Annotated in this window: 52 protein-coding genes; 29 read left to right on the top strand and 23 right to left on the bottom strand. The window is 70.3% G+C overall.

The window, feature by feature from the left end; all coding sequences use genetic code 11:
- Positions 1 to 246 (bottom strand): hypothetical protein (locus Q0C41_RS06740; RefSeq protein ID WP_291982132.1); only part of this gene is annotated, 246 nt, incomplete at its 3' end.
- Between the two features lie 349 nt (positions 247 to 595).
- On the opposite strand from Q0C41_RS06740, the gene Q0C41_RS06735 reads away from it, so the two are divergent.
- The 3 genes from Q0C41_RS06735 to Q0C41_RS06725 all read left to right on the top strand — a co-directional run bounded on the left by Q0C41_RS06735 (position 596) and on the right by Q0C41_RS06725 (position 5,577).
- A complete protein-coding gene (locus Q0C41_RS06735) occupies positions 596 to 1,834 on the top strand; it encodes a mandelate racemase/muconate lactonizing enzyme family protein (protein ID WP_291982130.1) in 1,239 nt (412 codons plus the stop codon).
- 10 nt (positions 1,835 to 1,844) lie between these two features.
- Positions 1,845 to 2,984 (top strand): ketoacyl-ACP synthase III, encoded by a 1,140-nt coding sequence (locus tag Q0C41_RS06730; protein ID WP_291982128.1) that lies wholly within the window; start codon positions 1,845 to 1,847, stop codon positions 2,982 to 2,984.
- Between the two features lie 76 nt (positions 2,985 to 3,060).
- Positions 3,061 to 5,577, top strand: coding sequence for an excinuclease ABC subunit UvrA (locus Q0C41_RS06725; protein WP_291982126.1), 2,517 nt, complete (start codon positions 3,061 to 3,063; stop codon positions 5,575 to 5,577).
- A gap of 125 nt (positions 5,578 to 5,702) precedes the next feature.
- On the opposite strand, the gene Q0C41_RS06720 is transcribed toward Q0C41_RS06725, so the two are convergent.
- The 3 genes from Q0C41_RS06720 to Q0C41_RS06710 all read right to left on the bottom strand — a co-directional run bounded on the left by Q0C41_RS06720 (position 5,703) and on the right by Q0C41_RS06710 (position 9,392).
- Entirely contained in the window at positions 5,703 to 6,785 is a 1,083-nt protein-coding gene (locus tag Q0C41_RS06720; RefSeq protein ID WP_291982124.1) for a sugar kinase, read from the bottom strand.
- A 51-nt stretch (positions 6,786 to 6,836) separates the two neighbouring features.
- A complete protein-coding gene (gene gndA / locus Q0C41_RS06715) occupies positions 6,837 to 8,243 on the bottom strand; it encodes an NADP-dependent phosphogluconate dehydrogenase (protein WP_291982122.1) in 1,407 nt (468 codons plus the stop codon).
- A gap of 246 nt (positions 8,244 to 8,489) precedes the next feature.
- A complete protein-coding gene (locus tag Q0C41_RS06710; RefSeq protein WP_291982121.1) occupies positions 8,490 to 9,392 on the bottom strand; it encodes a hypothetical protein in 903 nt (300 codons plus the stop codon).
- Between the two features lie 149 nt (positions 9,393 to 9,541).
- Between Q0C41_RS06710 and Q0C41_RS06705 the strand changes: the two genes are divergently transcribed.
- Genes Q0C41_RS06705 through Q0C41_RS06695 form a run of 3 tightly spaced genes read left to right on the top strand, consistent with a single transcriptional unit; the run spans position 9,542 to position 11,729 of the window.
- Positions 9,542 to 10,492: an MBL fold metallo-hydrolase gene (locus tag Q0C41_RS06705; protein ID WP_291982119.1), complete on the top strand. Its 951-nt coding sequence runs from the start codon at positions 9,542 to 9,544 to the stop codon at positions 10,490 to 10,492.
- Between the two features lie 20 nt (positions 10,493 to 10,512).
- On the top strand, positions 10,513 to 10,800 hold the full coding sequence (locus Q0C41_RS06700; protein WP_291982117.1) for a DUF1905 domain-containing protein: 288 nt from the start codon (positions 10,513 to 10,515) through the stop codon (positions 10,798 to 10,800).
- Positions 10,801 to 10,850: 50 nt separating this feature from the next.
- On the top strand, positions 10,851 to 11,729 hold the full coding sequence (locus tag Q0C41_RS06695; RefSeq protein ID WP_291982116.1) for a M55 family metallopeptidase: 879 nt from the start codon (positions 10,851 to 10,853) through the stop codon (positions 11,727 to 11,729).
- A gap of 4 nt (positions 11,730 to 11,733) precedes the next feature.
- On the opposite strand, the gene Q0C41_RS06690 is transcribed toward Q0C41_RS06695, so the two are convergent.
- From Q0C41_RS06690 to Q0C41_RS06675, 4 genes are read right to left on the bottom strand one after another with little or no spacing between them, the layout of a single operon-like run.
- A complete protein-coding gene (locus tag Q0C41_RS06690; protein ID WP_291982113.1) occupies positions 11,734 to 12,639 on the bottom strand; it encodes an aldo/keto reductase family oxidoreductase in 906 nt (301 codons plus the stop codon).
- A gap of 1 nt (position 12,640) precedes the next feature.
- Positions 12,641 to 14,233: a M28 family peptidase gene (locus Q0C41_RS06685; RefSeq protein WP_291982111.1), complete on the bottom strand. Its 1,593-nt coding sequence runs from the start codon at positions 14,231 to 14,233 to the stop codon at positions 12,641 to 12,643.
- A gap of 4 nt (positions 14,234 to 14,237) precedes the next feature.
- Positions 14,238 to 16,229, bottom strand: a complete 1,992-nt coding sequence (locus Q0C41_RS06680) for a CocE/NonD family hydrolase (protein ID WP_291982109.1) — start codon at positions 16,227 to 16,229, stop codon at positions 14,238 to 14,240.
- A 32-nt stretch (positions 16,230 to 16,261) separates the two neighbouring features.
- The gene (locus Q0C41_RS06675) at positions 16,262 to 16,798 is read right to left on the bottom strand and encodes a hypothetical protein (protein ID WP_291982107.1); all 537 of its coding nucleotides are present in this window, start codon (positions 16,796 to 16,798) and stop codon (positions 16,262 to 16,264) included.
- Positions 16,799 to 16,863: 65 nt separating this feature from the next.
- On the opposite strand from Q0C41_RS06675, the gene Q0C41_RS06670 reads away from it, so the two are divergent.
- Complete coding sequence (locus Q0C41_RS06670) at positions 16,864 to 17,601, top strand: DUF1080 domain-containing protein (protein ID WP_291982105.1); 738 nt, start codon at positions 16,864 to 16,866, stop codon at positions 17,599 to 17,601.
- 49 nt (positions 17,602 to 17,650) lie between these two features.
- Here the strand turns inward: Q0C41_RS06670 and Q0C41_RS06665 are convergent, their stop codons facing one another.
- The gene (locus Q0C41_RS06665) at positions 17,651 to 18,106 is read right to left on the bottom strand and encodes a PA2169 family four-helix-bundle protein (RefSeq protein ID WP_291982103.1); all 456 of its coding nucleotides are present in this window, start codon (positions 18,104 to 18,106) and stop codon (positions 17,651 to 17,653) included.
- A 115-nt stretch (positions 18,107 to 18,221) separates the two neighbouring features.
- Here Q0C41_RS06665 and Q0C41_RS06660 point away from each other — a divergent pair, with 115 nt between their 5' ends.
- The gene (locus Q0C41_RS06660) at positions 18,222 to 19,490 is read left to right on the top strand and encodes a PQQ-dependent sugar dehydrogenase (protein WP_291982100.1); all 1,269 of its coding nucleotides are present in this window, start codon (positions 18,222 to 18,224) and stop codon (positions 19,488 to 19,490) included.
- Positions 19,491 to 19,494: 4 nt separating this feature from the next.
- On the opposite strand, the gene Q0C41_RS06655 is transcribed toward Q0C41_RS06660, so the two are convergent.
- The 5 genes from Q0C41_RS06655 to mutM form a co-directional block, all read right to left on the bottom strand.
- Positions 19,495 to 20,649 carry a kelch repeat-containing protein gene (locus tag Q0C41_RS06655; RefSeq protein ID WP_291982098.1) on the bottom strand — a complete coding sequence of 385 codons (1,155 nt, stop codon included), beginning with the start codon at positions 20,647 to 20,649 and terminating at the stop codon, positions 19,495 to 19,497.
- Between the two features lie 103 nt (positions 20,650 to 20,752).
- Entirely contained in the window at positions 20,753 to 21,313 is a 561-nt protein-coding gene (locus Q0C41_RS06650) for a DinB family protein (protein WP_291982096.1), read from the bottom strand.
- Between the two features lie 15 nt (positions 21,314 to 21,328).
- Positions 21,329 to 22,129: a ThuA domain-containing protein gene (locus Q0C41_RS06645; RefSeq protein WP_291982094.1), complete on the bottom strand. Its 801-nt coding sequence runs from the start codon at positions 22,127 to 22,129 to the stop codon at positions 21,329 to 21,331.
- A 9-nt stretch (positions 22,130 to 22,138) separates the two neighbouring features.
- The gene (locus Q0C41_RS06640; RefSeq protein WP_291982092.1) at positions 22,139 to 22,711 is read right to left on the bottom strand and encodes a hypothetical protein; all 573 of its coding nucleotides are present in this window, start codon (positions 22,709 to 22,711) and stop codon (positions 22,139 to 22,141) included.
- Positions 22,712 to 22,726: 15 nt separating this feature from the next.
- Positions 22,727 to 23,563 (bottom strand): bifunctional DNA-formamidopyrimidine glycosylase/DNA-(apurinic or apyrimidinic site) lyase, encoded by an 837-nt coding sequence (gene mutM, locus Q0C41_RS06635; RefSeq protein WP_291982090.1) that lies wholly within the window; start codon positions 23,561 to 23,563, stop codon positions 22,727 to 22,729.
- A 100-nt stretch (positions 23,564 to 23,663) separates the two neighbouring features.
- Between mutM and Q0C41_RS06630 the strand changes: the two genes are divergently transcribed.
- Both Q0C41_RS06630 and Q0C41_RS06625 read left to right on the top strand, forming a co-directional pair.
- Positions 23,664 to 24,038, top strand: a complete 375-nt coding sequence (locus Q0C41_RS06630) for a helix-turn-helix transcriptional regulator (RefSeq protein ID WP_291982088.1) — start codon at positions 23,664 to 23,666, stop codon at positions 24,036 to 24,038.
- On the top strand, positions 24,035 to 24,637 hold the full coding sequence (locus tag Q0C41_RS06625; protein ID WP_291982086.1) for an RDD family protein: 603 nt from the start codon (positions 24,035 to 24,037) through the stop codon (positions 24,635 to 24,637). The genes Q0C41_RS06630 and Q0C41_RS06625 overlap by 4 nt, the downstream gene beginning before the upstream one ends.
- Before the next feature lie 18 nt (positions 24,638 to 24,655).
- Here the strand turns inward: Q0C41_RS06625 and Q0C41_RS06620 are convergent, their stop codons facing one another.
- Positions 24,656 to 25,246, bottom strand: a complete 591-nt coding sequence (locus Q0C41_RS06620; RefSeq protein WP_291982085.1) for a MarC family protein — start codon at positions 25,244 to 25,246, stop codon at positions 24,656 to 24,658.
- A gap of 80 nt (positions 25,247 to 25,326) precedes the next feature.
- On the opposite strand from Q0C41_RS06620, the gene Q0C41_RS06615 reads away from it, so the two are divergent.
- The 7 genes from Q0C41_RS06615 (at position 25,327) to Q0C41_RS06585 (ending at position 31,864) form a co-directional block, all read left to right on the top strand.
- Positions 25,327 to 26,073: a hypothetical protein gene (locus tag Q0C41_RS06615; protein WP_291982083.1), complete on the top strand. Its 747-nt coding sequence runs from the start codon at positions 25,327 to 25,329 to the stop codon at positions 26,071 to 26,073.
- A 60-nt stretch (positions 26,074 to 26,133) separates the two neighbouring features.
- The gene (locus Q0C41_RS06610; RefSeq protein WP_291982081.1) at positions 26,134 to 26,559 is read left to right on the top strand and encodes a hypothetical protein; all 426 of its coding nucleotides are present in this window, start codon (positions 26,134 to 26,136) and stop codon (positions 26,557 to 26,559) included.
- 4 nt (positions 26,560 to 26,563) lie between these two features.
- Positions 26,564 to 27,103, top strand: coding sequence for an RNA polymerase sigma factor (locus Q0C41_RS06605; RefSeq protein ID WP_291982080.1), 540 nt, complete (start codon positions 26,564 to 26,566; stop codon positions 27,101 to 27,103).
- Complete coding sequence (locus tag Q0C41_RS06600) at positions 27,100 to 27,759, top strand: hypothetical protein (protein ID WP_291982078.1); 660 nt, start codon at positions 27,100 to 27,102, stop codon at positions 27,757 to 27,759. The genes Q0C41_RS06605 and Q0C41_RS06600 overlap by 4 nt, the downstream gene beginning before the upstream one ends.
- Complete coding sequence (locus Q0C41_RS06595) at positions 27,756 to 28,340, top strand: hypothetical protein (RefSeq protein ID WP_291982076.1); 585 nt, start codon at positions 27,756 to 27,758, stop codon at positions 28,338 to 28,340. The genes Q0C41_RS06600 and Q0C41_RS06595 overlap by 4 nt, the downstream gene beginning before the upstream one ends.
- A gap of 61 nt (positions 28,341 to 28,401) precedes the next feature.
- Positions 28,402 to 31,131, top strand: a complete 2,730-nt coding sequence (locus tag Q0C41_RS06590) for a CHAT domain-containing protein (RefSeq protein ID WP_291982074.1) — start codon at positions 28,402 to 28,404, stop codon at positions 31,129 to 31,131.
- 76 nt (positions 31,132 to 31,207) lie between these two features.
- Positions 31,208 to 31,864: a hypothetical protein gene (locus tag Q0C41_RS06585; RefSeq protein WP_291982072.1), complete on the top strand. Its 657-nt coding sequence runs from the start codon at positions 31,208 to 31,210 to the stop codon at positions 31,862 to 31,864.
- 42 nt (positions 31,865 to 31,906) lie between these two features.
- Here the strand turns inward: Q0C41_RS06585 and Q0C41_RS06580 are convergent, their stop codons facing one another.
- Both Q0C41_RS06580 and Q0C41_RS06575 read right to left on the bottom strand, forming a co-directional pair.
- Positions 31,907 to 32,563 (bottom strand): NrsF family protein, encoded by a 657-nt coding sequence (locus Q0C41_RS06580; protein WP_291982070.1) that lies wholly within the window; start codon positions 32,561 to 32,563, stop codon positions 31,907 to 31,909.
- A complete protein-coding gene (locus Q0C41_RS06575) occupies positions 32,550 to 33,107 on the bottom strand; it encodes a sigma-70 family RNA polymerase sigma factor (protein ID WP_291982068.1) in 558 nt (185 codons plus the stop codon). Before Q0C41_RS06575 ends, Q0C41_RS06580 begins: the two co-directional genes overlap by 14 nt.
- Positions 33,108 to 33,247: 140 nt before the next feature.
- Here Q0C41_RS06575 and Q0C41_RS06570 point away from each other — a divergent pair, with 140 nt between their 5' ends.
- From Q0C41_RS06570 to Q0C41_RS06555, 4 genes are all read left to right on the top strand, one after another.
- Entirely contained in the window at positions 33,248 to 33,739 is a 492-nt protein-coding gene (locus tag Q0C41_RS06570; protein WP_291982066.1) for a thioredoxin family protein, read from the top strand.
- Position 33,740: 1 nt separating this feature from the next.
- Positions 33,741 to 34,451: a cytochrome c biogenesis CcdA family protein gene (locus Q0C41_RS06565; RefSeq protein WP_291982064.1), complete on the top strand. Its 711-nt coding sequence runs from the start codon at positions 33,741 to 33,743 to the stop codon at positions 34,449 to 34,451.
- A gap of 75 nt (positions 34,452 to 34,526) precedes the next feature.
- Complete coding sequence (locus Q0C41_RS06560) at positions 34,527 to 38,861, top strand: SBBP repeat-containing protein (RefSeq protein WP_291982063.1); 4,335 nt, start codon at positions 34,527 to 34,529, stop codon at positions 38,859 to 38,861.
- A gap of 120 nt (positions 38,862 to 38,981) precedes the next feature.
- The gene (locus Q0C41_RS06555; protein WP_291982061.1) at positions 38,982 to 39,356 is read left to right on the top strand and encodes a DoxX family protein; all 375 of its coding nucleotides are present in this window, start codon (positions 38,982 to 38,984) and stop codon (positions 39,354 to 39,356) included.
- Positions 39,357 to 39,372: 16 nt separating this feature from the next.
- On the opposite strand, the gene Q0C41_RS06550 is transcribed toward Q0C41_RS06555, so the two are convergent.
- Both Q0C41_RS06550 and Q0C41_RS06545 read right to left on the bottom strand, forming a co-directional pair.
- A complete protein-coding gene (locus Q0C41_RS06550) occupies positions 39,373 to 39,969 on the bottom strand; it encodes a YceI family protein (RefSeq protein ID WP_291982059.1) in 597 nt (198 codons plus the stop codon).
- Positions 39,970 to 39,978: 9 nt separating this feature from the next.
- The gene (locus tag Q0C41_RS06545) at positions 39,979 to 41,097 is read right to left on the bottom strand and encodes a hypothetical protein (RefSeq protein WP_291982057.1); all 1,119 of its coding nucleotides are present in this window, start codon (positions 41,095 to 41,097) and stop codon (positions 39,979 to 39,981) included.
- Positions 41,098 to 41,271: 174 nt separating this feature from the next.
- On the opposite strand from Q0C41_RS06545, the gene Q0C41_RS06540 reads away from it, so the two are divergent.
- On the top strand, positions 41,272 to 42,306 hold the full coding sequence (locus tag Q0C41_RS06540; RefSeq protein ID WP_291982056.1) for a hypothetical protein: 1,035 nt from the start codon (positions 41,272 to 41,274) through the stop codon (positions 42,304 to 42,306).
- A 59-nt stretch (positions 42,307 to 42,365) separates the two neighbouring features.
- Positions 42,366 to 43,202 carry a carbohydrate-binding family 9-like protein gene (locus tag Q0C41_RS06535; protein ID WP_291982054.1) on the top strand — a complete coding sequence of 279 codons (837 nt, stop codon included), beginning with the start codon at positions 42,366 to 42,368 and terminating at the stop codon, positions 43,200 to 43,202.
- 48 nt (positions 43,203 to 43,250) lie between these two features.
- On the opposite strand, the gene Q0C41_RS06530 is transcribed toward Q0C41_RS06535, so the two are convergent.
- Positions 43,251 to 45,656, bottom strand: a complete 2,406-nt coding sequence (locus Q0C41_RS06530; RefSeq protein ID WP_291982052.1) for a penicillin acylase family protein — start codon at positions 45,654 to 45,656, stop codon at positions 43,251 to 43,253.
- A gap of 28 nt (positions 45,657 to 45,684) precedes the next feature.
- Positions 45,685 to 46,698: a zinc-binding alcohol dehydrogenase family protein gene (locus tag Q0C41_RS06525; protein ID WP_291982050.1), complete on the bottom strand. Its 1,014-nt coding sequence runs from the start codon at positions 46,696 to 46,698 to the stop codon at positions 45,685 to 45,687.
- Between the two features lie 144 nt (positions 46,699 to 46,842).
- On the opposite strand from Q0C41_RS06525, the gene Q0C41_RS06520 reads away from it, so the two are divergent.
- From Q0C41_RS06520 to Q0C41_RS06510, 3 genes are all read left to right on the top strand, one after another.
- Positions 46,843 to 48,432, top strand: a complete 1,590-nt coding sequence (locus Q0C41_RS06520) for a vanadium-dependent haloperoxidase (protein WP_291982048.1) — start codon at positions 46,843 to 46,845, stop codon at positions 48,430 to 48,432.
- A 23-nt stretch (positions 48,433 to 48,455) separates the two neighbouring features.
- A complete protein-coding gene (greB, locus tag Q0C41_RS06515) occupies positions 48,456 to 48,947 on the top strand; it encodes a transcription elongation factor GreB (RefSeq protein WP_291982047.1) in 492 nt (163 codons plus the stop codon).
- Positions 48,948 to 49,041: 94 nt separating this feature from the next.
- Positions 49,042 to 49,323 (top strand): DUF427 domain-containing protein, encoded by a 282-nt coding sequence (locus tag Q0C41_RS06510; RefSeq protein ID WP_291982044.1) that lies wholly within the window; start codon positions 49,042 to 49,044, stop codon positions 49,321 to 49,323.
- A 12-nt stretch (positions 49,324 to 49,335) separates the two neighbouring features.
- Here Q0C41_RS06510 and Q0C41_RS06505 read toward each other — a convergent pair whose 3' ends face one another.
- Positions 49,336 to 50,469, bottom strand: a complete 1,134-nt coding sequence (locus Q0C41_RS06505) for a sugar phosphate isomerase/epimerase (protein WP_291982043.1) — start codon at positions 50,467 to 50,469, stop codon at positions 49,336 to 49,338.
- 74 nt (positions 50,470 to 50,543) lie between these two features.
- Between Q0C41_RS06505 and Q0C41_RS06500 the strand changes: the two genes are divergently transcribed.
- On the top strand, positions 50,544 to 50,795 hold the full coding sequence (locus tag Q0C41_RS06500) for a hypothetical protein (RefSeq protein ID WP_291982041.1): 252 nt from the start codon (positions 50,544 to 50,546) through the stop codon (positions 50,793 to 50,795).
- 53 nt (positions 50,796 to 50,848) lie between these two features.
- Positions 50,849 to 51,781, top strand: coding sequence for an OmpA family protein (locus tag Q0C41_RS06495; protein ID WP_291982039.1), 933 nt, complete (start codon positions 50,849 to 50,851; stop codon positions 51,779 to 51,781).
- An 18-nt stretch (positions 51,782 to 51,799) separates the two neighbouring features.
- Here Q0C41_RS06495 and Q0C41_RS06490 read toward each other — a convergent pair whose 3' ends face one another.
- Positions 51,800 to 52,831 (bottom strand): sugar phosphate isomerase/epimerase, encoded by a 1,032-nt coding sequence (locus tag Q0C41_RS06490; protein ID WP_291982037.1) that lies wholly within the window; start codon positions 52,829 to 52,831, stop codon positions 51,800 to 51,802.
- 68 nt (positions 52,832 to 52,899) lie between these two features.
- Here Q0C41_RS06490 and Q0C41_RS06485 point away from each other — a divergent pair.
- On the top strand, positions 52,900 to 53,363 hold a 464-nt coding region (locus tag Q0C41_RS06485; RefSeq protein WP_291982035.1), incomplete at its 3' end, for an SGNH/GDSL hydrolase N-terminal domain-containing protein.

The following is a 53,363-nucleotide window of genomic DNA, read 5'->3' as shown; positions in this document are numbered from 1 at the left end:
GACCGGCCGAACGGGGACCGGCCGCAGCGGGACGGGTCGCGCCGCGACGACCACCGGCGCCACGCGCGCCCGGCGCAGGGGCACGACAGGCACCAGCGCGCGTCGCACCGGCACCACGACCGGTGCCACCACGACGGGTCGAACGACCGCCGGATGACGATGAGGCACACGGGCCGGGTGGGCGGCGGCAGGACTCGCGGCCACCGCCGCGAGCGCGAACATCACGAAGAGCATTGGAATACGCATTCGGAACACCTCCTGCGCGCCGAATCCATCAAGAGCCGTGCCGCCTCCTGCACCGGAGGTGTCAGGGCGCCGCCACAGACGCCACGGCGCGGTCACAGATGTTTCACGGATGCGGGCCCTGTCGTTCCCCCACGAGGACGACGGCGTGGACACCGTGTCATCTCGAGAGCACACCGCCGGGACGAGCGCGCACGTATACTCGCGCCGCACGGCAGGTACCGGGAGTCGGGGGTCGGGAGTCGGGAGTCGGGCACCGGGCACCGGGCACCGGGCACCGTGCACCGGGAGCGAGGGTTGCGCACCGGGCACCGGGCACCGGGCAGCGCGGCGCAACGCGGAGGGCATGGCGATGAATCGACGAGCATTTCTCACGGCGCTGGCTGCTGCGCCTCTGCTTGGTGCCGCGCGGCCGCGCCCGGCGGTGGCGGCACTGCCGAAGGCGAAGATCACCCGCGTCCGCATCTACCGTCCGCCCGACCTGAACCCGCTCTTCAACCAGAGCAACATGGTCGTGACCGTCGAGACCGACATCGGCATCACCGGCATCGGTGAGGGCGGTGCGAAGGACACGCTCGAGCAATGTGCGGGGACGCTCATCGGCAAGAACCCCTTCCACGTCGAGGCCATCTGGCAGGAGGCCTACATCGCGTGGTTCTACCCGCCGGGCCGCGAGAAGACGCATGCGCTCGGCGCGCTCGATCTCGCGTTGTGGGACATCAAGGGCAAGGCGCTCGGGTTGCCCATCCACGAACTGCTGGGTGGCACGGCGCGCGACTACTGCGAGTGCTACGCCACGGGCGGGGCGCGACCTGCGGGCACGGCCACAGCCCCCCTCAGCCTGAAGGAGCGGGCGCGGGCGACGATGGAGGCCGGGTATCGGGCCTTCAGGATGGGCGCCGGCGACGTGCCGATCGGGGGCGTCTTCGACACCCGCACGGCCGTGCGGCGCATCGAGCAGGACTGCCGGGACGTGCGCGACGGGGTCGGCCCAGACGGTAACTGGTGCATCGACCTGCACCAGCGGTTCGACCTGAACGACGCCGTCCGGGTCTGCAAGGTCATGGAGCCGTTCGACCCGTTCTTCGTCGAGGACCCCGTGCGCGACGAGCACGCCCTGATGGACCTGCCCAGACTGCGGCAGATGACCACCGTGCCGCTGACCCACGGCGAGGAGTGGGGGCTGCGGTGGGACTTCAACCGCCTGGTCGAACAGCACGACATCGACTTCATCCGATCGACGCTGCCCAACGTCGGCGGCATCACGGAGCTGATGAAGGTGGCCGCCATCTGCGAGACCCACGCCGTCGGCATCGTGCCGCACTTCACGGGCCCCATCGCGACCGCCGCGCTGGTCAACTGCCTCTCGACGTACTCCGGACCGGTGATGCTCGAATACAACTACGGTGGGCGTCCCATAGACTACCTGCCGGAGTGCCTCGACTTCCGCAATGGCAAGGCCTACACGAACGACCGCCCCGGTCTCGGCGTCACCGCGGACATGTCGCGCCTGACGCAGATTGGCGAGGTCACCGAGCCCGGTCGCCGCAACGTGTTCCGCCGGCCTGACGGATCCCTCACGCACTGGTAGAGTCCTCGCCATGACGCCTGCACGCCACGCTGCCATCACCGGCTGGGGAGAGGCGGTTCCCCCCGCCATCCTCACCAACGAGGACCTGTCGACCTTCCTCGACACCTCCGACGAGTGGATCACCAAGCGCACCGGCATGAAGGAGCGCCGGGTGTCGCACCTCTCGGCCATCGAGCTGGCGACGATCGCCTCGTCTCGCGCGCTGGCGTGCGCCGGCCTCGACGCCAGCGACGTCGAACTCATCGTCTATGGCGGCTGCACCAACGAGGAGGCGGTGCCCAACAGCGCGTCCGGCGTGCAGGTGGCGCTCGGGGCGACGCGCGCCGCCGCGATGGACGTCAACACGGCCTGCACCAGCTTCCTCTACGGGCTGTCGACGGCCACCGCGATGATCCAGTCCGGCGTCGTCCGCACCGCCGTCGTCATCGGCGTCGAGGTGATCAGCCCCTACATCGACTGGACCAACCGCAACATCGCGGTGCTCTTCGGCGATGGCGCCGCCGCCGTCGTCCTGCAGGCGACCGACAGCGCGGAGGGCGTGATCGGGACCGTGCTCGGCTGCGATGCGGAGGCGCGACAGAGCCTGCGCGTGCGCGGACTGGGCTGCGGGTACGCCAACCGGGAGGTGTCGCTGGGCGACGCCATCTGGGACTTCGACGGACCGGTGATCTTCAAGCGCGCCGTGCAGGGGATGAGCGGCGCCTGTGCCCGCGTGCTCGCCGAGGCCGGCGTGTCGGCCGACCAGGTCGATCTGGTCGTACCCCACCAGGCCAACCTGCGCATCATCGAGGCCGTCGCCCAGTACGCCGGCATCGGGATGGACCGCGTGATGGTGACCGTCCACCGCTACGGCAACATGAGCGCGGCGACGGTGCCGGTCAGCCTCGTCGACGCCCTGCGCGAGGGCCGTGTCGCGCCAGGCAGCCTGCTGCTGATGCCAGGCTTCGGAGGCGGGCTGACCTTCGGCGCCCTGCTCGTCCGCTGGGGCCAACGCGTGACGCCGCTCGGCGAGTCGACCATGACGATGCCGCCGTGCGACAGGTCGGCACTCGAGCTGGTCAACGAGGTGCGGGCGCGGCAGGATCCGCACGGGCGTTCGCTGAAGGGCCTGATGTCGCCGGTGTTCGCCGAATCGCGCCGCCCGGCCTGACGACACGGCGGCACGGCTTGCGCGTCCCTGCGAGCGGTGCCACCGTGATCGGATGGCCAGACGCGCACGATCGCCCGTGTCGACACCCGGTGACCGCGTCAGGGTGCGCGGCGCGCGCGAGCACAACCTGAAGAACGTCGACGTGGACATCCCGCGCGACGCCCTGGTGGTCTTCACGGGCGTCTCGGGGTCGGGGAAGTCCTCGCTCGCCTTCGGCACGCTCTACGCGGAGGCGCAGCGTCGCTACCTCGAGTCGGTCTCGCCCTACGCCCGCCGGCTCTTCCACCAACTCAGCGTTCCCGACGTCGACGCCATCGAGGGCCTGCCGCCCGCCGTCGCGCTCCAGCAGCAGCGCGGCGCCCCCACGACCCGATCGTCGGTCGGCAGCGTGACGACGCTGTCGAACCTGGTGCGGATGCTGTATTCGCGAGCGGGCGACTATCCGGCACGGCAGCCGATGCTGCATGCCGATCACTTCTCGCCCAACACGCCGCACGGCGCGTGCCCGAGCTGCCACGGACTGGGGCGGGTGTACGACGCGACCGAGGCGTCGATGGTGCCCGACGATCGGCTCACCATCCGCGAGCGGGCGATCGCGGCCTGGCCCCCCGCGTGGCACGGGCAGAACCTGCGCGACATCGCGGTCACGCTCGGCTACGACGTCGACACGCCGTGGCGCGACCTGCCACGCACGGACCGCGACTGGCTGCTGTTCACGGAGGAGCAGCCGACCGTCCCCGTCTACGCCGGCTTCGAGCCGCCCGAGGTCCGGCGCGCGCTCAAACGCAAGGACACGCCCAGCTACATGGGCACGTTCACGGGCGCACGCAAGTACGTCCTGCAGACGTTTGCCACCACCGAGAGCGCGACGATGAAGCGGCGCGTGGCGCGGTACCTGGTGAGCGCCGACTGCACGGCGTGCCAGGGCAAGCGCCTGCGGCCAGACGCGCTGTCGGTGACCTTCGCCGGCCTCGACATCGCCGAGATGTCGCGCCTGCCGCTGGCCGACCTCGCCGCCCGGCTCCGGCCGGCCGCGGACGGGCGGAGTGTGCGTGGCACAGCGACGGCGGCGCATCCCGAGCGGGCCCTCGTGGCGCAGCGCATCGGCGAGGACCTGCTGGGTCGCGTCGCGGTGCTGCTCGACCTCGGACTCGGTTACCTGTCGCTCGATCGCGGCACGCCGACACTCTCGCCCGGCGAGCTGCAGCGACTGCGGCTGGCCACGCAGGTGCGGTCGAACCTGTTCGGCGTCGTGTACGTGCTCGACGAGCCGTCCGCCGGTCTGCATCCGGCCGACACCGAAGCGCTGCTGCGGGCCCTCGATGGCCTCAAGGCCTCCGGCAACTCGCTGTTCGTCATCGAGCATGACCTCGACGTCATCGACCACGCGGACTGGATCGTGGACGTCGGGCCCGGTGCAGGGACGCAGGGTGGGCAGGTGCTCTACAGCGGTCCTCCCGAGGGCCTGCAGCAGGTCGACGCCTCGTCGACCCGCCAGTATCTGGCCCATGGGCGTCGTCAGCCTGCGCGGGCGGTGCGCCCGCCCCAGCGATGGCTCCGTCTGGCCGGCGTCACTCGCAACAACCTCCGGCAGATCGACGTCGCCCTCCCGCTCGGGGTGATGACCACCGTGACGGGCGTCTCGGGGTCGGGCAAGTCGAGCCTCGTCGGTCAGGCGCTCGTCGACCTGGTCACGGCACACCTCGGGCACGAGGCGCCCGAGCCCACGCCTGACGAGAGCGCCGATCTCGATCGCACGGCGCCCACGCCGACCCACGGGCGCATCACCGAGGGCATCGAGACCATCAGCCGGCTCGTGCAGGTCGATCAGAAGCCGATCGGTCGCACGCCGCGCTCCAATCTCGCCACCTACACCGGCCTCTTCGACCACGTGCGCAAGCTCTTCGCCGCCACGAAGGCGGCGCGGTCACGGCGCTATGATGCCGGTCGCTTCTCGTTCAACGTCGCCAAGGGCCGCTGTGCGCACTGCGCCGGCGAAGGCTTCGTGATGGTCGAGCTGCTGTTCCTCGCGAGCGTCTACACGCCGTGTCCCACCTGCCACGGGGCGCGCTACAACGCGCAGACGCTCGAAGTCCGGTATCGCGACCTCGACATCGCCCAGGTGCTCGACCTCACGGTGGATCGCGCCTGGGAGTTCTTCGAGGGCGAAGACGCCGTCCGGCGCTCGCTCGGCGTCCTGCGTCAGGTGGGCGTCGGCTACCTGCGGCTCGGCCAGCCCGCGACCGAGCTGTCGGGTGGCGAGGCGCAGCGCATCAAGCTGGCGACGGAGCTGCAGCGGAGCAGCCGGGGCGAGACGCTGTACGTGCTCGACGAGCCGACGACGGGGCTCCACCCGGCCGACGTCGAGAAGCTGCTGACACAGCTCGATGGGCTGGTGGACGCCGGCAACACCGTGATCGTCGTCGAGCACGACATGCGCGTGGTGGGGCACAGCGACTGGGTCATCGACATCGGGCCCGGGGCGGGCGCCGAGGGTGGCCAGATCGTGGCGCAGGGCACGCCGTCCGCCGTGGCCAGGGCCGCGGGCAGTCGCACGGCGCCGTACCTGCGGCGCGCACTGCGGGGTGCGTGACCGGGTGGTTGAGGCGTGACGGGGTGGTTGGGTAGGGCCGGCTCTCCGAGCCGGCCGTGTCGATCTCCGCGATGCCCTCCGACCGTCGGACAAGTCCGACGGCTACAACCGCGTGCTTCGTCGTCCTAGCGCTGGATGCGGGCCGATCCGCCCTTGGCGAACGCCTTGACGTCGTCCACCGTGGCCATCGTGGTGTCGCCCGGGAACGTGGTGATGAGCGCGCCATGCGCCCAGCCGAGGCGCACGCTCTGCTCCGGCGACTCTCCCGTGAGCAACCCGTAGATGAGTCCTGACGCGAAGCCGTCGCCGCCACCGACGCGATCGAGCACGTCGAGCTGGGTCGTCGGCGCGACGACCTGCTCGCCATTGAACCAGGCGACCGCCGACCACGTGTGCCGGTTGGTCGAGTGGACGTCGCGCAGCGTGGTGGCGACCACCTTGATGTCGGGATACTGCTGGACGACCCGGGTGATGGTGTCGAAGAAGGCCGAGGTGTCGAGCGCCGCGCCCTTGCCCGCCTCCGGGCCAGCCACGCCGAGGGCCTTCTGCAGGTCCTCTTCGTTACCGACGAGCACGTCGACGTTCTCGACGATGCGCGCGAAGATGGACTGGGCCTTGTCGAGCGCGCCCTGCGCCTTCCAGAGCTTCTCGCGGTAGTTCAGATCGAAGGACGTGATGGTGCCGGCCTTGCGAGCCGCCTTCATCGCTTCGATGATCACTTCCGCCGTGGTCTCGGACAGCGAGGCGAACAGCCCGCCGCTGTGGAACCAGCGCACGCCGATGCCGAAGATGGCCTCCCAGTCGAAGTCGCCCGGCTTGAGCAGGGCCGCCGCTTCGTTGGCGCGGTTGTAGAACACCACCGGCGGGCGGATGCCCATGCCCTGGTCGCTGTAGACCGTGGCCATGTTGGGGCCGCGCGCGCCGTCATGCTCGAAGGTCTTGTAGAACGGACGCACGCCCATCGCCCGCACGCGCTCGGCGATCAGGTCGCCCACCGGGTACCTGACCATCGCGGAGGCGATGCCGGTCCGCAGGCCGAAGCAGTCCGACAGATTGGCCGCGACGTTGAACTCGCCGCCGCTGACGTGGACGTCGAGCGAATGGGCCTTGCGGAACGGCACCCGCCCCGAGTCGAGCCGGTGGATGATGGCGCCGAGCGACAGGAGATCGAGCTCGCCTTGGGCGGGGACGTTCAGGTTGCTGCTCATGTCTGCGATGACTCTCCGAGAGATGACGGGTTGGTGCGAGAGGCCGAGCGACTAGGCGTGGCTGCCCCACTGCGTGTGGAAGGAGCCTTCGCGGTCGGTGCGACGGTACGTGTGCGCGCCGAAGTAGTCGCGCTGTCCCTGCGTGAGGTTGGCCGGCAGCCGCGCGCTGCGGTAGGCGTCGTAGTAGGCCAGCGATGCCCCGGTGGCGAGCACGGGAATGCCGAGGCCCACGGCGGTCTGCACGAACTCGCGCCAGCCCTGCTGCCGTTCGGCGACGGCGGCGCTGAAGAACGGGTCGGTCAACAGGTTGAGCAGCTGCGGGGTGCGGGCGAAGGCGGCGCGGATGTCCTCGAGCAGCGTGGCCCGGATGATGCAGCCGGCACGCCAGATGCGCGCCACTTCACCGGGGTCGATGTCGTAGCCGTACTCGGCCGAGGCGAGACGCATGAGGGCCATGCCCTGTGCGTACGAGGTGATCTTGCTGGCGTACAGGGCCTGGCGGGCGGCGGCGATGAGCCGCGCGCGGTCGCCGGTGAACGTGGGCGAGGGTCCCGTCAGCACCGCGCTGGCGGCGACGCGCTCGACCTTGAGGGCGGAGATGAGGCGCGACTCGACGGCGGCGTTGACCGTGGGGATCGGGGCCCCGACGTCGAACGAGTTCTGGCTCATCCACTTGCCGGTGCCCTTCTGCTGGGCCTCGTCGAGGATGACGTCGACGAGCGGGCCGCCGGTCTCGGGATCGCCCTGGGCGAGGACGTCGGCGGTGATCTCGACGAGGTACGACTTCAGCTCGCCACGATTCCAGTCGGCGAACACGTCGGCAATCTCGCCGGCCGTCATGCCGAGGCCGCGGCTGAAGACGTCGTACACCTCGGCGATGAGCTGCATGTCGCCGTACTCGATGCCGTTGTGGACCATCTTCACGTAGTGCCCGGCACCGCGCTGTCCGACATGGCCCACGCAGGGCAGGCCGTCCTCGGCCCGCGCCGAGATGGCCTCGAAGATGGGCGCGACGGCGTCCCAGGCCGCCCGCGATCCGCCGGGCATGATGGCCGGACCGCGCAGCGCGCCTTCCTCGCCGCCCGACACGCCGGTGCCGAGATAGAGCAGACCCTTCGCGGCCAGGGCGGCCTCGCGACGATCGGTGTCCGTGAAGAGCGAATTGCCGGCGTCGATGATGATGTCGCCGGCCTCGAGGTGCGGCACGATGTGCGCAATCACATCGTCGACCGGCTTGCCGGCGGGCACCATCAGCAGGACCTTGCGCGGCGTCGACAGGATCTCCGCGAGGTGCGCCGCGGACGACGCGCCGATGGCGGTACTCGACACCGCAGCGAAGGCCTCGGTCTTGGCTGCGCTGAGGTCGTACCCCGCAACCGCGAAGCCGCGGCTCTCGATGTTGCGGGCCAGATTGCCGCCCATCACGCCGAGCCCCACCACGCCGATGTCACACGCCATTGCATCCCTCTCGCACACCCGGTTACCGACCCAGGCTCGCGCGGGCGCAGGGTTGGCCGCGCGCCCGAGAGCCGGGCCGTATTGTGTGCCGATGGAGGGGGAAAATGCGAGGCGGGCGGCCGCGTCAAAGGTCAGAAGGGCGAAAAGGGCCAACAGGGCAAAACGACACCGACAAAGGGGGAAGGGTCAAGGCGGAAAGGACCAGGCCCCAAGGGGCTTTCGATCCTCCCCCTTTGACAGGCGCGCTCAGTACACGTCGGCGCGCAGGGTAATGGTTCGGCCGGGCTGCACGACGACGTCGAAGGCGATCGGGGTGAATCCCGGGGCGTGAATCTCGATGCGGTGCTGGCCTGGCTCGAGATTCAGGTGCTGGAACACCCCGTCGAAGTCGTCGACGATGCCGACGTAGTTGCCATCGGCGAACACCTGCGCGTCTCGCGGCGCGTCGGTGATGCGCAGGCCGCCGTAGAGCCCGCCGGGCAGCGGATCGTAGTAGGCCGGCGGGATGGCCCCGAACGGGTAGAGTCCGTCGGCGCCGTAGAACGCGCCGATGCCGATGCTCGGGCGGTAGTAGTACGGCTGCCAGGCGCCGTACCCGAGGATGAACGGAGAGACGAACCGGGGCGCCAGGACGCGGGAGCCGGGGGCCCAGCCGCCACGCCAGCCCGGCGCGATGTACCGGGGTGGCCCGTAGTAGCCGCGAGTGCCGTAGTAGCCACGGGGGGCGACGTACCCTCGCGGGCTGACGTAGCCGCGCGGCCCGGCGTAGCCCGCCCGCGGCGGGACGTAGCCCGGACGGCCATAGCCCGGACGCGCGGTGTAGCCCGGGTCGATGTAGCGCCCGGTGTAGCCCCGGTTCGCGTAGGCCTGGTCGCGAGGCACGGCGTAGCGGCCGGTGCCTGCACCGTCGCGCGGTCCCGAGGCCTGCGGTGGGGCGGCGTATGGTCGTGGTCGCTCACCGCGCTCCGCTTGGGGCCGACGACCCCCGCGGTCCTGAGGCGGAGCGGCCTGCCGGCCCCGAACCTGCCCGCCGCCGCGGTCCCCCCCACCTCCCCCGCCGCCGGGGTTGCGCTGGCGCTGCGCGAGCGCCGGGTCGGCAGCGGCCAGCAGGGCGGCGAGGAACACGGCGGTGACCACTTGTCTGGACATGACGGATCTCCTGCTGCTGTTCATTCAATAGCCGCGCCAGTCGCTGCAGGCGCTCTGGCGGGGCTGTCGCCACGACGCGTCAGGCCGTTCCCGTTCCGGAGACGCGCGGCAAGGAACAGGGCGTCCTCCGGCGGCGTCAGTACTGAGGCATGCCCAGTCGACGTACCTTCCTCGCCACCGGTCTTGCCGCCAGTGCTGGCGCCACCGCCTGGGCCAACATGTCCTCCTCCTGGGGCGCCCGCTTCATGCGTGAACGCTTCGCCGAGATCGGCAAGTCGGTCCCGACCGCGCCACACGTGCCCGACCCGTCCGCGTGGGCCGACAACGCCATCACCCTCGCCTGGCTCGGCCACGCGACGGTCCTGGTCAACTTCTATGGCCTGCGGATTCTGACCGACCCGACCTTCTTCAACCGGATCGGGGTGGACGCCTGGGTGGGCACCATCGGCCCGCTCCGGCTCGTGCAGTGCGCCCTGCCGCCCGAGGCCGTCCCGGACATCGACCTGCTGCTCGTGTCGCACGCCCACTTCGACCACCTCGACACGCCCTCGCTGGCGGCGGTGCCGGGCACCCCGGCCGTCGTGATGGCGCGGGGCACCTCCGACCTGCTCCCCGACCGGGCCACGGCGTCGGTCGCCGAACTCGGCTGGAACGAGACCGTGCACGTCAGGACGCCGCGCGGTGACGCGCACGTCCATGGGCTCGAGGTCCGTCACTGGGGCGCCCGCGTGCGGCGCGACACGTGGCGCGGCTACACCGGCTTCGTGGTCGAACGCGAGGGACGCCGGTTGCTGATCGGCGGCGACACCGCCGACACGCCGCTGTTCCGGGACCACCGGCGACACGGCCCCTTCGAGGCCGCCGTGATGCCCATCGGCGCCTACGATCCCTGGATCAGCAACCACTGCACGCCCGAGCAGGCCGTCTCGATGGCCGACGCCGCCGGGGCTCGTCTCTTCGTGCCCATCCACCACCAGTCCTTCAGGCTCAGCCGCGAGCCCGTGCGCGAGCCGATCGAGCGCGCCGAGGCCATGCTGGCCAAGGAACAGGGCCGGCTCGCCCTGCGCGACCTCGGCCAGACGATCGTCCTCGCCAGCTAGCGACGCCTGGGACAACGGACATGGCGACGCGACCGCGGCGGCGCACGTTCACCGCGACACTGCAACGGATCGCCGGCAAGGGCGGCTGGACCTTCGTCACGGTGCCGCCGGCACTCACACCGCGACACGCGGGCGCCTGGGGACGACTGCCGGTGAGAGCCACGGTGGACGACGTGCGCTGGGACACGAGTCTCTGGCGCACGAAACAGGGCGATGGCTTCCTGCCGGTGCCGAAGAAGGTGCGTGGCGACAAGGAAGAGGGCGCGGTCGTCCGCGTGACCTTCGTGCCGTTCGACGACGAGGACTGACACCGGTCTAGAATCTGCCTACTGCCGTGACTCAGCCTCCCGCTTCCCTCATGCGACCCCTGATGCTCGGCGTGCTCCTCGTGGCGGCAATGACGACCGTCTCGGCGCAACCGGGCAAGAAGGTGTTCATCTCGGTGGACATGGAAGGCATCAGCGGCATCGCCGGCGACGACCAGCTCAGCGCGGCCGGGGCCGAGTACAACAGGTCGCGCCGGCTGATGGCCGACGATGCCAACGCGGCGATTCGCGGCGCGCGGGCCGGCGGCGCCACCGAGATCGTCGTCAACGACTCGCACGGCAGCATGCGCAACCTGAGGCTCGAGGATCTCGAGCCGGGTGCCACGCTCATCAGCCACAGCTTCAAGCGTCACGGAATGATGGAAGGCCTCGACGAGACCTTCGACGCCGTCATCTTCATCGGCTATCACGCCAAGGCGGGCACGCCGAGCGGCCTGTTCGCCCACACCGGCAGTGGCGTCGTCGCCGACGTGCGCGTGAACGGCCGATCGGTGGGCGAGGGCGGGCTCAACACGCTGATGGCCCACTGGTACGGCGTGCCCGTGGTGCTGGTGACGGGCGACGACGTGGCGGTGGCGCAGGTCGCCGAGGGCACACCCGGGATGCGGACGGTGGTCACCAAGCGCGCGATCAACCAGCGCGCCGCCGCGTTGCGCCCGCTGGACGTGACGCGGGCCGAGATCGAAGCCGCCGCACGCGAGGCCGTGGCGCGTGCCGCGCGCGGCACGCCGTCGAGGACGGCCCCCTATCGCGTCGAGGTACAGCTGCGTTCGAGCCTCATCCCCGAAGTCGCCGAGATCCTGCCGGGCATGCAGCGGCCCGCGGCCGACACCATCGCCTTCAGCGCCGACACCATGCCGCAGGCCTACGCCCTCGTGCGCTTCCTGTATCGCTACGTGAACCCCGACTGACCGGTCAGGGGATCTGGCGGCCCTGCGCGGCTTCCCAGAGCGCGTACCAGTCCTCGCGCTCGAGCACGAGGCCGTCGGCGTCCGCCGCGGCCTGCAGGCGTTCGAGCCTGTTGGTGCCAATCACCACCACGGGGCGGCTGGGGTGCGCCAGGATCCAGGCATAGGCCAGTTGCTCGAGCGTCACGCCGGGGTACCGGGCCGCCATGCGCGTGGTCAGCGTGGCGAGGCGTACGGCCGCGGGGTTGGCGGGGTCGAACAGACGCCCCCCGGCCAGCGGACTCCACGCCATCGGCAGCACGCCGAGGCCCTCGCACTGATGCAGCGTCCCGTCGTCGATCGGCGCGGTGTGCAGCAGGTGGAACTCGATCTGGTTGGTGGCCAGGGGCTGATCCATGCAGGCGCTCAGCAGGTCGAACTGCGAGACGCTGTAGTTGGAGACGCCGGCCGCCCGAATCTTGCCCTCGCGGAGCAGCGCGTTCAGGCCGGACGCGGTGTCGTCGGCCCGCGTGAGCCAATCGGGCCGGTGCACGAGGAACAGGTCGACGTGATCGGTGCCGAGCCAGCGCAGCGACTTCTCGAGACTCTTGACCAGACGCGGACCGGTGGCGTTGTAGTGCGCGGTCCGGCGTTCGGGGTGGTAGGCGCAGGGCACGTAGATGCCGGCCTTGGTGACGATCTCGAACTTGTCGCGCAAGCCGGGCGAGAGCGCGAGCGCCTCGCCGAGCTGCTTCTCGACTTCGTACAGGCCGTAGATCTCGGCGGTGTCGATGGTGGTGATGCCGAGTTCGAGGCAGGCGTGCAGGCGCCGGTTGATGTCCTGGGTCGTCGGCGATGCGGCGAGCAGCCGCCACGTGCCGTAAACGATGCGGGAACACTCGGGTCCGCGCGCTGCGAGTCTCGTTCGTGTCATGTCAGGGTCGCGTCGTCTGGGTGTGGGGGTAGCGGAAGCGCGGCGGTGGCGACGATGGTGACGCCAGCGCGGTCACGGCGTCGACGGTGAGCGTGACGACGCGCGACAGTTTGTCGAAGTCGAGGCGATCGACGGTGTCCACCGGTTCGTGATAGCCGGGGTGGAAGCCGCCGAACAGCCAGATGGCCGGGACGCCCTTCTGCAGGAACGGCAGGTGGTCGCAGCGGAACAGCGTGCGCATCGACGAATCCCGATCGAACTTGTCGCTGAGCGTGAGTCCGGCGCCGCTCGACGCGCGCTGCAGCAGCGCGGCGAGATCGGGACTGAAGGAAGCGCCGACCAGGTTCAGCTGATCGGATCGCCCTGCCGTGATCTCGTACGCGCCGATGCTGTCCGGTGTGTGTGCCTCGTTGCGCCCGACCATGTCGAGGTTGAGCACGGCCCGGGTGGTGGCGAGGGGCCGGAGCGGGTGCGCGACGTAGTGGTACGACCCGAGCATGAGCTGCTCTTCCGATCCGAACGAGACGAATAGCACGCTGCGCGCGAGACGTCGGCCGGCGAGGAGCCTGGCCACTTCGACCATCGCCACCGTGCCGGACCCGTTGTCGTTGGCGCCCGGATACAACTTGCCGCCCTGGGTGCCCAGGTGGTCGTAGTGCGACGTCACCAGCACCGTCTCGTCGCGCAGCACCGGGTCCGTGCCCGGCAGCAGGCCGACGACGTTCCATGAGGTGCGCGTGCCCGAAGCGCCATTGACCGCGCGGATGGTGACGGTGACGCCGTCGAGCCGACGCGACGCGGGTGTCGCGCTGCCGTCGATGGCGCGCTGCCAGTCGGCGGGCGTCCGTCCCGTCCCCTGCAGGAGCGTTGTGGCCGCGTCGGCCGGCAGGGTCAGGCGGGGAATGCGCAGCTCCCCGGACCGCAGCGCCTGCGGGGACGCGCCGATGCGGTCGGGCGGGCGGGGCGCCGTCCGATGCGTGTTGACCGGCTCGGTCACGACGAGCACGGCGACCGCGCCATGCTGCTGCGCGTTGAACGTCTTGGTCCAGGTGCCCGCATGCAGGGTCAGGCCGGTGCCGTGAAACGCCGACCGCGGGTCGTCTTCCTGCGGCTCGTGATCGAAGACCAGCACGACCTTGCCGCGCACGTCCACGCCGGCGTAGTCGTCGTAGCCGAACTCCGGAGCCGTGATGCCGTAGCCCGCGAAGACCACCTCGCCGCTGATGGCGATCTCGCGGGTGGGGTCGGGAAAGGCCACGGCGATCGGGACGACGCGATCCTCTCGCCCCGCGTGCCGCAGGGTGACCGACGATACGTCGCGATCGAGGCGGAGCGGGACGAGATCGAACGGCTGCAGGTAGGCGTCGCCGGCGGCCGGCTGCAGGCCGGCCTTGCGCAGTTCCGTGGCGAGGAACCACGCTGCGGCATCGGCGCCGGGCGTCAGCGAGGCACGGCCGTCGAGGGGCGGCGACCCGAGGAACTCGAGGTCTGCCCGCATGCGATCGGCGTTGACCGTCGGGGCCGAGGGCGACTGCGCCAGCAGAGGCGCGATCGCCAGGCCGACGACGATCGTGGAGAGCGATGGCGTCCGCACGGCGCTACTCGGGCGTCGCGGGGGCGGCCGCCGCCGGCACCACCGTGACGGTGAGGCTCGACGGATACTGCGTCGAGTGGTGGATGACGTTGCGCGCCACCACCGGTGCACGCTCGTCGTAGTTGTTGCCGCCGGTATTGAGATTGCGATCGAAGCGCGGGAAGTTGCTGCTCGACACCTCGATGCGCAGCCGGTGCCCTGGCGCGAACCAGTTGCTGGTGGTCAGGGGCTGCAGCGTGACCTTGTGGACCTTCCCCTTCTCCATCCAGACGGGTGGGCCGTCGTAGCCCTCGCGGTAGCGCATCCGCTGGATGGACTCGTCGAGGTTGTACGCCCGCCCGTCCGGGTAGACGTCGAGCACCTTGACGGTGATGTCGGTGTCCTTCGCGTCCGACGACACGTACAGCGTCGGCGTGATCGGGCCACTCAGCTCCGTCCCCTCCGTGAACGGCTCGGTGGTGTAGACGAGCACGTCGTGGCGCGTCTCCATCCGCCGCTGATCGAAGGACCCTGCCTGGATCGCGTTGCCCGTGCAGCAGACGTTGCCGCCGTAGGACAGCACGGGATTGGCCGGGTCGTAGACGAAGCTGTCGGGCGTGTCGGTCGCCGGCGCCGTCGCGGTGAGCCGCCCGTCGCCATACAACGAGTTGGCGCGCCCACCGCTCGACAGGTAGAAGGTCCGCGGCTGCGCCGTCTTCGGTGGCCAGGTGTCGGCGGTGTGCCACGTGTTGCTGCCCATCCGGAAGTAGGTGACCCGCGGCAGGCGGTCGAGCCGCGCCGACGTCTCCCCCTTCAGGAACCGGTCGAAGAAGCCGTAGACGATGTCGTTGTAGTCGAGGCGGGCGTCACCCATGCTGCGTTCGCCGACGATCGTGTCTGCCGAGGCGCGGGTGTAGGCGCAGTGCACCACGGGCGCGACGATGGCCCACTGCTGGTCGGCGACGTCTGGGCGCGCCGTCTTGCGCACGTGGTTGAACATCGCCAGGTTGGGCCCGACCGAGACGTCGTACCAGGACATGAACCACAGGCCGGGCACGTGCAGCGGCATCGTGTCGTGCCACAGCCCACCCTTGTACCAGGCCGGATCGTTCGGCGTCCGTCGCACCATCGCGCCGCCCGTCGGCACCGGCATGGCGTCGGCGAAGACGCCGCGCGGACCCTCGGCCGCCTTCAGGATGTCCTGCACCGGCAGCGTCCAGAGCACCGTGCCCCAGTCCACCGGCGGCATCTGGGGCGCGAGATCGAACAGGCGCGCCGCCTGCACCAGATCCTCGCGGCTCGTGTCCTTCGGGAACTGGGGCCGCACCTGATTCTGTTCGCCGTAGAGCCACGCGATGAACAACATCTGCGTGGCGCCGCCGCGATACCAGTTGCCCTGCTCCAGGTACGGACCGACGCGGCCCACGCCCGCGCCGAAGCCCTGGACGTTCATCGCCGCGAACCCGGGATGGCCGAGCGAGGCCACGGCTGGCTGCCATTCGGCCGTCGACGAGCAGCCCGTCGTGCCGACCTTGCCGTTGGACCACGGCTGCTTCGTGAGCCACTCGATGGCGTCGTAGCCATCGGTGACGGGCGCGCCGAGGATGTCGTAGTGCCCTTCCGAGAAGAAGTGTCCGCGCTCGTTCTGCACGACGTAGGCATAGCCACGCTTGACCGCCGCCAGCGGGGTGGACATGTCGGCGGGCACGCGGTTGCGGACGTCCCAGTGGTTGACGTTGTACGGCGTCTTCGAGAAGACCACGGGGACCGGCCCGGTCGCGTGCTTCGGGCGGTAGATGTCGGTGGCGAGACGCACGCCGTCGCGCATCGGCATCATCACCTTGCGCTCGACGACGGCGATCGACTGCAGCTCGTGCTCCGTGTCGCGACGCCGCTGCTGCTCGGCCGGGGAGAGGCCGGCCTGCTGGGCTGGCAGCCACGCCACCGTCGTGACACAGGCGATGGCGATCAGCAGGACGAGACGACGAGGTGCGGCCAACGAAGGATGCGCAGGCATGCGACGCCGCCCCCTGTGCGGCGCGACGATTATCACGCGTCTCGGGTCGAGGCCTCGGACCCACGCAGGAGCCGGACGCCCCACACCAGCGCGCCGAGCATCAGCACGGCCCCGGCGAGGTGGAGCGCCCACGCGATGCGGTGGTCATGGGCCAGCAAGCCGAGGCGGCCCAGGATGAACTCCCAGTCGTGTCCCTCGACCTCGGCGCCCGTGCGGCCACCGAGCAGGACCAGCGTCAGCGCACGCGCGTCGTTGACGTAGAGCGCGACGTCGAGCAGGTTTTGCCCCGTCCACCAGCAGGCCACCACACGCCCCCAGCGATCGGGACTCGTCGTGGAGAAGGCGATCCAGCAGGCCACGGGCACCAGGATCTGGAGGAGGCTGCCGCCGAGCGCGGTGAGGAGCGCGCCGAACGGGCTGAAGAGGATGTGGCCGGCCTCGTGGAAGGGCAGGCTGACCAGATGGAGGAACGACGAGCCGACGACGTCCTGCCGCATCGGCCACACGAGGAACAGCCACGTCCATCGCGCGAGCAGCAACAGGAGCAGTGCCCGGGCGAGGCGAACCATGGCCGAGATGATAGCGGAGCCGCGCCCGCCATTGACGAGACGGACGGTACGCAATACCGTCCCTCATGCGCATTCACTCGCTCGTGTTCTCCCTCGCCGTGGCCGCCGCTGCTGGCGCCCTGTGCGCGGACCTGGCCGGTCAGGCTCCCGCGTCGGCACCGAAGGCCTTCATGGACAGCACCGGTCCCGGCTGGCGGACCCTCGGGCCGAAGGACTTCGCCCCCGTCAACGGCTACCCCGATACCTGGGCCTGGGACGGCGATCTGCTCAAGTCCACCGGCGTGCCGATCGGGGTGATGCGCACCCGCGACATGTTCCTGAACTTCGAGCTGGTGGTGGAGTGGCGTCACCTGAAGTCGGCGGGCAACTCGGGCGTCTTCGCCTGGGTGCCGATGAAGGCGCTGGACGGCCTGCCGCCCAACGAGCTGCCGAAGTGGGGCATCGAGGTGCAGATGCTCGACCACGGTTACCACGAGTTCCACAAGCAGACGAGCGGCGGCAAGCCCGGCGACTGGTTCACCACCAACGGGGACATCTTCCCCGTCGGCAACTCGACTCTCGACGTCTTCGAACCCAGGTCGCCCGATGGATCGCGCAGCTTTCCGCGCAAGCAGCTGAGCCGCGGCGTGGGCGAGTGGAACTACTACTACGTGCGGGGCATCAACGGCGAGATTCGCCTGTGGGTCAACGGCGAGGAGGTCTCCGGCGGCCGCAACGCCAACCCGCGCACGGGCTTCCTCTGTCTCGAGGCCGAGGGATCGCCCGTCGAGTTCCGCAACATCCGGGTCCGCGAGCTGCCGTAGCGCGCGAACCATCGGCGTGCGGCCTCGAGGGGCCGCACGCCTGCCACCGCTAGTGGGTGGTGACCTTCTCCATGTCGCGCGCGTCGCGCACGGCGTCGTGCACCTGACGCACCTGCCCCGCCTGCTGTCGCACCAGCGCGGCCGCGCTGGCCGGCAGAGTCTCCTTCTGGGCCGCGTCGTACGCCGCCTTCGCGATGTCCTCACCGCGTTCCGCCTCGGCCAGGATGGCGTGGTCACTCTTGCCGGTCACGACCGACTTGATGTCGATCCATCCGCGGTGCAGTGATCCGCTCACAGTGCCCGAGGTCTCCGGATCGCCACCGAGCGTGCGCACCTCGGCCTGCAGGGCCCGGGCGAAGTCCCCCCGCTGGCTCGCGTACTCGCGAAACTTCGTCTGATACGCCGGATTGGTGAGCCCCTCGGCCGCCGTCCGGAAGCCGTTCTCACCGTCCTTGCAGGTTTCGATGAGGTTGTTCAGCACTGAGATGACGTTGTCGTTCTGCATGCCTCGTTGACGAAGCAAAGGCGGTACCAACCACCTCGCCCGATCCCGGCGGGGGCCGAGCACGCATCGTGCAACCGCGGACGAGCGCCGATGGTGGCCCAGCAAGGGAGTGAACGTGCGACGAGTGATGCGTGTGGGTGTGGCAGGGGTAGCAGTCGCGCTGATGGGACTTGGCTGCGCGGGAGCGACTGACGAGACTGCGGCACCAGGCCCCGCCGCGACGGCGGCCCAGTCGGGCGTTCCGGACTGCGCCCCGATCGAGACCCGCGAGCCGAACGTCCCCGATCAGCAGCCGACGGTCGCCGGCCAGCGTCGGGCCTGCGCCGCGCCGGCCAGCCCGGCCTTCGACGTCACCGTCGTGGCGCGCGGCCTCGACAAGCCCTGGGCGGTGGAGCCGCTTCCCGGTGGCGACCTGTTGGTGACGGAGAAGCCCGGCCGCCTGCGCATCATCAGCGCCTCGGGCGAGCTCGGCGCCCCGCTCCAGGGCGTCCCGAAGGTCGACGCCGACGGCCAGGGTGGCCTGCTGGATGTGGCGCTGAGCCCGGAGTTCGACCGCAATCGCACCATCTTCTGGAGCTATGCCGAGCCCCGCCAGGGCGGCAACGGGACGAGTGTCGCTCGCGGCGTGCTGTCGCAGGATCGGACCCGCGTCGAATCCGTACGCGTGATCTTTCGCACACAGCCGACCTACGACGGCGACAAGCACTTCGGGTCGCGACTCGCCTTCGGCCCGGACGGCATGCTCTACGTGACGCTCGGCGAGCGATCCGATGCGCCGATGCGGCCGCAGGCGCAGCAGCTCACGAGCCATCTCGGCAAGGTCCTGCGCCTCACGCCTGACGGCGTGGCGGCCCCGGACAATCCGTTCGGTGACAAGGAGGGCGCCCTGCCGGGCATCTGGAGCCTGGGTCACCGCAACGTCCAGGCGGCGGCGTTCGACGACCAGGGTCGCCTGTGGGTGGTCGAGCACGGCACGAAGGGCGGCGACGAACTCAACCTCGTGGAGAGCGGCAAGAACTACGGGTGGCCGCTCGTGGCCTTCGGGGAGGAGTACTCGAGCAACCCGATCGAGGGCGCCGTGACCACGCGCGAGGGCTTCGTCGACCCGGTCTACTACTGGGATCCGGTGATCGCGCCTTCGGGCGCGGAGTTCTACACGGGCAGCGCCTTCCCCGGTTGGCGCGGCAACCTGTTCACGGGCGCGCTCAAGGACAAGCTTCTCGTCCGCCTGGTGATCGAGAACGGCAAGGTCACGGGTGAGGAACACCTGCTGAAGGATCGGGGCCAGCGGATCCGCGACGTGCGGCAGGGCCCGGACGGATTCCTCTACGTGACCACCGACGAGAGCAACGGTGAGGTCTGGCGCCTCTCTCCGAAGAAGTAGGCGCTTACGGGTTGCTGTAGCGCCAGGCCGAGGCGCGGGGCCCTCCTCCCTGCCCGTACCCGCCAGTGATGAGGGCCCCACCGTCGGCAAGCGGCGCCACGGCCGAGAACAGGCCGGCGAGGCGCGGTGCACCAGGCACGAGGGCAAAGGTTCCCGTCAGGGGATCGTGCAGCTCGACCTGGGCCGCGCCCCCGGCCAACAGCACGCGCCCATCGGCCAGCACCACCGCACTGCCCGCGTGCTTGTACCGGGGCAACTGCATCGAGGGCCCGCTGGCGAAGGTACCGCGGCGCGGGTCGAAGACCTCCGTCGTCTGGAAGACGCCCTCGCTGTCGCGCTCGTCGCTTCCACCGGTCACGAGCACACGCCCATCAGGCAGCCGCACGGCGTCGTGCTTGTGCCGGGCGGTTTGCAGGTCACCCACGCGTGTGAAGGCGCCGGTCGTCGGGTCGTACACCTCCGCCGAGGCATGCAGCCGCAGCGCGGCGCGCCGGCCGCGATGCCCGCCCGCCACCAGCACGCGCCCATCGTCGAGGCGGACGGCCGTGTGGCTCTCGCGCTCGATGGTCATCGGCCCGGTGCGCGCGAACCGTCGGGTCTGCGGGTCGTAGATCTCCGCGCTCGCCAGGAAGGTCCAGCCGGACCCGAGCCCGCCCGCCACCAGGACCGTGCCGTCCTGCAGCAGCACCGCGACGTGGTCGGCGCGCGCCTCGAGCAGACCGCCTGTCGGGGCGAACGTTCGCGTGCGGGGATCGAACACCTCCGCAGACGCGAGCGTCGTGGTGCCCTCGCCATAGCCTCCGGTGATGAGCACGGAGCCGTCGCCGAGGCGCGTCGCGGTGTGGCTGTGTCGCGTGACCACCATCGGCGGCACGGTGGAGAACGAGGCGGTGGCCGGCTCGTAGATCTCGGCGCCGACGACGGACCCCTTCTCGACGAAGCCTCCGGCCACGAGGACGCGCCCGTCGATCAGCGCCGTGGCGGTGTGCGCGGCGCGGTTGGCCCGCATCGTCGTCGCCGCGACCAGTTCGCCGGTGCCGACGACGGCACGCGTGCGGCGGTCGCGTGACAGTCCTTCAGGGTCGGGAGTGGCCGCGACGAGCGCGACGACGATCGTGGCCGCACCCAGCAGCCCCGCTGACGGTCCGGTGAGTCTCATGCGAGTCCGTGCCTTCCTGCGCGACGTCCCCCACGCCCATCGCGCCGGGGAGGCGTGGTGAAAGGACGCGGCGAAGGGCAGAACGTTAACGGACGCGGGCGCTTCAGCCCTGGGTGCCGCTGATGACGCGGAGGTAGGCCTGCCACGGGCCCACTTCCTCGGAGTACTGCCGGGCGAGCACGCGCGACACCTGCGCGACGTGATCGAGGTCGTGAGCGACCCACGTGGCCAGGAGTTGCCGCAGCGTGACGCGCCCGAACGCCGGATGCGTGCCGGCACGATCGAGGTCCCCCGAGGTGATCTGCAGCGCCGCGAGTCCCCTCAGGCTGTCAGCGCGCGCGGCGGCGAAGGCGGCGAGCAGGTCCGGCAGCGTACGACCCGCCGACGCCGCGAACTGGGCCTGCCGGTCGAAGGGATCGAAGGTCCGGCGCTCACCCTCGGTCAGGATGATCGTCACGCGCGGCAGCCAGTCGGCCTGCTCGCCGTGGACGAGGTGACCGAGCACGTCGAAGGGGCTCCAGGTCTCGCCGCCCTCGTGCGCGTGCGCCCAGGTCTCGGGGAGACCGCGCAACAGCGCGTCGAGCACCGCTGGTGTGCGCGACAGCAGCGCCACGGCCTCCTCGAGGGCGAACGGGCGTCGCGTACGGTCGTCTGCGTCCGGCATCAGGAGCGTCCCGGCTCAGCGCGCGGCGTATCCCGGCGCAGGTGTGCCGTCGTCCTGCAGGTGGCCGACGGTCCAGAGCAGTCCGCGCGACACGACGCCGAGGTAGACGGGGTCGGCAATCATCGCGGTGTTGTGCCCGAGCGAGGTGACGAAGACCTTCGCCTTGCCGTGGGTGTTGGTCCACATCAGCGGATACGTCTTCTTCGACTCGATGCTGTGCGCCTGCGCCAGCGGCGTCATCGACGGCCAGGTCCGCTCGAGCTCGTACAGTTCCTCGGGAATCGTCACCCACGGCTGCGGCACGCCACGCATGATCGGGTGCGTCCTGGCGACGACCTCGACGGTCAGCGGGCGCTGGGCGTCGTGGCGCATGCTGAACGCGCCCATCAGTTCCCCCCACGCCCGGGTCGTCGATCGCCGGTAGCTGTGGACGGCGCCATGCAGGATCACGGCGCCCACACCGCTGTCGCGGTGCGCCGCGGCCAGTCGCTCGATCCACGGAACGTCGACGACGTGCGAGAACGACATGTTGTAGAGGACGACGTCGAAGTCCTTCGTCCAGGCCGTGTCCTTGTGTCGGTCGATCAACGTCTCCGTGGAGGTGCCGGCCGTGTGATCCACGGTCCACTGGACATTGGCGACCTTCGCGACGGCAGGAGGCACGATGGCCTCCTGCTTGACGAACTCGTGAAAGCCTCCGCCGGTGACGTAGAGCGCCCGGATGGGTCGCGGGGGCTGGGTGGCGGGCCCCTGTTCCGCTCGGGTGACCGCGAACAGGGCGAGGACGGCCGTGGCGAGTGCGAGCGTGCGAAGCATGGGGGCGGATTATGCCCCGTCGCGGTGCTGCTGGTCGAGCACCGCCCTGCCGCGTGCCGACAGACGGTATCCCACCTCGAGACTCTCGGTCAGCCCCAGTTCCTTGAGCTGGCGGACGCGCCGCTTGAGCACGGGGGTTTCGACCCCGAGCTGCCCGGCGAGCACGTGCGACACCGTGCCTGGCGCTTCGCCAATCATCTGCAGTACCCGGATCGTCCAGGGCGACGACGCGTCCAGTCGGGCGAGGCGTGCCGCGATGGCGAGAGCCTCGTCCGAGTCCGGCGCACGGTCGCGGAGCGCCAGCCGTGGGTCCTCGCCGATCAGGCGCAGCTCGATGCGGAGCAGCGTCCCGTCGCCACGGATCTCGTCGCGCAACGCGGCGAGAGAGGTCGCCCCGCAGCGGGCGATGTCGTCGGCGGTGATGTCGCCCTCGTCGATGATGCGCACACGGTCGAGGGACAGCACGCCGATCGGGGTCCGCAGGGTGGAGCCGTCGGCTGGCGGCCGGCGCCGCCAGCGGCGGAAGGCCAGGCTGATGCGCCCCTCGGCGATGCCACGGAGGATGTCGGCGCGGAAGAGCATGGCGGGCGTCGCGGCTCAGTGCTGACAGGCCCGGCAGTAGAACGTCGAGCGCCCGGCCTGGACGACGCGTGTGATGCGCCCGCGACAGCCGGGCGTGAGGCAGGGCTCGCCTTCGCGGTCGTACACGCGGAACTCGTCCGACCGGTAACTGGCGCGCGTCTGCCGGGCCACGGCCCGCCGCAAGACGGCCTTGATGGCCACGGCGAGGCGCTCGGCCGATGGCCGTGCGGCGCCGCCCGGTGTCGCGATGGTCGAGGCGAGTCGACGGGGGGACAGCCCGGCCAGATGCAGCGCCTCGGCCGCGTAGATGTTGCCGAGACCAGCGACGACACATTGGTCCAGCAGCGCGACCTTGAGCGACGTGCGCTTGCCGGCGCACGCGCGGGCCAGGGTCGTGCCCGTGAAGGTGCGTGCCAGCGGCTCGGGCCCGAGCCCGGTCAGTGTGGGATGGGACGCGCGCTCGGCGGGCGTGAGCAGGTCCATGGCGCCGAAGCGTCGCGGGTCGTTGAACGTGACGACACAGCCCGACGACATCTCGAAGACGACGTGGTCGTGCGGGTCGAGGGCGGCGGGGTCCAGCTCTCCGGCGGGGCGACCGCGGTGCTCCACGCGGAAGTCTCCGGTCATGCCCAGGTGCATGAGCAGGGTGTCGCCCGTCGAGAGTGGCAGGAGCAGGTGCTTCGCCCGGCGGCCAACCTCGAGGACGGTCGCGCCGGTCACCCGATCCGCGAAGTCGGCGGCAAACGCGCGCCTGAGGTTGGCACGGCGCAGCAGGACCCGCTCGAAGCGGGCGTGCCGCATGGCCGGGTCGAGCAGGCGGCGTGTCGCTTCGACTTCGGGGAGTTCCGGCACGCGGTTCAGGATAGCGGACGGAGGGTGCGGAACATCGAGAGGGCTGGTCTCGTCGTATGTCTTGTCACGCAAGATACCTTGCGACGTACTCAACAGACCCATGGAATCGCCGACCGCCCGCACCGAGATCCGCAAGGGGAGCATCGCCCGTGAACTCAGGCGCGGCACGCTCGAGCTCATCGTGCTGCACCTGCTCGAGCCGGGCGAGGCCTATGGCTACGAGATCGTGACCAAGCTGACCCGCGAGACACAGGGGGCCCTCGAGGTCACCGACGGCACGCTGTACCCCGTGCTCTACCGCCTCGAGCGGGCCGGCTTCGTCGGCGTGCGGTGGGACACACCGGAACGGGGCGTCCCCCGCAAGTACTACCAGCTCACCGACGCCGGCCGACAGGAACTCCACGCGCTCACCACCGAGTGGTCAGCCTTCGCTGACGCGATGGCCCGGCTGCTCGGCACAGGCCACCCACGATGACGACCGACCTCTTCCTCGCCCAGGTGCTCGCCCACCTGCCCCCGACCACACCGCGCCGCCAGCAGATCGCGCTCGAACTGCGCGGCCACATCGAAGAGCGTCTGGCCGGCGGTCAGCCGCTCGACGAGATCCTGGGTCAGCTCGGGGATCCGGCGGCGCTCGCCGAGTCGTACCTGTCGGGACTGCCGCTCGAGCCGGCCGGCTTCGGCAGCCGCCTGATCGCCAAGCTCACGGACCTGCTCGTGCTGGTCCTCGTGGTCGGGGTGCTCGCCGCACTCGCCTGGCTCAGCCCGCGCGAGGGCCTCGCCCTCATCCTCGTCGTCGTCGCCATCGCTGTGGCCGGGTTCGGGTTCGTCGGCTACACGATCTGGGCCGAGTGGCGGACCGGGCAGACGCTGGGCAAGCGACGACAGGGCCTGCTGGTGGTGCAGGAGAGTGGCGCCCCGATCACGCTCGGGCAGTCGTTCGTGCGTCAGTTGTCGCTGCTGTTCCAGATCTTCTGGATCGACGCCATGTTCGCGCTCTTCACCGAGCGACGGCAGCGCGCCTTCGAGCTGCTCTCGAAGACCCGCGTGGTGCAGATCGGCACGGAGCGGTGAACCACGAGGACCGGGCGCCTACTGCCGGTGCAGGAACGTGGAGATGCCGTTCATCAGCATCTGGACGGCGACCATCACCAGCAGCATGCCCATCAGGCGCTCCATCGCCACCAGGCCGCGCTGGCCGAGCACGCGATAGAGGAACGTCGACGACAGCAGGATGACGCCGCCGATGGCCCACGCCGTCGTCACGACCAGCAGCAGTGTCATCGTCGATGATGGGACGGCGCGATCGAGCAGCAGCAGCGTGGCGAGTGTGGAGGGCCCGGCGATCAAGGGGATGGCGAGCGGCACGACGAACGGCTCGCCCTCGGGCGCGCCGTCGGTCAGCGTGCCGTGATCCGGGAAGATCATCCGCAGCGCGATGAGGAACAGCACGATGCCGCCGGCGATGCTGACGGCTTCCTGTTCGAGACCCAGAAAGCGCAGCAGGGCATTCCCCATCAGCAGGAACGCGACGAGGACGACGTAGGCGAAGCCGAGTTCGCGGAGCAGCACGCGCTGCCGTCGTTCCGGCGGCACGGTCTTCAGCACCGACAGGAACAGCGGCACGTTCCCGAGCGGGTCCATCACCAGGAACAGCGTGACGATGGCGGAGAAGACGTCCATGGCGATCGGGGGGCGATCTTATCGCACGGGTCCTGTCGCTCGTCCGTTCGGTGGTCACGGCGATGGTCGTTGAACCCTGTATGTCTCGTCCCTTCCCGCTGATGCTCGTGGTCGCCCTGCTTGGCAGCGCGGCGTGCTCGTCTTCCGATACCCCTGCGCCGTCCGCCGCCAATGAGTCGCCCGTCGAGGCCATCGAGCGCGCCGCCGCCAAGGCCTCGCCCGCGTCGTCGGCTGCGGCAGCCAATGCGTGCCTGCTCGGCTACCAGACGCGCTACGACGCGTTGCTGCCGCTCGAGAAGGCCGCGCAGGTGGCGTCGCGGCCCGCCGAGGCCGCCGAGGTCGAGTACTCGAAGGTGCTGAAGAATCCGCAGTACCACTCGGTGCGCTACACCTGGAAGGGCACCCGGACGAAGACGGTCGAGGTCCTCGGGCGTGAGATCGAGGTGCCGCAGCACGACACCGTCGAACTGACGGGGCTCACGAGCTCGACTCTCGAGAGCTTCAAGGGGACGTACCGTGCAGCGACCGACGCCGACGAAGCGGCCCTGAACGCCGAGATCGACACGTCGAAGGAGAAGGCGCTGGCCACCGAGGGGGGCAAGGCCGTCGCGAAGAACGTCGGCGGCATGCTCATGCAGGTGACGCGCGCCTACCGTGACGTCGACGGCATCGGCGATGCGGCCAGCTTCAACAGCGTGGAGTCGACGCTGTACGTGCTCGATCGCGGCGTCAAGTTCGCCGTCACCGTGAATCTCGACGACGACGCGGCGGCCAACCGGGACAAGGCGATCGGTCTTGCGACGCAGATCGTCGAGACGTGCCGCTGAGGCGCCGGGCCGCGCGTCGCCCACCTCACGTGACGACGGCGCATGGGCGATGATCCCCGGGTGACGTCACGGTTTGCGTGGTCCCTGTTCACCGGGCGGGTGCGTACCCGCGTGCTCACGGGTGCGCTCGTCCTGGCCGTGGCCCTGAGCTACGGCGGCTGGGCGGCGCGCCGCCTTGGCCAGCGTGGCTCGGAGCGCCAGACCTTCGACCACGCGCTCGTCTCGGCCGCTGGCCGCATCGTGCAGCGGCCCGATCGGGTGCCAGACGTGCCGACCACGACGACACTCGAACTCGAGCTCGCGGCCGTGGCACGCGACCAGCAGGACCTGCTGTTCGGCATCACCGTGCTCCTGTTGCGGCTCGTCGTCACGGGCACCGTGGCTGGTGTCGGCCTGATCCTGCTCACGGCCGGATCCACCGAGTGGGAGCTTCGGAGCGCGCCACCAGGACAAGACGACGACGTGACCCCTCGCGATGGCGACTGACGACATGCAGGATCCTTCGTCCGCCGAAGCGCGGTGGACGTCGCTGCGCACCGCTCTGGTCCGCGCCGTCAGGCGACAGTGTCCCTCCTGGCTGAGCGACCACGCCGAAGACCTCGCCCAGGCGGCGCTGGTGAAAATCATGAGCGGGGTCCACGCCGGTGAGGGGAACCGGCCCCTCACGTCGTTCTATCTGTACAGGGTCGCGCACAGCGCGCTGGTGGACGAGATACGTCGACGTCAGCGCAGGCGCGAGGTCGCGCTGGAAGACGAGGGTCCCGACGGTGAGCGCGGTCGTGTCGAGCCACACGCCGCCGCCAATCCGGAACAGGATGCTTCGCTGCGGGAACTGGGCGCGGCCGTCCGCGCGTGCCTGCTGGCCATGGGGGCCGACCGCCGTCAGGCCGTGATGCTGCACCTTCAGGGGCATTCGGTGCCGGAAGCAGGCCGACTGCTCGGGTGGTCCGCCAAGCGGACCGAGAACCTGGTGTACCGCGGACTCGGCGACCTGCGTCGCTGTCTGACGTCGAAGGGCCATACGCCATGAGCACGCCCGAACAGCCCGACGTGGAACGCTTGCGCGCGGCACTGGCGAGCCTGGGCGACGACGCACAGTGGCCCGACGCCGACGCCGAACGGCTGTTCTCGGCGCTGCACGGCGAGATGAGCGCCGAGGAACGGCGCGCGCTCGTGGACGAGCTGATTCGCAATCCACGCGCCGCCGCGATGTGGCGGCTCGCGAGGGAATTGCCGCCAGACGACGCGGAGATGGCGGGCGCGGCAGGCGTCGAGGCACCACGCCGCCAGGCGCCCTGGGTCTGGTTGTCGATGGCTGCCACGCTCTTTCTGGCCGTCGGCACGATCTGGCAGATCGCGGATCAGCCACGCGAGGCGCCCGTGTATCGCAGTGGCGACACTCGGCACATCGAGTCGCTGCTGCACGACGGCGATCGACTGCCTCGGTCTGCCGCCATCCTGCGGTGGAGCGCCATCGACGGCGCTCGCTATCGCGTCCGGGTCCTGACACCAGACCTGCAGGTGCTGGACGAGTCGGCGAATCTGGACACGGCGATGTACCGGCTCTCTCCGGAGACGCTCGCCGGGATTCCGCCGGGGGGACGACTGCTGTGGCAGGTCGAGGCGCGGACGACGGGCGCGGCGCCGATCGTGGTGTCGCCGACGTTCAGCACGATGCTGGAATGACCGGGCTCGGCCGGATCATCAATCGGATCAGCGAGGAGTGCGAGATGGACACGCAGACACGGGGATCGTTCATGGTGCGGCGCGCAGGTCGACTGGCGTGCCTGGCGGCATGGCTCCTGACAGCAGCGTCGCTCGGGGCCCAGACAGGCGCGACGACCGCGCTGTCGGGTCTGCGCGTGGAGACCGGCCTCTTCACCTTCTTTGCCGGGTCGCAGCGCAGCGTGAAGGTGACCATCACCGAAGCCGGCGCTCCCCGTGTGCAGTCCCGTGTCCGCATCGTCCTGCTCGACGCGGCCGAGCGCGTTGTCGCCTCTCGGGAGGGCACGCTGGAGCGCGGACGACCCGTGGCCTTCGAGTGGCCGCTGCTCGTGAGCGAGCCGCAGACGCAGCTGCGCGCCGTGGTGACGTCCATCGGCCTCCGCGACAGGCCGAGCGCGCCCATCGTGGTGGTCGAACACATCGATGCCAATGCCTTCACGATCGGCATCAACTTCTCGTGCGCTGCCGCCAGAGGGCAGTCGAGTTCCGTCGAGCCCTACTGCCCCGGCGGCATCATCAGCACCTTCACGGTCGGGCAGTAGGCACATGCCTGGGGCCAGGCGCCTCGGCGTCCTGAGTCTGGCACTCGCAGGATGGGCGGCGGTGAGCGCACAGGCGCCACCGCCATCCCCGTTCGAGGCGTGCGCCACGTCTGCCGCCGCGCCGCGCACGCAGGTCCACACGCTGTGCCTGCTGCGCGTGGCGCGGCAGCACGATCGGCTGCCCGAGGTGCGCGAGCGACTCCGCCACCTCGGCGCCGGCACCAGCGCGCATCCCTGGCCGACGATGGTGCTCGGCTATGCGACGCAGGATGACGACGAAGAACGCGCGCTGCGTCTGTATGAGGTCGCCGCTGACGGGTTCACGACGACGGGCGACGCGGAAGGCGAGGTGCTGGCGCGCCACAATCTGCGCAACCTGTATCACCGGCGCGGCCGGGTCGCGGCGGCGGCCGAGCAGGTCAGGCTGGCCCTCGCGACGGCAGAACGGTCGGGGCAGCCGATGCCGGTGGCGCGGGCATCCGTCCTCGAGGCGGCGCACATCGTCGAAGTCGGCGGCGACTTCGGGCGGGCCTACCGCAGCTTGGTGCGCGCCCAGCGACAGGCCTTTCCCGATGGGCCGATCGGCCTCCGGCGCACCATCCTGATCGCGCTGGCCAACGCCAGTCTCTACCTCGGGCAGCTCGACGAATCCATCGCGGCCCTCGAAGCCCATCGGGCGCTCAGGCAGGTCGACGGATCGACGGCCGATGCGGCCACCGTCGCCTACAACCTGCTCAACGCTCGCCTGACGCGGGCGGAGCAACGCCCCCGACCAGGGGCACGCGCACGCCTGACCAGCGAGGCCGTTGGCGTGCTTGCCGAGGCGACACGACTCGAGCGCGCGGCGCTCGTGGCGCACACGCATCGGGTTCTCGCGGATCTCTCACGGACCTCGGACCCGAGCCTGGCCGCAACGCATCTGCGCGAATGCCTGGCGATCGAGGCCCGCCTCGGCGAACCCGAACTGCGGGCGGGCTGCCTGTGGTCGCGCTCGCTGCTCGAAGCGCGCCGTCACCCCGCGCGCGCGGAGCAGGCCAGCCGCGATGCCATCGACGCGCTGAAGGCCACACCGGGGAGCCCCCACTTCATCTACGCCTGGCAGGCACGGCTGCGCCTGTCGTGGCAGACCCTGCAGGAGGATGCCGCCATGCCGGCGTCCCTGCAGGCCCTGGACGCCATCGAGCGGTTGCGGGCGATGCAGACCGACGAGACCACGCGGGCTGCCCTCTTCAGCCACTGGGCACGCGACTACGACTGGCTCGTCGGGCAACTGCTGCAGGCCGACACGCCGCGACTGCCCCAGGCCTTCGAGGTCGGCGAGCGGCGGCGCACGCGGGCGCTGCTCGACCACCTCACCAGGGCGGGCGTGCGTGAGGGCAGTGCGCGGGAGGCCGCACGGCAGGGTCGGCCGACGGCGCAGCGGCAGCAGATCGTGGAGGCACAGCGCCGCCTGCTGATGACCACGTGGGGTGGTGACGAGCATCGCCAGTTGCTCGCCCAGTTGCGAGCGCTCGAGATCGAGGAGCGGGAGGCGCACTCGGGCGACGGCGTCGCCGTGCCTGCCCACGCGTTTGCCTCCCTCGCACAGGTCCAGCGCGGTCTTGGCGAGACCGAGGCGCTGCTCTGGTACTCGATCGCGCCGTGGGAGGACGTCTATGGCGACTTCGGCGGGGGCGCATGGCTCGTGACCGTCACACGGCAGGCCGTGCGGGCCCATCGGCTGCCTGTCAGCGGAGATCTCGAGGGACAGGTGAGCGCCTTCGTGGGCCTGCTGCGCAACAGGCAGACCCGGGCCGAGTCGTGGTCCCCGGCGGCCGCGCGCCTCGGCGCCACCCTGCTCGAACCGGCACTCGCCGACCTTCCCTCCGGCATCGACCGGCTCGTCATCGTGCCTGACGGCGATCTCCACGTCCTGCCATTCGAGACGCTGACGATCGGCGACGGCGGTCTGCCACTCGGCGAGCAGTTCGACATCACGCTGGTGCCCTCGGCGACGCTCTGGCTGCACCTCCGGGCCCGACGTGACATGGCGCCTCGCGCGTCCGCCCTGGTCCTGGCCGACCCCGCACTCGCGACCGGAGTCCGGCCCGACGCCGAGCGTCTCGGCCCGTTGCCGTGGGCCCGCCGTGAAGCGCAGAGCATCGCGCGGCTGCTCGGACTCGATGCCCACCACGTCCGCGAGGGCGCCGACGCATCGGAGCAGTTCCTCAAGCGGGCCTCGCTCGCCGAGGTGGGCGTGCTGCATCTCGCCGCGCATGCGAGAGCCGACGAGGCGTTTCCGGATCGCTCCGCCGTGTTCCTGACCGCAGGCGACCGTCACGAAGACGGATGGCTTCAGCCGAACGAGATTGCCGCGCTCTCGCTCGAGGGTCGTCTCGTCGTGCTGTCGGCCTGTGCGTCAGCCGGGGGCACCGTGCTCGCGGGCGAGGGGCCGCTGAGCCTGGCACGTGCGTTCTTTGCCGGCGGGGCCAGCACGGTGGTCGCCACACGCTGGCCGTTGCGCGACGACGAGGCGGCGTTCGTGATGACCCGGTTCTACACGGCTCTCAGGGAGGGGCTCGGCGCAGCACCCGCGCTGCGGCGGGCGCGTCGCGAGGCGATCGCCCACGGCCTGCCCGCCGACGCCTGGGCGTCGTTCGTGGTGCTCGGCGATGGGTCACGCGTGCCGTTGTCGGCAGCGCCGCCCCGGTGGCGGCGCTGGCGCGTCGCGGTGATCCCGGTGACCGCTGCGCTCGCCGCTCTCGTCGTCGTCACCATCGCACGCGTGCGACGTCGATCGCCGCGCGTGTGAGGGGATTGGCGCACGGGCATCGTTCCTCCACCAACGACGGCCTTCGCAAGGGAGGCGTCGCACGAGGAGAACAGCGATGCAGCCGAGAATCCTGGCAGTGATGGCGATGACGGCCACGATCGTGATCGTGGCGGCAGGAACCGTGGCCACCGGCGTCCACGCACAGGGCAGGACGCCGGCCGGCGGGCAGGGGAATCTGAACCTCGGGTACGGTACCGGGGAAGCCAAGGGTTACGCATTCCTGCTGCCGGTGGCCCCGACGTCTGGGCGGCCCCACGAGATCTCCGTCGACCTGCGTCCCGATTCGACGCTGCCGCCACCGGAGCAGTGGACCTGGCACGTCGACACGCCGCCGAATCAGCTCAAGGCGATGTTGACGACGACCTGGTACGCGCAAGCGTCCTGCCCGGACGCGCTCACCCTGCTGCAGGTGACGGGACCTGGCGGTGTGCTCACCCAGAATCCGCTCCACAACCCGATCTGGGGCAACTTCAAGACCCAGACGTTCACGGTCGACACGATCGTCGGCGTCTGCACCGACTGGGCCAACGCGAACCAGTGCGCGCTGGGTGATGCCGGCTGTGACACGCACGAGACCTTCTCGCTCGTCGGTGGCGTGGCGCCGGCGACCGCCGCGGACCGGCTCCGCCTCAAGGCCTCGTGCGGTGGTGGACCGTTGCCGACCATCGACTACGCACCGAAGCTCAGTCTGAGGTGCAACCGCGTCAACTGACGCGGGCCGACCCTCCCTCCGCAACCCTCCGGGTGCGCCACGTCAACGCAGCAGTCGTCGGCCCAGCGCCGCGCCGACGCCCACGACGACCGCGACCGGCAGCGCATGCCACGCCAGCACGTGCACGGTCGCATCGTCCATGCAGATGAACTGGGTGCCGAGGGCGCCGAGCCCGGCGCCGGCGAGCGCGAGACTGGCCGCAGCCCATCGCAGGTCCAGGGGTGCGGCAGCCCTCACCATGAAGAGGAGAACGATGCCGGGAAGCATGCCGACGGCAGCGATGCGGGCCGCGCACGTGACGTGGGCGACATCGGCCCACCCCGTCGGCCATGCGAGCCCGTCCTTCACCGCCGGCCAGAGAACGACCGCCAGCCAGGCGAGAGTCAGGGTGAGCGTGGTCGCGCGGGCCCGGCCGACACGCGCCGCACCGGGAATCGCCAGCCGCAGGGCATTGCCGGCAGCGGCGAGTGTCAACGCCGCGAGCACGCCGGCCTGAACGGCGAACGCGGGGTCCGAGGCACGCCCCACGACATCTGCGCGCAGCCCAAGGACGCCGACGACCAGCACCGAGGCAGCGAGCGCCCCCATCACCCAGCGTGCCAGGCGGACCGCCGGGGACGCGAGAGGCCTGACGGGCGTGGCGTCGCGTGCCAGTGTGGCAATGGTCCGGACGAGTCCCTGGTCATCAGCCCTGGTCACGTGTGACTCCCAGCATGCGCCTCAGCGCGAGATAGCCGCGGTGTGCGGTCACCTTGACGGCGGGAACGCTCATGCCGAGCCGACCGGCGATGTCACGCGTGCTCTCGTCGCGCAGCTTGATCGCCTCGACGACCTCACGCTGCCGCGGGGGCAACGCGGCCAGGGCCCGGCGGACGGCTTCGATGTCCACGGGGGAATCGCGCCCGACCGGCGGAGGGCGGTCCGGCAGGACGTCGACGCCGACCTCGCGCGCCGACCGCCGCTGCTGGTGTCGGATGGCATCGATGAGCCGACTGTGGACAATCGCGAAGAACCAGGGCGCGAAGCCGCGCTGCCCGTGCCAGGTGTGTCGTGCCCGATGCACGGACACGAGCGTCTCCTGCACCACGTCGTCGACGAACAGCGCCTCCGATCGCAGCTTGCCGCGCACGTAGCGGCGCGCCTCGCGCGTGAGCAGGACGAGCAGCTCGACGTAGGCCGCTTCGTCTCCCTCCTGGGCGCGACGCATCAGGTCGCCAGCGAGTGCTTCCTGCGTCGGTGTCACGCGTACCGCATTCCCTCGACGTCAGGGACGACGGCGCCGGGCCACCGGTTACACCGCGTGCTCCTGTAACCGACGCGGGGCCGCCAGCGACTTCCCTCGTGACATCGGGCGGCATGCCGTCGCCTGCAGGGAGATTCCGCATGATTCGCATGGCCCGCATGACCCGCATGACCGGTATGGTCCGCAGCATCGTCCTGGCCGCCTGCGCCCTCGCCCTTCCCGCTGCCCTCTTCGCCGACCAGGCGCCGGCGATGGGCCGCACGGACACGATGGCCGGCGCCAAGGCCACAGGCCAACTGACCCCGTTCGCGAGGCCGGTCTTCGACGCTGCACGTGCCGCCGGGCAGATCACGCTGGTGTTCTTCCATGCGCCCTGGTGCTCGGTCTGCCGCGCGCAGGAGCCGAAGGTGGCCGCACGGCTGGCCGGGCCGGCATCCCACGTCGTGGCGTTCAAGGCCGACTACGACACCAGCACCGCCCTCCGCGCGGAGATGAAGGTCCAGAAGCAGTCGACCCTGATTCTCTTCAAGGGCACCACCGAGATCGCTCGCCTCAGCTACAAGAGTGACGACGCCTCGATCGATGCCTTCTTCGAGCACGCGGGCATGGCGATGCCGAGCGCAGCCCGCTGAGATGTCACTGATCGCACTCAGTCTGTTTGCCGGGGTCCTGGCAGCGCTGTCGCCCTGCGTCCTGCCCCTGCTGCCCATCGTCGTCGGCAGCGCGGTGCGCGGCCATCGCGCCGGTCCGCTGGCCCTGGCCGCCGGTCTCGTCGTCTCCTTCACGGTGGTGGGCATGGCCGTGATCGGGGCGGGCGCCGCGATTGGCCTCGAGGACGCCACCGTGCGCAGGGCGTCGGCGGTGCTGCTCATCGCCATCGGCGTGGTTCTGGTGAGTGGATCGCTCCACGTGATGGCCGGACGCGCGCTGGCGCCGATCGCCGAGCGCGCCGCGCGCCTCTCGACCAGGGCCGGGGACGGACTCGGCGGGCAGTTCCTCATCGGGGCGCTGCTGGGCGGCGTGTGGAGTCCCTGCGTCGGCCCGACCCTGGGGGCGGCGTTCGGCCTGGCGTCCCAGGGAACCTCGATGGCGCAGGCCAGCCTGATGATGGTCGCCTTCGGCGTCGGCTCGTCGGCGCCGTTGCTCGCGACCGCCTACACCTCCCGCGTCGTGCGGGAGCGTCGGCAGCAGCTGGTCCGCGTCGGTCAGACCGGGCACACGCTGCTCGGCGCCGGACTGCTGGTGATGGGCCTCCTCGTCTGGTTCGGGCTCGACAAGGTCATCGAGGCCGCCCTGCTGGACCGCCTGCCGCAGTGGTGGGTCGACCTGCTCGCCCGGGTCTGAGTCGCCCGCGGGGTGGGTGTTTGTCACCTTTTCGGCGAGTCCTGCGCTGTGCGATCAGACGGACTTCCCGACGCCATGACGCTGACTCGCCTTGCCCTCGCTCTCACCCTCTGTTCGTTCAGTCTCTGCTCGTCGATCGCGAGTGCGCGCGCCGAGGACGCCCCTCCGGAGTCGGTGGCCCGCGTGGCCAGCGCCCGTGAGGCCTACGGGCGCCTCACGCTGCAGTTCGAGCCGGCCGACGCGTCACCCGACGGCGACCGGACCTATGTGGCCCGGGGGGCGGGCTACCTGGTGGCCTTGAGCCGCGCGGGTGCGCGGCTGCAGATCGGCCAGATCGGGCAGGACGGCGCCTCCGTGGCCCTGACCCTGCGCGGAGCGCGGTCGGTGGCGCCCAGGCCAACGGCGCGTGCGGGCCAGGTGCACTACTACTACGGCGACGACCCCGCCGGCTGGCGCACCGCCGTGCCGACCTACGGGCGTGTCGGCTTCCCGGAGGTCTATCCGGGCATCGACGTCGTGTACTACGGCAATCAGCGGCGTCTCGAGTACGACTTCGTGGTCGCACCGGGCGCCGACTGGCGAGTGATCCGGATGGCGTTCGACGGGGTCGACCGCATCCTCGTCGACGCCACCTCCGGGGAACTGCTGCTCCACGTCGGGGATCGGGTCGTGCGCCAGCCGCGCCCCTTCACCTATCAGGGCGACCGGAGTGCGCCCGAGGTCGTGGCCTCGCGGTACGTGGTCGCCGCCGACGGCACGGTCGGCTTCGATGTCGCGGCCCACGATGCGACGCGACCGCTCGTCATCGATCCCGTGGTCGTGTACTCCACGTTCCTCGGCGGCACCGGCGACGACACGGCCTACGACGTCGCCGTCGATGCCACCGGCGCCGCCTACATCGTCGGCGAGACCGGCTCGGCCAACTTCCCGACGGGCACACCGCACACCGGGGCGTTCAACGGCGGCAGCAACGTGTTCGTCGCCAAGCTGAAGCCGGCCGGCGATGCGCTCGACTACACGGCCTTCCTCGGCGGCACGGGCGGCGACCAGGGCATCGGCATCGCCCTCGACCCGACGGGCCATGCCTATATCGCCGGCAGGGCCAGCACCGGCTTCCCCGTCACCACGGGGGCGTTCCAGACCGCGCACGGCGGCGGCGGATCCGATGCCTTCGTGGCCAAGCTCTCCCCGACCGGCACGCTCATCTACGCCACGTATCTCGGCGGGACCGACGGCGCCAACGAGCAGGCCAGCGACATCGCCGTGGGCCCCAACGGCAGCGCGTACGTGGTGGGGACGACGCGGTCACGCAACTTCCCGGTGGCCAACGCCCTGTACCCCACCCACAACGGCTTCTACAGCGACACCGGCCTGGCGTTCGTCGCGCAGCTCAACCCGGCAGGCTCAGAGCTGGTGTACTCGACGTACCTCGGCAACCAGTCGCAGAGCGGCGGTCGCGGCATCGCGGTGGACGCCACCGGCGCCGCCTACGTCGTCGGCTTCGCCGGCGGCATCCCGACGGGTGGGTCCGTGATCATGGACTTCCCGGTCAGGACTCCCTTCCGCCCGTCGTTCTTCGGCGGGCCGTTCATCGCCAAGCTGGCCCCCGGCGGCGGCTCCCTGGTGTACTCGACGGTCATCGGGGACGCCAATGGCTCGTTCGGCGGGCAGGCCGAGGACATCGCCCTCGATACGGCAGGCAACGCGTACATCACGGGCAGCGTCACCTATTCGAGCCTGGGCGGGACGCTCCAGGGTGCGCTGCCGATGGTGAACGCGTTCGAGTCCTCGCCGCGTGGCGGCCTCGACGGGTTCGTGATGAAGATCAACGCGGCCGGCAGCGGCATCATCTACTCGTCGTACCTGGGGGGCAGGGCCACGACCTTCGACAACGGCGCCGAACTCGGACGTGCCATCGCGGTCGACGGGGCGGGGCGCGCCTATGTCGTCGGCTACACCAGCTCAGGCGATTTCCCGCAGGTCAACCCGTTGCCGCTCGGCGGCAACGGTGGCCCCTGGGACGCCTACCTGACGCGTTTCGACGCCACCGGCTGTGCCATCGGCTACTCGACGCTCTTCGGCGGCGGCAACACCGACGAGGCATTCGGCGTCGCCGTGGATGCGGCCGGCAACGCCTACGTGGTCGGCGACACCGCGTCGGGCGACTTCCCCACGCTCGGCGCCTTCCAGTCCACTCACCGCGGTGGCGTCGCGCGGCCGTTTGGCGGTCGCGAGAGTGATGCCTTCGTCGTCAAGATGGCGCCCGGCACGCTTGGCCCGGCGCTGTCGCGCTGCGAGACGCGCGGCAAGCGCGTCATCGATCCCGTGCTCCCGACCCAGACGCAGCGGCCACCGGCCCAGCCACCGATCTTCCGCTTCTTCGATGCCAGCGCGCTGTGGTTCGATCCGCCGATCGCCACCGGCTACAAGTACACGATGACCGGCACGCCGCTCTTCACCGCCGTGCTCGACTTCCCCACCGGCATCGATGCCGACAACCGGTTCACGGTGTCGGTCGGCGGCGTGGTGCTGGGCGAATTCGGCCCCGGAGAACCGGTGCGCTTCAGCCAGTACGCCGCCCAGCTCGGTGCGCTGCTGGTGCGGGGCGTCGGCGTGCAGAACTTCAACGTCTCGGGCATCGCCCCGGCACGGGAGACCGAAGACCCGCTGGCCTTCCCGCTGCAGATCGAGTTCGACGTGCCGAGCGCCGGCTTCACGATGCAGGCCACCACGGACGCCGCGCCGGTCGTCCCGGCCACCATCACCTTTGCGCAGGCCACGCGGCGCGTCCTGCGCGGCGCAGGCAGCACGGTGCTGACCGTCACGCGCGGAGGCGACACCACGGCCGCCGTGAGCGCGAGCTACAGCACGTCGGCAGGCACCGCGACGGCCGGGAGTGACTTCACCACGTCCACGGGCACCGTGAACTTCCCGGCGGGGCAGACCAGCGCCACGATCACCGTGCCGGTCGGCGCCGGCAGCGGCAACGCGTCGACCGAGACGTTCACCGTGACGCTGTCCAATCCGACCGGCGGGGCGACCCTGGGCGCCACCACCAGCACGGTGGTGACACTGCTCGACGGCAGTGCCGTCTTCACCCAGTACTTCGCCGAGGGCGCGACCGGTCCGTTCTTCGACACCCGTCTCGCGCTGCTCAACCCGGGCGGTACGCCGGCCGAGGTGCTGCTGACCTTCCAGCGCGCCGACGCCACCGTGATCCGGTCGTCGCTCACGCTCGCTGCCGGGGCGCGCGCGACCGTGCGGCCAGCCACCATTGCCGGCCTGGCGCAGGCCGAGTTCTCCACGCGCATCGACGCCGACGCGCTCGTCGTCGCCGACCGCACGATGCAGTGGGACGGCAGCGCCTACGGCTCGCACGCGGAAGCCTCGGTCGCCACGCCAGCCACCACCTGGTTCTTCGCCGAAGGGGCGACGATGGGCGACTTCGATCTGTTCTATCTGCTGCAGAACCCGGGGGCCACCACGTCCGAGGTCGAGGTCACGTATCTGCTGCCGGCCCCATCGGCGCCGCTGGTGAAGACCTACACGGTGCTCCCGGGCAGTCGCTTCACGATCTGGGTGGATCAGGAGGATGCCCGCCTGGCCCAGGCGGAGGTCGGCGCGACGATCCGTGTCGTCACGGGCAGCCCGATCATCGCCGAGCGGTCGATGTACCGCAGCGTGTTCGGCACCACCTTCGGGGCCGGCCACAACAGTGCCGGGGTCACGGCGCCCGCCACCTCGTGGTTCCTCGCCGAGGGCGCGACGGGCGCGTACTTCGACCTCTTCGTGCTGCTGGCCAACCCCGGCACCGCCGATGCCGCCGTCGACGTGCGCTACCTGCTGCCCGATGGCACGGTGGTGTCGCGCAGCTACGTCGTGGCCGCACAGAGCCGCAGCAACATCTGGGTCGATCTCGAGGACCCGCGCCTGGCCGACACCGCCGTCTCCACCATCGTCACCTCCACCAATGGCGTGCCGCTGATCGTGGAGCGCGCGATGTGGTGGCCGGGGACGTCGGCGACGTGGCACGAGGCCCACTCGAGCCCGGGTGCGACGACCACGGGCGCCCGGTGGGCGTCGGCTGAGGGAGAAGTGGGCGGCACCGCGAACGTGGCGACATACGTGCTGCTGTCCAACACATCCGCGTTCGAGGGCTCGGTGCGGGTGACCGTCCGATTCGAGGACGGGACCAGCGCGACCCGTACCTTCCCGGTCGCCGCGACCAGCCGCTTCAACGTCGACATGCGGGCCGAGTTCCCGGAGAGCGTCGGCAAGCGATTCGGCGTGGTCGTCGAGAGCCTCGGGGCGACCCCGGCCCAGCTGGTCGTGGAACGCGCGATGTACAGCGACGCCAATGGGGTCACCTGGGCGGCGGGCAGCAACGCGCTCGCCACGAAGCTGCCCTAGGACATACGCTGCAGGGGCGGGCGCCTCCGCGGAGGGCCCGGTGGCCTGACTCTGATCTGGGCGCGCGCCCGGTGCGATGAGTTCGGGGCAGGCCGCCGGTCCAACCGCTGGAGACTCTCGATGAACGTGTTGGTGTGGATCCTGCAGGCCCTGCTGGCCGCGGCGTTTCTGGCCCACGGGCTGATGTTCCTGTTTCCCTCGGCGGAGCTGGCCGCGCTGATGGATGCCTCGATCGCGAAACCCCTCCGGTACTTCCTTGGCGTGGCCGAGGTGGCCGCCGGGATTGGGCTGGTCGTGCCAGGCATGACACGCATCCAGCCCTGGCTCGTGCCTGCCGCGGCCATCGGACTGCTCCCGATCATGGTCGGGGCCACGGTCCTGCACGTGCAGCGGGGCGAGCACAGCTCGGCGGTGACGACCGCCGTGCTGCTGGGACTGCTGGCGTTCGTGGCGTGGATGCGCGGCCGCGTCCTTCCGATAGCCGCGCGGCGCTGACGAGCGCGTCCGTCCCCTACCGCGAGGGCGCCACGGTCACGAGGGTGGCGCGGACCGTCACGTGGATGTCGTTGCTGACGCCGACACCGAGATAGGCCGGCCGGGCAATCTGGAAGGCGTCGATGCGCAGCGGAAAGCGCACGCGGACGTCGTAGCGCCCGTCCTTGCGCGAGAGATCGACATTGCCGGCCACGGCGCGCGTCTGCCCATGGAGCGTGAACTGTCCCTGGAACCCGACCGGGCCGTTGGGCATCCCCGCCACCGGTGTGTCGAGCACGATCCCGGACAAGGTGGCGCGCTCGTACAGCGGACCACGCTGGACCTCGAGATAGGTCTCCTTGAGATGCGAGGTCCGCAGGCCGATGCCGGCATCGAGCGTGCGCAGGTCCACGCCGAGCACGCCCTCGATCTCCCGCACGCGCGGATCGAGCGTGATCTGCCCTGCCACGGCCGTGGTCGTCACCTCGAATCGCCCCCCGACCGTGAGCGGGCACACCACCACCACGCGTCCAGACGTCACCTCGAACGTCTGGCCGTCCGCCGGCGCCACGCCTGCCAGCGCGAGCGCCAGCGCCAGGGCCCCCCTCCACGTACCGACGTTCAGACCTGACATGGCTCGACCTCAGTTGACGGTTTTCAGATACAGCTGCACGAGGACCCTGGTGATCGGTCGCCCGGCCGCATCTTCGCGGCGGACGGACGCGGCGAGCGTCAGGTGGGGACTCAGCCGCGCGCTCACTTCAGGGCGCCATGCCACCCGTCGCTCGGACAACGGCGCCGCGACCGAGAGTCGCTCGGCGGTCATCGACATCACGAGCCAGTCGACCGGGTAGTAGAAGACCTGGGCATAGCTGGTGTGTTGATCGAACGCCCGCCCGTCGGCACGCGGCCGCCGCGCCGTCAGGTCGTGCTCGGCCAACACGCCCCACGCGCCGAGACCGAGTCTGGCGAACACGCCGAGCAGGCGCTCGTCGTAGGTACCGTTGCGCGCGACACGAGCCGAGATCCCCGTGGCCAGTCGGTCGCCCAGCAGGTACGTCTCCCCGACGAGGCCGGCGCCACTGCTCCGGAAGCCGCCGGCTTCATGGCCGCTCGGGCCGAACACATAGGGCGCAATCTGGCCGCGACGTGACGACAGGAACAGCTTGGCCTGCGTCGGCACGTCCGTGAGGCCCTGGGCGTTGCGCCCCCGCATGTACGTCGCCTGATCGGCGATCTCGACGCCGCTCGGCAGCGTGTCGCGGCCGATGGCGAGGAGCACGCCGGCGCGCGGCAGGTACTCCACCAGGGCCTGCCGCACGAACACCTGCGGCGGCGACGGCAGGGGTTGCACGGGCGTGATCTGCCTGTCACGCGCCGGCAGGTCGGCGCTGACCATGCCGCTGAACCGCACGGTGCCGGTCAGCGCCGTCGCGTTGCGATACCAGAGGCGGGCCGCACCCGACGTGTCCGTCGACGCGCCCTCGTCACTGCGCGTGGCCTGCGCCAGCACACGAAGGTCCTGGTACAGACGACGCACGCGTTGCGCATCGGTCTGATAGACCCCCTTCCTGGCACTCTGCGCATCGTCGATGCCCCGACCGTAGTCGGTCAGCAGCCCGCGCCCCTGAGGCGACAGGTGACAGACCTGACAGCTCGAGTAGCCCAGGCGGATCATGGCTGGCGAGGCCGACGCCTGGCTGGCGCCGAGCAGGGCAAGTCCGGCGCCGACGACGAACGCGGCAGGCCTGAGCAAGGGCACGATGCGGTGGTCCGTCGCAAAGTGCGTGCCGCGCCGCAGGTCACACCCGCGTGCGTCAACCTCCGATCGCCGGGGACAGCGCTTACGCAGACGGAAAGCACCGACGCAGGCCGTAAGCGGGCGGACGGGTCGCGCGGAGCCCTGAGGCACACGTCCCGCCGGTACACTGACGGCATGCCCACTTCGACAGGTCGCGTTGTCTGCCGCTGCGCCGCCCGGGCGCTGGCCCTCGTGTTGGCCCTGACGGTCCTGCCCCTGGCCGCGCACGCACAGGTGGCCGGGCTCACCGGCACGCTGGTCGTCACCAACAAGACGCCCTCCACCGTAACGATCGTGGACGTGGGGTCCGGCCGCACCCTGGCCACGCTGCCCACGGGCACCAACCCGCACGAGATCGTGCTGTCGTCGGACGGCGCCCTGGCCGTCGTCACCGACTTCGGCGGGCCGCGACGGACCCTGACGGTGATCGACGTGCCCGCGCTGCGCGTGGCGCGCACCGTCGACCTCGGCGAGCACCGCGCCCCGCACGGCATCGTCTTCCTGCCAGGTGACCGACTGGTCGCCGTCACCTGCGAACAGACGCGCACCGTGGTCATCGTCGATGTCGTGGACGGCATCGTCAGGCACGCCATCCCCACCGAGGCCAACGGGTCGCACATGATCGGCGTGACGGCCGATGGCGCGCGCGGCTACACGGGCAACATGCGCGACCACACAGTGACGGCGCTCGACCTCACCGCCCATCGCGCCGTGCGCAGCTATCCGGTGCCGGCGGTGCCCGAGGCGATCAACGTGACGCCGGACGGCAAGGAGGTCTGGATTGGCAGCAACCAGACGGGTCAGGTGAGCGTGCTCGATCCGGCCACGGGCACCGTGACGACCGCCACGCAGGGCCTGAAGTGGCCCTACCGCATGCTGTTCACGCCCGATGGTCGCCAGGTGATCGTGCCGGATCCGACGCTGCACGAGGTGCGCTTCATCGACCGCGCCGCGCGCCGCGAGATCGGCAGGCTGGCCCTGCCTGGCGGGCCGCAGGGCGTGACCATCACGCCGGACGGCCGGTACGTGTTCCAGTCGCTCAGTGCCGAGACGCGTGTGGCGATTCTCGATCCCTCGACCCGATCGGTGGTGGGCCACCTGACGGTTGGCGGCACCCCCGACGGCGTGGCCTACACCTCGCGCGTGGTGGCCGGGGCGACGGCCCGGTGACGACCACGAGCGCCATCGGGCGTCTGGTGATGGGCGCGGCGCTGATAGCATGCGGAACCATGGCATCGACCGCGCAGCCGTGGCCGTTCCCGTGGCCCGAGGACCGCATCGCCCAGTACACGGCGCGGCGGGCCACCGCCCCCCTCGTCATCGATGGCCGGCTCGATGAGCCCGACTGGCTGGCCGCCGAGCGATCGCCGCGGTTCGCCGACCTCATCGGCGGGCGCCCGGGCGTGCACGACACGCGCGCGGCCGTGCTGTGGGACGACACGTTCCTCTACGTCGGCTACTGGATCGAGGAGCCGTTCGTCGAGGCGACGCTGACCGAGCGCGACTCGCTGATCTACACCAACAACGACGTCGAGCTCTTCATCGCGGGCCGCGACGCCTACTACGAGTTCGAGATCAACGCGCTCGGCACCATCTACGAGGTCTTCTTCATCTGGGAGCGGGCGTTCGAGTCGAGCGGGTACGCGCGTCGGGCCGAGTTCGATCGATCGCGTCCGGGGGTGAAACCGTTCCCCGGCGTCGGCTTCACGTCGCACCCGCGCGGGCCCCGCATCGGCTACTGGAACTGGGACATGCCCGGCCTCGAGACGGCCGTGCACGTGGATGGCACGATCAACGACAACACGGATCGCGATCGTGGCTGGACGGTCGAACTGCGCCTGCCGTGGCGGTCGCTCGAGCCCCTCGCCATGCCTGACGGGCGCGCGCTGCCGCCGCGAGACGGCGACGAGTGGCGGATGGACTTCTCGCGATTCAATCAGTACAAGGAGGCGCCACCGTCGAAGGACCCCGGCGGGTGGGCCTGGAGTCCCCACGGCGTGTGGGACTCGCACATCCCGGAGCTGTTCACGCGCGTGCGCTTCTCCACCGAGCCCGTCACGCGCTGAGACCGGCCGGCTCGGCGAGCCGGCCCTCCCAACGGAACGGCGGCCACGTCAGCGCGGGCGAAGCTCGAGGCGCGTGCGCGTGGCCGCGTCCACCGCCGCCTTCGAGTACGCCAGCGGGAAGTAGCGTCCCTGCGCCCAGAGTGGGGCCAGGTCGCGATAGTGCGGACTGGCCGGATCGCCCGACTGCCCGGGAGTGTTGATGGCCACCGAGGCGTCCCACCGACCGACGTCGGCCACCATGCGGAACGACGCGCCGGACGTCAGGTGGTAGTCGGTGGTCCGGTAGCCGGTCGCCATCGGCGTCGCGGTCGCTCCCCCGATCGGGCCTGCGGCCACCGTGAAGCGTCGACGCGCCTCCGCATCGACGCGCGCCGCCAACGGGTGCTCGAAGACCGCCTGGTGCAGGCGTCCCCACTGCCAGGTCGCGCGATCGGGGCCGAGCCGCGTCTCCACCTCGGCGACCGCGTGGGCGAGCGACTCCACGAGCACGCGGGTCCGCGCCGCCGGCGTCAACCACCCCCCGTGCCCCTCCAGCACCTGCAGGATGCGCGCGGGATCACCGGTGCCGACCCGGACGGCGGCGTCTGTCGGCAGCACGGCCTGCACCACGGCGCGACGCAGGTGCGTGGCGAACCACACCTCGAACACCGCCGCGGCGGCACTGTCGGCCTGCATGCGTCCATCCCACGCCCGCAGCAGATCGAGCGCGCCGCGTACTGCCGGGCGCGCGTCGGAGACGCCCGTCAGCAGTCGCACCAGCCGCTGCGCCGGCAGTGACGTGATGTCGAGCTGGTAGCTGCGAGAGTCCTCCAGACGGTGTGGCGCGCCACCGCCCAGCAGGTGGTGCAGACGACGCGCGCGCGAGTCGTCGCTCCACTCGTAGCCGATGCCCTTGCCCGCGGCCGGATGATCCGGCGGGATGTTGTTCTCGTTGGCCGTCATCACGTAGCCGGACGAGGGGTTGAAGGCGCGTGGCAGTTCGTCCATGTCGCGATAGCCCGCCCACTCGTAGCGGCCATCGCCAGGCACCGGCGTCAGGCCATCCCAGTTGGGACGAATCACGGTGAGCCCGGCGGGAATCCAGCCGATGTTGCCGCTGGTGTCGGCGTACACCTGGTTCTCCCCGGGTGCACCCCATCGGTTCATCGCCGCCGCAAACTGATCCCAGGTGCGCGCGCGCATGTACTCGACCGATCCGAAGTACGGCGCCATGCCCTCGTCCAGCCACGCCGCCCGCAGCGCGAAGGCTCGCTGACGGCCCGGATCGGTGGCCAGCACCGGCCCATGTCGCGTGAACGCGATCGTCACCGTACGCGGGGCCTCGCCACGCACCTCGATCTGCTCGGTCACCGTCTCCATCGGCTCCCAGCGCCCCTGGTACCGATACTCGTCCGGGTGCGCGGGGTTGGTCTCGTAGACGTAGAGGTCCTCCTGGTCCATGTAGAACCGGGTCAGGCCGAACGCGATGGCGTCGTTGTGGCCGACGGAGATGCCCGGGAGGAACGGCTCGCCGGCGCCGATCACGTCGAGACCCGGCGCCACGAGATGGCTGATGTAGCGGAGGCTCGGCGCCGAGTGCGCACGGTGGGGATCGCTCGCGAGGATCGGACGGCCGGTGGCGGTCCGGGCCGGCGCGACCGCCCAGTTGTTGCTGCCCTGCGCGGCCAGATCGTCCGGCGTGGCACGCGCCAGCACGAGGTCGATGGGCGCATCGCTCCTGACCGCCGTGGTCTCGGCGCGGAACACCGGGCGTGCGGTGGCGTGCGCATAGGCCTGACGAAGCGCCTCGAAGGGCAGGTCACACGGGGCGAGACCGGTGGCCAGCGTCGGCGTGATGTCAGGCACCAGCGCGCGGCGCAGCCAGTCGACCCGTGGCGCCTCGAGCCCGTCCTTGCAGTAGATCTCCGTGCGATCGATCTCGCCGGTGAGGTTCAGCGTCAGGCCGTGGTGCCGGATGCGGACGATGTCGGAGGCCTGCCAGCGGGCGGGCCGGTAGCCGAGCACACGAAACTCCTCGGGAAGCCGATCAGGCTGCTGCTCGACGAGATCGACGTAGGCGTTGATGCCGGCGACGAACGCCTCGGCGATGCGCTTGGCGTCGGAGCTGTAGGCCAGCCACTCGCGGTACAGGGTGCCGCGGAAGAGCACGGCACGCGCCATGCGATCGCTCTCGACATACGCAGGACCGAAGTCCTTCGCCATCTCGCCGAGCCCGCGCTTGCGCCACAGGTCGATCTGCCACAGCCGGTCACGTGCGGCCATGTAGCCCTGGGCGACGAACGCGTCGTACTGGCGCTCGGCGTAGATGTGCGGCACACCGAACTCGTCGATCCGCACCTGCACGGGACGCTCGAGGCCCGGAACCACCGCGGACGACGGCTCGATCTGCCGGGCTCCTCCCTGCAGGGGCGCGACGAGCAGGACGACGGCAACCAGCAGCGCGGCTCTGGACATGCCGGCATGGTACGGCGTCTGGTGGCGACTAGAAACCCTCGAGTACGACCTTCCCGCGTGCCGTGCCGCTCTCGATCAACGCATGCGCTCGCCGGAGGTTGGCGGCGTTGATGACTCCGAAGTGCTCCCCCAGCGTCGTCTTCAACACGCCTGCATCGATCAGGCGCGACACCTCGTCGAGCAACACGCCCTGCGCCTCGATGTCCGCGGTGCGGAAGACGGGGCGCGTGAACATGAACTCCCAGTGCGTCGACACGCTCTTGCGCTTGAAGGGCGCGATGTCCACCACGCCAGGGTCGTCGATCAGCGCCCAGCGACCCTGCGGGGCAATCAGCGCCGAGATGTCCGCGAGGTGGCGGTCGGTGGCCGTGGTCGAGAAGACGAAGGCAGGGGCGCCGAGGCCCAGCGCCTCGACCTGTGCGGCAATGGGGCGGGCATGGTCGACCACGTGATGCACGCCGAGGTCGCGCACCCACGCCGTCGTCTCCTCGCGTGACGCGGTAGCGATCACCGTCAGGTCCGTGAGCTGCCGCACCAGCTGCACCGCGATCGACCCGACGCCGCCGGCGCCACCGATGATGAGTACGGCGGGCGCGGCGCCAGGCACGGCCTTGCGGACGTCGAGACGATCGAACAGCGCCTCCCAGGCCGTGATGGCGGTCAGGGGCAGCGCGGCCGCCTGCGCCATGTCGATCGACGCCGGCTTGCGCCCGACGATGCGCGCGTCCACGGCGTGGTACTCGGCGTTGGTGCCCTGGCGGTCGAGCGAGCCGGCGTAGAACACCTCGTCGCCCACCGCGAAGCGCGACACCTCGGTGCCGACCTCCACGACGATGCCGGCGGCATCCCAGCCGAGGACCTTCCATCCATCGCCCTCGGCAGCCGCTCGTCGACGCACCTTCGTATCGACGGGATTGACCGACACGGCGCGCACCTCGACGAGCAGGTCGTGCGGGCCCGGCTCCGGGCGCGGCAGATCGATGTCGAGGAGCGACTCGGGGGCGTCGATGTCTCCGGGAGTGCGGTATCCGATGGCGCGCATGGTTCGACTGTACACGGCGCGAGTGTGCAGGGCGAACGCCGTGTGCGCTTTGACGCGCTCCGGCGTTTACATCAGCACCCTCTCGTCGCGCTCCTCCCGGCGCACCTCCCTTTCTGCGTGTTCCGGACCGACAGGAGCGTCGACGTGTCTCAGATCAGCGATCAGCACCCACAGCCCATCTCACTGCCGAACTCGATCAGGATCGGTGGCGCGCCAGCCGCGCCCACCGCCCCGACGGCCGGCCCGCGATTCATCACGCCCGTCGCCACCTGCCGTCCGACGATTCGATCCACGGGCGATCCGATCAACGCCGACGAGACGACGCATCCGGACTACCGCGGCAACTTCAGCAAGGGACTCGAGCATGATCCGGCGACAGGACTGGTCATCCCGGCCAGCTACGAGGCCATGGTGGCAACGCTGCAGCGCGCCCCGAGGAATCCGGCGGAGTTCGAGACCATTCCCCTGCATCTCGGTCGCCCGCTGACCAATCCCCAGGCGGGCAAGGCCACCGACGTCCAGGGGCCGAACCCGCGCCAGATGCGCATGGCGCCGGCGCCGACGGTGGACAGCGCCGAGACCGCGGTCGAGGCCATCGAGCTCTACTGGATGGCGTTGCTGCGCGATACCCCGTTCATCACGTGGGGATCGGATCCCACCATCGCCGCGGCGGCGGCCGAGATGACGACGCACGAGGCCGACTTCTACGGCCCCACCCTCAACGGCACCGTCACGCCAGGCACGCTGTTCCGCGGCTGCACGCCTGGCGACAACGTGGGCCCGTACATCTCGCAGTTCCTGCTGCGTGACATCCCGTACGGATCGCTGACGATCAGCCAGCAGCAGCGCACGGCCGTGGCGCAGAAGGACTACTTGCGCGACAAGACGTCGTGGCTGGCAGCGCAGGACGGCGCGCGCATCGATCCGCAGGCCGATCACGACCCGACGCGCCGCTACATCCGCAGCCTGCGCGATCTGGCCGAGTACGTCCACGTGGACGCGCTCTACGAGGCCTACCTCAACGCCTGCCTCATCCTGCTGCACGCCAACGCGCCGCTCAACCCGGGCAACCCGTACAGGAACGCCACCCGACAGATTGGATTCGGCACCTGGGGCGGGCCTCACATCCTGAGCCTCGTGTGCGAGGTGGCCACGCGCGCGCTCAAGTGCGTGTGGTGGCACAAGTGGTACATGCATCGTCGGCTGCGGCCAGAAGCGTTCGGCGGTCTGGTCTTCCACGGGCAGCTGGATGGAGCGCACCCGATCTTCGGCAGCGACGCGCTCGCGCGTACCGAGGCCGCGCCAGGAGGCTCACGTCTGCTGCCGATGGCGTTCCCGGAGGGGTCGCCCACCCATCCTGCCTACGGCGCCGGCCATGCGACGGTCGCCGGGGCGTGCGTGACGATCCTCAAGGCGTTCTTCGACGAGTCCGCGATCATCGATGACGTGGTGCAGCCCAGCGAGGATGGACTGAGCCTGGTCCCGGTGCCGGGCCTGCAGTTGACGGTGGGCGGCGAACTGAACAAGGTGGCGGCCAACATCGCCCTCGGACGCAACGCCGGCGGCGTGCACTGGCGCAGCGACTACACCGACTCGATCGCGCTCGGCGAGCGCCTCGCCATCTACATGCTGCGACAGCAGAGCGGCGACTACCACGAGGACTGGTCCGCGCGGTTCACCCGCTTCGACGGCACGCCGGTGGAGATCCACCCACACGCCGAGCACGAGGTCTAGGCGACTCGCGCTACGCTGGAGGCATGGCGGACGAGGTCAAGAACTACATCACGCCGGCCGGGTTCCGGCGGTTGCAGGACGAACTCGCCCGCCTCTGGAAGGTCGATCGACCACCCGTCGTGTCGACGGTGGCCTGGGCCGCCGCCAACGGCGACCGCTCGGAGAACGGCGACTACATCTACGGCAAGAAGCGGCTGCGCGAGATCGACCGTCGCATCCGCTACCTGTCCAAGAGCCTCGATCGGGCCATGGTCGTCGACAACGTCGGCAAGGCGCACGACCGGGTCCGCTTCGGCGCCACCGTCACCTTCCAGTCGGAAGAGACGGGCGCCGAGCGGATGGTCACCATCGTCGGCGTCGACGAACTGGATGGCGGCGACACGCGCGTGTCGTGGAAGTCGCCGCTCGCGAAGGCGCTGTTGACGGCGAAGGTCGGGGACGTCGTCACCCTCCGCGCGCCGCGCGGGCCCGAACGCCTCGAGATCATCGACATCCGCTACGACGACCTCCCCTAGCTGATCCGCGTCGCGGGAACGCGACGGGGGCCACACCGCGTCAGATGGGAGAGCCGAGCGTTCCCTCCCATCGCGTCGGCCGGGAGACACCACCATGAAAGCGCTGTGGAACAACACGGTGATCGCGGAGTCCAGCGACACCGTCGTCGTCGAAGGCAATCACTACTTCCCGGCCGAGGCGCTCCATCGGGAGTTCTTCGCGCCGAGTCGGCACACGACCACCTGCTCGTGGAAGGGCGAAGCGTCGTACTACCACGTCGTCGTGGACGGCAAGGAGAACCGCGACGCCGCCTGGTTCTATCCGGCCCCGAAGGCCGCCGCCGCGGAGATCACGGGGCGGGTGGCCTTCTGGCGCGGCGTCGAGGTTCGCCCGTAGAGGTCCGCGGCGTCAGAGCGCCGCGAGGACTTCCTTCATCAGGTGCTGGGCCCCCTCGACCCCATCCCAGGGCCCGTCTTCGTACTCGAGGGCAATCACACCCTTGAAGCCGCCGTGGTTCAGGATGCGGACGCAGCGCTGCAGATCGACGTTCTCCCAGCGGTTCCAGTACTTGGCGTGCACCGTCGAGTGCGTGTAGGGCATCAGCATCTCGAGGCCGTGGTACAGCAGGTACTCGTGCTCCCAGTTGCAGAAGTCCGGTGACGCCTCGCAGTAGGGGTGGTTCACCTCGTCGAGGATGATCCGCATGTTGGCCGGATCCGCGCTCAGGCCCCAGTGGTTCTCGATGGTGACTTTCACGCCGACCCTGGCGCCGTGGTCGGCCATCTCCTTGAACGACTCGACGGCGTTGCGGATGTACTTCACCAGCTCGTCGTTGCGGGGATAGCCCGTGGTCGCCGTTGCGCCGGGGACGATGCGCGGGCCGCCGGTGTTGACGCGCATGGTCTTCGCGCCGATGGTCGCGCAGGCATCGAGCCACACCTTCGCGGTGTCGATCCCCTGCCGGCGCAACTGGGGATCCAGGTCCGCGATGTTGCGGGGCGCGTTGTTGGACACGTGGTGACAGCTGACGCCGGTCTTCGCCATGCGCGCGTTCAACTGATCCAGCCAGGCCTTCGAGGTCCTGGTGGTGGGATCGAACTCGAAGCTCTCTCCCGACCGGCCATCGCGCGTCCACGTGGTCTTCGCAAACATCGTGTCGTCGGTCACGTCGCCGAACAGCGACGACCACAGGTCCATCTTCCGCACGCCGGCGAAGTGGTCGATGGTGAACTGCGGCATGTCCAGCATCGTGATCTCGCCGTACTTCTTCTTCATGGCGTCGGCCGACTGCGGGCCAGAGCCCGACATGGCCGGCGCGCCAGCGGCGGCCGGGCGGCGCTTGAAGAGCGTCCGCAGCGGATAGGTGTTGGAGGCGAGCCGCGTGACCTTCTCGGCGTCGGTCAGGGCACGTGGATCCCCATGCGCCGCGCCGGCGACAGGCGTCGACGTGGTGGGGAGAACGGCGGCGCCAACGACCATGGCGGTGGTCTGCAGGAAACCGCGGCGATTGGCCGAGGTGGACATGTCGGGAGGGGTGGGCATGCTGGCCACTACGCCCACATCGACCCGACCGTTGCACGTGGACATCTCTGGCGTGACCCGTTACAAGGGAGGCGATGCCGCTCCGCCCGCGCTACGTCAGCTCGAGTGTCGCCGCGCTCGTGCTGGGTCTCTCGGCGTTCCCGCTAGCGGCGCAGCCGTGCCACCGCCTCACGCCTGAGCTGCGTGCCTCGATTGCCGCGGTCGAGCGCTTCCTGTCGGAAGTGGAGGCGCCGTTGCCCGTGATCGGCGGCAGCCACAGCTCCATGCGCGTGGCCGAGCAGACCGGCATCTACGCACGGCAGGCAGGAGTGTTCCGCCGGCCGTGAATGGACAACGCTGACGACAGCGAGGAGATCTGCGGATGTATCGATGTGAAGGCGTGAGGACCCGAATCGGAGGCGTCGTCCTGACCGCGCTGCTGGGCGTCGGTGCCGACGTGGGGCAGGCACAGACGCGCGACGACGCGTGCAGCGGCCTGGTGTTCGGCGAAGGGCGGCGATCCATCTGCCTCCCGCAGGGCGAGAGTTCGTTCGCCGACGAGGTGGTGTCCTTCACGCCAGGTGCCCGCCCATCCTCCGGCGTCTGGGCGGATGCCTCTCATGCCCTCGGCCTGCCCGACTACACGAAGACGACGGCGCCCGGGTTCCTGTCGCTGGGCTGCGACGGCGTGCTCGTGCTGCGCTTCACCGACAACGCCCTCGTCGATGTCGAAGGCCCCGATCTCTTCGTCTTCGAGGTCGGACCGGCCGTCGAGGCCACGGCCCTCGCCATCTCCGAGGATGGTCGCACCTGGATTGAGGTCGGTCGCATCGAGGGCTCCCGCGCCGACGTCGACATCGCCTCGTTCGTGAAACCGTCGCAGTCGTTCGCGTTCGTGCGACTGACGAATGCGAGCCGGACCTGCGGCGGTCGCCACTCGGGCGCCGACATCGACGCGGTCGCCGCCGTCGGGTCTGCCCTGCGCCTGTCCCTCGATGGCGCCGTGCTCTTCGATACCAGCCAGGCCACCCTGAAGCCCGCCGCGCAGGCCGCCCTGGAGGCGTTGGTGCCGCGCATCGCGGCGTATGGTTCGGCCGTGGCCGTCACGGTCGAGGGCCACACCGACAGCGTCGGCGAGGACCCGGCCAACCAGCGGCTGTCGGAGGCACGCGCACGGGCCGTCGGTGACGCCCTCGCGAGTCGTCTGCGACTGGACGCCGCCCGTCTGACCACGGTGGGCCACGGCGAAACGCGCCCGGTCGCCAGCAACGACACCGAGGCGGGACGCGCCAGGAACCGACGCGTCGACATCATCGTGCGGCCGGCGCCGTAGCGCTCGGCCCGTCGCACCTTACGCGCCCATGCCGTCCTCGAAGGACCCGGACGCCACCGGGAAGCAGAGGTGCTCCTTGACGTACCGCACGCCATCGGCTGAGCAGTAGTCGAGATCCTTGTGGGCACTCTCGGCCTCGACGACCAGCGGGGCGTCCCTGGTGCCCATGAGGCTCATGTACCGCTGCGGATAGCCGACGTGGATCAGCAACTCGGCGTAGCGCTGCAGGTTGAGGTCGCCACTGCCCAGGTCGGTGAACTGCATGGCGCGCCGGCCCCAGTCGGGCTGCATCGCGCGGAGCGGGAAGCCGGGACGGACGACGAAGTTCTTCACGTGGGCGGCGCAGATGCGGCTGCCGACCTTGAGGAACCGCGTCTCCCAGGACTCGCCCTCCCAGCAGTGCGACGGGTCGGCGTTGACGGCCAGCGACGGGTCGCCATCACAGATCGACACGAGCATGTTGAAGTCGTCGGCCGTGCTCGCGCCGGTGCCGGGGTGGATCTCGTGACACAGCTTGATGCCGAGCGCGTTGGCATGGGCGCGGAGCCGCGCCGTCTTGGTGACGAAGCGCTCCTGTCCCTCGGCGAGCAGGTCGAACCCGTCCCCCGACCAGAAGCCCCACGGATAGCCGGTGGCGAGTTCCCAGCCGAACGCCACCCCCCAGAACATCGGCATGACCTTGACGCCGAGTTCGGCCGCCAGATCCATCAGCGCGAGCAGGTAGCTCTCGTGCCACTGCTCGATCTCCTGCGCCGACTTGCCGACCACATCGCCCGGAATGAACGCATTGCCCGACTTCGTGCCGGTCCAGGCGCTGGTGTGCACCCAGAAGGGGCAGTGCGAGGAGATGCCGTCGAGCGTCATGCCGCGCGACTCGAAGGCGTCACGAATCTCCTGTGCCGACTTGAAGCGACTGCCGCCATTGAGGTGGTAGTTGCTCGGCTGGATGCCGGTGGCGCCGGCTGCCTTCGCGAAGTCGAGGACGTCGGCGAGCGACTTGCCGCCGTGTTGGGCACATTCGAGGCTCGGATGGTAGATGGGCTGGGACATGCGTGAAGGGATAGCAAGCCGGGCGCCTGTGTGGCAACTGGAAAAGCGGTACCATCCGGCCGTCCGCCATGACATCCGCACAGCTGGTCCTGACGATGACGGTGCTGGCGCCGGGCCTGGCTGCCGCGCAAGTGCCTGCCACGGCACCTCCGGTCGCGACGACGTGGCACCTCGTGACGCCGGCGATGGTGGACGGCAAGGGGTGGCCCGAGGCCGCCACCTTCGAGCGCTTCCCGGCGCGGGCCGAAGCCGAGGTGCGTCCACCGGTCTGGGGCCTGTCGCGTCACGCCACCGGGCTCGGCGTGCGCTTCACCAGCACGGCCACGCGCGTGCGGGTGCGGTGGACCGTGACCGAGGAGCGACTGGCCCTGCCGCACATGCCGGCCACCGGCGTCAGCGGCCTCGACCTCTATCAGGCTGCTGAAAAGATGACTGTCAGTAAGTGGCGGCTCTCTGCGGTGGTGCTGGATGGCCGTCTGCGGGCCGTCGATGGCGCCGAGCGACCGGCGGCGGTGGCCGCTGCGGGCGCGTT

Source organism: Luteitalea sp., assembly GCF_022842525.1.
GTDB lineage: Bacteria > Acidobacteriota > Vicinamibacteria > Vicinamibacterales > Vicinamibacteraceae > Luteitalea.
The sequence above is the reverse complement of the archived record's forward strand: the minus strand, read 5'-3'. Positions and strand labels throughout refer to the sequence as shown.

Bases quoted from the DNA above. Each gene is read 5' to 3' on its own strand.
- gndA (WP_291982122.1), bottom strand. From the start codon at position 8,243: ATGGCGTGTGACATCGGCGTGGTGGGGCTCGGCGTGATGGGCGGCAAT.
- Q0C41_RS06540 (WP_291982056.1), top strand. From the start codon at position 41,272: ATGCCCACTTCGACAGGTCGCGTTGTCTGCCGCTGCGCCGCCCGGGCG.
- Q0C41_RS06630 (WP_291982088.1), top strand. From the start codon at position 23,664: ATGGAATCGCCGACCGCCCGCACCGAGATCCGCAAGGGGAGCATCGCC.
- Q0C41_RS06615 (WP_291982083.1), top strand. From the start codon at position 25,327: ATGTCTCGTCCCTTCCCGCTGATGCTCGTGGTCGCCCTGCTTGGCAGC.
- Q0C41_RS06505 (WP_291982043.1), bottom strand. From the start codon at position 50,469: ATGCCCACCCCTCCCGACATGTCCACCTCGGCCAATCGCCGCGGTTTC.
- Q0C41_RS06720 (WP_291982124.1), bottom strand. From the start codon at position 6,785: ATGAGCAGCAACCTGAACGTCCCCGCCCAAGGCGAGCTCGATCTCCTG.
- Q0C41_RS06680 (WP_291982109.1), bottom strand. From the start codon at position 16,229: ATGCCTGCGCATCCTTCGTTGGCCGCACCTCGTCGTCTCGTCCTGCTG.
- Q0C41_RS06550 (WP_291982059.1), bottom strand. From the start codon at position 39,969: ATGTCAGGTCTGAACGTCGGTACGTGGAGGGGGGCCCTGGCGCTGGCG.
- Q0C41_RS06565 (WP_291982064.1), top strand. From the start codon at position 33,741: ATGTCACTGATCGCACTCAGTCTGTTTGCCGGGGTCCTGGCAGCGCTG.
- Q0C41_RS06490 (WP_291982037.1), bottom strand. From the start codon at position 52,831: ATGTCCCAGCCCATCTACCATCCGAGCCTCGAATGTGCCCAACACGGC.
- Q0C41_RS06585 (WP_291982072.1), top strand. From the start codon at position 31,208: ATGCAGCCGAGAATCCTGGCAGTGATGGCGATGACGGCCACGATCGTG.
- Q0C41_RS06695 (WP_291982116.1), top strand. From the start codon at position 10,851: ATGCGACCCCTGATGCTCGGCGTGCTCCTCGTGGCGGCAATGACGACC.
- Q0C41_RS06705 (WP_291982119.1), top strand. From the start codon at position 9,542: ATGCCCAGTCGACGTACCTTCCTCGCCACCGGTCTTGCCGCCAGTGCT.
- Q0C41_RS06530 (WP_291982052.1), bottom strand. From the start codon at position 45,656: ATGTCCAGAGCCGCGCTGCTGGTTGCCGTCGTCCTGCTCGTCGCGCCC.
- Q0C41_RS06665 (WP_291982103.1), bottom strand. From the start codon at position 18,106: ATGCAGAACGACAACGTCATCTCAGTGCTGAACAACCTCATCGAAACC.
- Q0C41_RS06655 (WP_291982098.1), bottom strand. From the start codon at position 20,649: ATGAGACTCACCGGACCGTCAGCGGGGCTGCTGGGTGCGGCCACGATC.
- Q0C41_RS06670 (WP_291982105.1), top strand. From the start codon at position 16,864: ATGCGCATTCACTCGCTCGTGTTCTCCCTCGCCGTGGCCGCCGCTGCT.
- Q0C41_RS06650 (WP_291982096.1), bottom strand. From the start codon at position 21,313: ATGCCGGACGCAGACGACCGTACGCGACGCCCGTTCGCCCTCGAGGAG.
- Q0C41_RS06730 (WP_291982128.1), top strand. From the start codon at position 1,845: ATGACGCCTGCACGCCACGCTGCCATCACCGGCTGGGGAGAGGCGGTT.
- Q0C41_RS06625 (WP_291982086.1), top strand. From the start codon at position 24,035: ATGACGACCGACCTCTTCCTCGCCCAGGTGCTCGCCCACCTGCCCCCG.
- Q0C41_RS06535 (WP_291982054.1), top strand. From the start codon at position 42,366: ATGGCATCGACCGCGCAGCCGTGGCCGTTCCCGTGGCCCGAGGACCGC.
- Q0C41_RS06700 (WP_291982117.1), top strand. From the start codon at position 10,513: ATGGCGACGCGACCGCGGCGGCGCACGTTCACCGCGACACTGCAACGG.
- Q0C41_RS06525 (WP_291982050.1), bottom strand. From the start codon at position 46,698: ATGCGCGCCATCGGATACCGCACTCCCGGAGACATCGACGCCCCCGAG.
- Q0C41_RS06595 (WP_291982076.1), top strand. From the start codon at position 27,756: ATGACCGGGCTCGGCCGGATCATCAATCGGATCAGCGAGGAGTGCGAG.
- Q0C41_RS06690 (WP_291982113.1), bottom strand. From the start codon at position 12,639: ATGACACGAACGAGACTCGCAGCGCGCGGACCCGAGTGTTCCCGCATC.
- greB (WP_291982047.1), top strand. From the start codon at position 48,456: ATGGCGGACGAGGTCAAGAACTACATCACGCCGGCCGGGTTCCGGCGG.
- Q0C41_RS06570 (WP_291982066.1), top strand. From the start codon at position 33,248: ATGATTCGCATGGCCCGCATGACCCGCATGACCGGTATGGTCCGCAGC.
- Q0C41_RS06555 (WP_291982061.1), top strand. From the start codon at position 38,982: ATGAACGTGTTGGTGTGGATCCTGCAGGCCCTGCTGGCCGCGGCGTTT.
- Q0C41_RS06675 (WP_291982107.1), bottom strand. From the start codon at position 16,798: ATGGTTCGCCTCGCCCGGGCACTGCTCCTGTTGCTGCTCGCGCGATGG.
- Q0C41_RS06500 (WP_291982041.1), top strand. From the start codon at position 50,544: ATGCCGCTCCGCCCGCGCTACGTCAGCTCGAGTGTCGCCGCGCTCGTG.
- Q0C41_RS06510 (WP_291982044.1), top strand. From the start codon at position 49,042: ATGAAAGCGCTGTGGAACAACACGGTGATCGCGGAGTCCAGCGACACC.
- Q0C41_RS06620 (WP_291982085.1), bottom strand. From the start codon at position 25,246: ATGGACGTCTTCTCCGCCATCGTCACGCTGTTCCTGGTGATGGACCCG.
- Q0C41_RS06600 (WP_291982078.1), top strand. From the start codon at position 27,100: ATGAGCACGCCCGAACAGCCCGACGTGGAACGCTTGCGCGCGGCACTG.
- Q0C41_RS06605 (WP_291982080.1), top strand. From the start codon at position 26,564: ATGCAGGATCCTTCGTCCGCCGAAGCGCGGTGGACGTCGCTGCGCACC.
- Q0C41_RS06560 (WP_291982063.1), top strand. From the start codon at position 34,527: ATGACGCTGACTCGCCTTGCCCTCGCTCTCACCCTCTGTTCGTTCAGT.
- Q0C41_RS06710 (WP_291982121.1), bottom strand. From the start codon at position 9,392: ATGTCCAGACAAGTGGTCACCGCCGTGTTCCTCGCCGCCCTGCTGGCC.
- Q0C41_RS06640 (WP_291982092.1), bottom strand. From the start codon at position 22,711: ATGCTCTTCCGCGCCGACATCCTCCGTGGCATCGCCGAGGGGCGCATC.
- Q0C41_RS06645 (WP_291982094.1), bottom strand. From the start codon at position 22,129: ATGCTTCGCACGCTCGCACTCGCCACGGCCGTCCTCGCCCTGTTCGCG.
- Q0C41_RS06735 (WP_291982130.1), top strand. From the start codon at position 596: ATGAATCGACGAGCATTTCTCACGGCGCTGGCTGCTGCGCCTCTGCTT.